This window comes from Cesiribacter sp. SM1 (assembly GCF_020178975.1).
Taxonomy (GTDB): Bacteria; Bacteroidota; Bacteroidia; order Cytophagales; family Cyclobacteriaceae; genus Cesiribacter.
Window position 1 is genome coordinate 115,343 of the sequence record NZ_JAHXBU010000041.1, and the last position, 55,758, is coordinate 171,100.

At 49.1% G+C, this 55,758-nt stretch carries 38 protein-coding genes and 2 tRNA genes (1 of these 40 running past the window's edge); 17 read left to right on the plus strand and 23 right to left on the minus strand.

All coding sequences use genetic code 11. The features are described from left to right. Positions 1 to 1,941 carry the 5' portion of a PVC-type heme-binding CxxCH protein gene (locus KWJ01_RS06230; RefSeq protein WP_224995567.1) on the minus strand. It extends 1,599 nt beyond the left edge of the window, so only the first 1,941 of its 3,540 coding nucleotides appear in the window; its start codon is at positions 1,939 to 1,941; its stop codon lies off the left edge, out of view. A 138-nt stretch (positions 1,942 to 2,079) separates the two neighbouring features. Between KWJ01_RS06230 and KWJ01_RS06235 the strand changes: the two genes are divergently transcribed. Beyond that, complete coding sequence (locus KWJ01_RS06235; RefSeq protein ID WP_224995568.1) at positions 2,080 to 2,958, plus strand: AraC family transcriptional regulator; 879 nt, start codon at positions 2,080 to 2,082, stop codon at positions 2,956 to 2,958. A 25-nt stretch (positions 2,959 to 2,983) separates the two neighbouring features. Here the strand turns inward: KWJ01_RS06235 and KWJ01_RS06240 are convergent, their stop codons facing one another. Next, positions 2,984 to 4,096, minus strand: a complete 1,113-nt coding sequence (locus KWJ01_RS06240; protein WP_224995569.1) for a sensor histidine kinase KdpD — start codon at positions 4,094 to 4,096, stop codon at positions 2,984 to 2,986. Between the two features lie 236 nt (positions 4,097 to 4,332). Here KWJ01_RS06240 and KWJ01_RS06245 point away from each other — a divergent pair, with 236 nt between their 5' ends. Continuing rightward, on the plus strand, positions 4,333 to 5,487 hold the full coding sequence (locus tag KWJ01_RS06245) for a methionine aminotransferase (protein WP_224995570.1): 1,155 nt from the start codon (positions 4,333 to 4,335) through the stop codon (positions 5,485 to 5,487). Further along, positions 5,475 to 6,266: an amidohydrolase gene (locus tag KWJ01_RS06250; protein ID WP_224995571.1), complete on the plus strand. Its 792-nt coding sequence runs from the start codon at positions 5,475 to 5,477 to the stop codon at positions 6,264 to 6,266. The genes KWJ01_RS06245 and KWJ01_RS06250 overlap by 13 nt, the downstream gene beginning before the upstream one ends. On the opposite strand, the gene KWJ01_RS06255 is transcribed toward KWJ01_RS06250, so the two are convergent. Beyond that, positions 6,259 to 6,753, minus strand: a complete 495-nt coding sequence (locus tag KWJ01_RS06255; protein WP_224995572.1) for a hypothetical protein — start codon at positions 6,751 to 6,753, stop codon at positions 6,259 to 6,261. The two genes, KWJ01_RS06250 and KWJ01_RS06255, sit on opposite strands and share 8 nt — an antisense overlap. Continuing rightward, complete coding sequence (locus KWJ01_RS06260; RefSeq protein ID WP_224995573.1) at positions 6,750 to 8,930, minus strand: T9SS type A sorting domain-containing protein; 2,181 nt, start codon at positions 8,928 to 8,930, stop codon at positions 6,750 to 6,752. Before KWJ01_RS06260 ends, KWJ01_RS06255 begins: the two co-directional genes overlap by 4 nt. A 51-nt stretch (positions 8,931 to 8,981) precedes the next feature. Here KWJ01_RS06260 and murF point away from each other — a divergent pair, with 51 nt between their 5' ends. Beyond that, the gene (gene murF, locus KWJ01_RS06265) at positions 8,982 to 10,277 is read left to right on the plus strand and encodes a UDP-N-acetylmuramoyl-tripeptide--D-alanyl-D-alanine ligase (protein ID WP_224995574.1); all 1,296 of its coding nucleotides are present in this window, start codon (positions 8,982 to 8,984) and stop codon (positions 10,275 to 10,277) included. A gap of 4 nt (positions 10,278 to 10,281) precedes the next feature. Further along, positions 10,282 to 10,944, plus strand: a complete 663-nt coding sequence (locus tag KWJ01_RS06270) for a DUF2461 domain-containing protein (RefSeq protein WP_224995575.1) — start codon at positions 10,282 to 10,284, stop codon at positions 10,942 to 10,944. Here the strand turns inward: KWJ01_RS06270 and KWJ01_RS06275 are convergent, their stop codons facing one another. The 3 genes from KWJ01_RS06275 to KWJ01_RS06285 form a co-directional block, all read right to left on the minus strand. Next, positions 10,945 to 11,760: a DUF4249 family protein gene (locus KWJ01_RS06275; protein ID WP_224995576.1), complete on the minus strand. Its 816-nt coding sequence runs from the start codon at positions 11,758 to 11,760 to the stop codon at positions 10,945 to 10,947. It abuts the gene before it with no gap. Between the two features lie 3 nt (positions 11,761 to 11,763). Then, positions 11,764 to 14,070, minus strand: coding sequence for a TonB-dependent receptor (locus KWJ01_RS06280; RefSeq protein ID WP_224995577.1), 2,307 nt, complete (start codon positions 14,068 to 14,070; stop codon positions 11,764 to 11,766). 99 nt (positions 14,071 to 14,169) lie between these two features. Next, the gene (locus KWJ01_RS06285) at positions 14,170 to 16,677 is read right to left on the minus strand and encodes an AsmA family protein (RefSeq protein ID WP_224995578.1); all 2,508 of its coding nucleotides are present in this window, start codon (positions 16,675 to 16,677) and stop codon (positions 14,170 to 14,172) included. 354 nt (positions 16,678 to 17,031) lie between these two features. Between KWJ01_RS06285 and KWJ01_RS06290 the strand changes: the two genes are divergently transcribed. Beyond that, a tRNA-Val gene (locus KWJ01_RS06290) sits at positions 17,032 to 17,109 on the plus strand. Between the two features lie 73 nt (positions 17,110 to 17,182). Next, a tRNA-Val gene (locus KWJ01_RS06295) sits at positions 17,183 to 17,257 on the plus strand. Positions 17,258 to 17,311: 54 nt separating this feature from the next. On the opposite strand, the gene KWJ01_RS06300 is transcribed toward KWJ01_RS06295, so the two are convergent. The 6 genes from KWJ01_RS06300 to KWJ01_RS06325 form a co-directional block, all read right to left on the minus strand. Beyond that, a complete protein-coding gene (locus KWJ01_RS06300) occupies positions 17,312 to 17,644 on the minus strand; it encodes an antibiotic biosynthesis monooxygenase (protein ID WP_224995579.1) in 333 nt (110 codons plus the stop codon). Between the two features lie 50 nt (positions 17,645 to 17,694). Continuing rightward, entirely contained in the window at positions 17,695 to 18,432 is a 738-nt protein-coding gene (locus KWJ01_RS06305) for an MBL fold metallo-hydrolase (RefSeq protein ID WP_224995580.1), read from the minus strand. A gap of 69 nt (positions 18,433 to 18,501) precedes the next feature. Next, positions 18,502 to 18,954, minus strand: coding sequence for a GNAT family N-acetyltransferase (locus KWJ01_RS06310; RefSeq protein WP_224995581.1), 453 nt, complete (start codon positions 18,952 to 18,954; stop codon positions 18,502 to 18,504). Positions 18,955 to 19,036: 82 nt separating this feature from the next. Then, positions 19,037 to 19,438 carry a cytochrome c gene (locus tag KWJ01_RS06315; RefSeq protein ID WP_224995582.1) on the minus strand — a complete coding sequence of 134 codons (402 nt, stop codon included), beginning with the start codon at positions 19,436 to 19,438 and terminating at the stop codon, positions 19,037 to 19,039. Positions 19,439 to 19,467: 29 nt separating this feature from the next. Then, positions 19,468 to 21,651, minus strand: a complete 2,184-nt coding sequence (locus KWJ01_RS06320) for a molybdopterin cofactor-binding domain-containing protein (protein ID WP_224995583.1) — start codon at positions 21,649 to 21,651, stop codon at positions 19,468 to 19,470. Continuing rightward, complete coding sequence (locus KWJ01_RS06325; RefSeq protein WP_224995584.1) at positions 21,638 to 22,111, minus strand: (2Fe-2S)-binding protein; 474 nt, start codon at positions 22,109 to 22,111, stop codon at positions 21,638 to 21,640. Before KWJ01_RS06325 ends, KWJ01_RS06320 begins: the two co-directional genes overlap by 14 nt. 443 nt (positions 22,112 to 22,554) lie before the next feature. Between KWJ01_RS06325 and KWJ01_RS06330 the strand changes: the two genes are divergently transcribed. Further along, positions 22,555 to 27,504, plus strand: a complete 4,950-nt coding sequence (locus KWJ01_RS06330; protein WP_224995585.1) for a translocation/assembly module TamB domain-containing protein — start codon at positions 22,555 to 22,557, stop codon at positions 27,502 to 27,504. Positions 27,505 to 27,644: 140 nt separating this feature from the next. Further along, on the plus strand, positions 27,645 to 28,142 hold the full coding sequence (locus KWJ01_RS06335; protein WP_224995586.1) for a hypothetical protein: 498 nt from the start codon (positions 27,645 to 27,647) through the stop codon (positions 28,140 to 28,142). A gap of 109 nt (positions 28,143 to 28,251) precedes the next feature. Here KWJ01_RS06335 and KWJ01_RS06340 read toward each other — a convergent pair whose 3' ends face one another. Further along, the gene (locus KWJ01_RS06340; protein ID WP_224995587.1) at positions 28,252 to 28,824 is read right to left on the minus strand and encodes an NUDIX domain-containing protein; all 573 of its coding nucleotides are present in this window, start codon (positions 28,822 to 28,824) and stop codon (positions 28,252 to 28,254) included. A 103-nt stretch (positions 28,825 to 28,927) separates the two neighbouring features. Here KWJ01_RS06340 and KWJ01_RS06345 point away from each other — a divergent pair, with 103 nt between their 5' ends. Both KWJ01_RS06345 and KWJ01_RS06350 read left to right on the plus strand, forming a co-directional pair. Then, positions 28,928 to 29,326: a hypothetical protein gene (locus tag KWJ01_RS06345; protein WP_224995588.1), complete on the plus strand. Its 399-nt coding sequence runs from the start codon at positions 28,928 to 28,930 to the stop codon at positions 29,324 to 29,326. A gap of 34 nt (positions 29,327 to 29,360) precedes the next feature. After that, on the plus strand, positions 29,361 to 30,239 hold the full coding sequence (locus KWJ01_RS06350; RefSeq protein WP_224995589.1) for a phosphatase PAP2 family protein: 879 nt from the start codon (positions 29,361 to 29,363) through the stop codon (positions 30,237 to 30,239). A gap of 101 nt (positions 30,240 to 30,340) precedes the next feature. On the opposite strand, the gene KWJ01_RS06355 is transcribed toward KWJ01_RS06350, so the two are convergent. After that, positions 30,341 to 30,664, minus strand: a complete 324-nt coding sequence (locus KWJ01_RS06355; RefSeq protein ID WP_224995590.1) for a 2Fe-2S iron-sulfur cluster-binding protein — start codon at positions 30,662 to 30,664, stop codon at positions 30,341 to 30,343. Next, complete coding sequence (locus KWJ01_RS06360) at positions 30,664 to 31,674, minus strand: NAD(P)/FAD-dependent oxidoreductase (RefSeq protein ID WP_224995591.1); 1,011 nt, start codon at positions 31,672 to 31,674, stop codon at positions 30,664 to 30,666. Before KWJ01_RS06360 ends, KWJ01_RS06355 begins: the two co-directional genes overlap by 1 nt. A gap of 459 nt (positions 31,675 to 32,133) precedes the next feature. Here KWJ01_RS06360 and KWJ01_RS06365 point away from each other — a divergent pair, with 459 nt between their 5' ends. Further along, positions 32,134 to 32,706, plus strand: coding sequence for a pentapeptide repeat-containing protein (locus KWJ01_RS06365; protein WP_224995592.1), 573 nt, complete (start codon positions 32,134 to 32,136; stop codon positions 32,704 to 32,706). Between the two features lie 30 nt (positions 32,707 to 32,736). On the opposite strand, the gene KWJ01_RS06370 is transcribed toward KWJ01_RS06365, so the two are convergent. Continuing rightward, a complete protein-coding gene (locus KWJ01_RS06370) occupies positions 32,737 to 33,525 on the minus strand; it encodes a DUF72 domain-containing protein (RefSeq protein ID WP_224995593.1) in 789 nt (262 codons plus the stop codon). Between the two features lie 519 nt (positions 33,526 to 34,044). On the opposite strand from KWJ01_RS06370, the gene KWJ01_RS06375 reads away from it, so the two are divergent. Next, positions 34,045 to 36,111: a hypothetical protein gene (locus KWJ01_RS06375; RefSeq protein ID WP_224995594.1), complete on the plus strand. Its 2,067-nt coding sequence runs from the start codon at positions 34,045 to 34,047 to the stop codon at positions 36,109 to 36,111. Positions 36,112 to 36,603: 492 nt separating this feature from the next. Beyond that, entirely contained in the window at positions 36,604 to 38,850 is a 2,247-nt protein-coding gene (locus KWJ01_RS06380) for a family 1 glycosylhydrolase (protein ID WP_224995595.1), read from the plus strand. A gap of 53 nt (positions 38,851 to 38,903) precedes the next feature. Here KWJ01_RS06380 and KWJ01_RS06385 read toward each other — a convergent pair whose 3' ends face one another. Next, the gene (locus KWJ01_RS06385) at positions 38,904 to 39,644 is read right to left on the minus strand and encodes a hypothetical protein (RefSeq protein ID WP_224995596.1); all 741 of its coding nucleotides are present in this window, start codon (positions 39,642 to 39,644) and stop codon (positions 38,904 to 38,906) included. Positions 39,645 to 40,025: 381 nt separating this feature from the next. Here KWJ01_RS06385 and KWJ01_RS06390 point away from each other — a divergent pair, with 381 nt between their 5' ends. The 3 genes from KWJ01_RS06390 to KWJ01_RS06400 are packed head-to-tail and all read left to right on the plus strand — an operon-like array spanning position 40,026 to position 44,035. Further along, positions 40,026 to 41,237: a glycosyltransferase family 1 protein gene (locus KWJ01_RS06390; protein ID WP_224995597.1), complete on the plus strand. Its 1,212-nt coding sequence runs from the start codon at positions 40,026 to 40,028 to the stop codon at positions 41,235 to 41,237. A gap of 49 nt (positions 41,238 to 41,286) precedes the next feature. Beyond that, positions 41,287 to 42,495 carry a UDP-galactopyranose mutase gene (glf, locus tag KWJ01_RS06395; RefSeq protein ID WP_224995598.1) on the plus strand — a complete coding sequence of 403 codons (1,209 nt, stop codon included), beginning with the start codon at positions 41,287 to 41,289 and terminating at the stop codon, positions 42,493 to 42,495. Next, the gene (locus KWJ01_RS06400; protein WP_224995599.1) at positions 42,473 to 44,035 is read left to right on the plus strand and encodes a hypothetical protein; all 1,563 of its coding nucleotides are present in this window, start codon (positions 42,473 to 42,475) and stop codon (positions 44,033 to 44,035) included. Before glf ends, KWJ01_RS06400 begins: the two co-directional genes overlap by 23 nt. A gap of 163 nt (positions 44,036 to 44,198) precedes the next feature. On the opposite strand, the gene KWJ01_RS06405 is transcribed toward KWJ01_RS06400, so the two are convergent. From KWJ01_RS06405 to KWJ01_RS06425, 5 genes are all read right to left on the minus strand, one after another. Then, positions 44,199 to 46,436, minus strand: a complete 2,238-nt coding sequence (locus tag KWJ01_RS06405) for a glycoside hydrolase family 3 C-terminal domain-containing protein (protein WP_224995600.1) — start codon at positions 46,434 to 46,436, stop codon at positions 44,199 to 44,201. A 458-nt stretch (positions 46,437 to 46,894) separates the two neighbouring features. Then, positions 46,895 to 48,676: a glycoside hydrolase family 9 protein gene (locus tag KWJ01_RS06410; protein ID WP_224995601.1), complete on the minus strand. Its 1,782-nt coding sequence runs from the start codon at positions 48,674 to 48,676 to the stop codon at positions 46,895 to 46,897. Positions 48,677 to 48,858: 182 nt separating this feature from the next. After that, positions 48,859 to 50,211: a vanadium-dependent haloperoxidase gene (locus KWJ01_RS06415; RefSeq protein WP_224995602.1), complete on the minus strand. Its 1,353-nt coding sequence runs from the start codon at positions 50,209 to 50,211 to the stop codon at positions 48,859 to 48,861. A 12-nt stretch (positions 50,212 to 50,223) separates the two neighbouring features. Continuing rightward, positions 50,224 to 53,658, minus strand: a complete 3,435-nt coding sequence (locus KWJ01_RS06420) for a VCBS repeat-containing protein (protein WP_224995603.1) — start codon at positions 53,656 to 53,658, stop codon at positions 50,224 to 50,226. A 195-nt stretch (positions 53,659 to 53,853) separates the two neighbouring features. Beyond that, on the minus strand, positions 53,854 to 55,758 hold a 1,905-nt coding region (locus tag KWJ01_RS06425; protein WP_224995604.1), incomplete at its 5' end, for an FG-GAP-like repeat-containing protein.

A 55,758-nucleotide genomic window follows, 5' to 3' on the forward strand; every position in this document is an offset into this window, starting at 1 on the left:
CAGGGGGTTTTCATAGGCATTACCTGCTCCGTTTTCGGCCTGGTAGCCTCCTCTTTCTGGTGATGGTGTAGGGTTATGCTGTATAATAAAGTTGTACCAGTCGAGTACCCATACGGCTCCATCAGGGCCTACTTTTGCTTCTACCGGCGCAACCCACTCATCTGCACTGGCAAACAGGTTCCATCCGTCTTTTTCGATAAAGCCTGCACCATCTTTCTCTATTTTAGCTATATGCACCAGGTGTCCTGTTGGTTCGCACACCAGGGCTGCTGCTCCATCCCAGTACTTTTCAGGATAACTTTTGGCAGTATAAAAGTTATGGCCGGCCGCTGCGGTAAACCCACCGAAAACATCTACCTGCCGCACCTTAGGTGTGGTGGGGTGCATGGCATAATGTCCGTCAATTTTTGCACTGCCTTCTGCAGGGATGCCCTTCACCCCTTCTAGATACCTGTTGGGGATTCCCACAAACACACTGTGCGTGTTGTTTGCCGTAGAAGCAAATACATCGTTGGTTTCTGTAAAGCCCAGCCCCCAGGTGTTGTTGCTGGTTTTGGTTAGGAATTCAAAATCTGAAACATCGGGGCTGAAGCGGTAAACGCCCTGCTTAAACTCCTGCTCTTTGCCTGCAATAGTGCCCTTAAAACCAGAGTAGCCCACCACACCCCATATGTTGTTATCGATCCCGTATTTAAGGTTGGATGGCCCTGCATGGGTATCATAGGTGCCCCAGCCATCAATCATTACCTCTCTTACATCAGCCTTGTCATCGCCATCGGTATCTTTCAGGAAGAGAAAATGTGGCGCCTGCGAAACTATAAGACCACCATTGGCAAAGGTCATGCTGGTGGGTATGTTGAGCTTATCGGCAAAAACGGTGAACTTATCGGCCTTTCCGTCACCGTCGGTATCTTCGCATATTTTTATGCGGTCGTCGCCTACACCTTCTTCATCACGAACAGAGTTGGGATAGTCTACTGTTTCAATTACCCAAAGCCTGCCCTTCTCATCCCATTCAAGGGCAATAGGGTTGATGATATCTGGCTCTGAAGCAAACAGTTCCAGCCTGAAATCAACCGGCACCTGGATCAGCTTTTGAGAAGCTTCGGGAGAAAGCGGCTCCTGGTACTGCGGGGCCGGGTCTCTTTTTTCATAGTTTGGAATATTTGGTACGTCCTTGTACACCAGGCTGGGCATGTCTTTCATAAAGGCTTCGTGCTGCCCCCTTACTTTGTCGCCCACAGCCCAGAGTATACCTTCCTTCATCAGCTCATGAAAGCCGGGATTTCCCCAGGTGCGCTCATCATGTCCGTAAGCAGTATAGAAGACACGTCCGTTGCCATGCTCCTTTACCCAGGTCCAGGGCTCGTGGTGCTCCCCTTCTACGCGTTCCATCAGAATGGTGCGGTCGGGGCTGTGTTTCTGGTGAATGTAGGTTTCATCCCAGGTAGTAAACTCCTCTACATTCTTTGTTACCGGGTGCTCCCTGTTTGTAATGCGGGCCTGAAAAGTGCCTGTTTCGTGCTTCTGAAACTGGGCGCCTACCAGTTCTATGTATTTCTCCGAATTCTGAAAGCAAAAGCTGGCGCAATGAACAGGAATAAGACCTTTTCCTGATTCCACAAAGCTCATCAGGGCTTCCTCCTGACTGGGGCTTATCTGCTCGTGATTGGCATAAATAACGAGCCCATCGTACTTCGATAACGTTTGCGGGTTCAGGTCGTTTAAATCGGCCGTGTAGGTTAGGTTAATACCCTCTTTAGAGAGAGAAGAAGCAAGCATTGGCATGTATGCTTCTGAGTTATGGTGCTCGCTGTTATGCCCCAGAAAAAGGAGCTCCACTCTCCGCGGACCAGTGTCTGCTTTTTTATCACTTCCAGTATCACAACAAACCAACAAGAAACCCAGCAGAACAAAAGTACAGGCAATAAAATTTTTCATACGCTTAATGCAAACGATTACAATACCTCAATATCAATTTATTATTCTTGAAAAACTCACTCTTTTTTACCAAATTATGACTTTATCTTAACATCGCTCATAAAAAAGGAGTGAACCAGAGGGTAATAAAGTATAATAATGAAGTCAGCCCTGCAGAAAACCCCCATTCCAGCCAACCAGGCTTTCGTAGTCAGGTACCTGAAAGATCCTCACTTCGATCCCAACTGGCACTTTCATCCTGAATACCAGATTTTTGTGGTTTTACGCGGAACAGGCACCCGCTTTATTGGCGACCAGGTAAAACCATTCAAAGAGGGCGACATTGTGTTTACCGGCCCTAACCTGCCACACCTGTGGCGCAGTGATCATGAATACTTTGAGGGCAAAGAGGAGCTGTGGACGGAAGGAATCGTTATTTACTTCCAGGAAGATTTCTTAGGTAAAGCATTTCTTCAGAAAGAAGAGATGTTTAAGATAAAGCAGCTTTTTCTGATGGCACGCAGGGGGTTTGAAGTTACAGGCAGCACTGCACTAAAGGTAAAAAAGATGATGAGGGAACTGCTGAACCTGGAGGGTTTTGAAAGGGTGCTGCTTTTTCTTCAGATCCTGAATGTACTGGCAAACGCCCAAACCTTTAATATTATCTCCAGCCTGGGCTATACCAACACCTTAAGGGAAGAGGATACGGAAAGAATGAACAAGGTACATGCCTATGTAATGAGGCACTTCAGGGACAAAATCAGCCTGGAAGAGGTTGCCATGATCGCTAACATGGCGCCTACTTCATTTAGCCGCTACTTTAAAGTTCATGCCAACAAAACTTTCTCTGATTTTGTCACTGAAATCAGGATTGGGTATGCCTGCAAGCTGCTTATAGAAAACAATGTTACAATTTCGGAAGCCTGTTACGAGAGCGGCTTTCAGACTTTATCAAACTTTAACAGGCTGTTTAAAGCCTTTACCAAAAAAACTCCCAAAGCCTACAAAAGTGAGTTTTCGGAGGCTGTTTTTATCTGAACCTGCCTTGGCACGGGAAACAGCCTTACGCCGGGGCAACAGCGGCTGGTGCCAGCGGCAGGCTAAAGTAAAAGGTTGCGCCCTTTCCATAAGTGCTCTCTACGCCTATGTTGCCGCCATGTGCTTCTACTACTTTTTTTACAATGGCCAGCCCCAGCCCGCTGGATCGCTCACCGGCTGTTGGCTGATTCTGCGCTTTTTCAAATGGCCTGAATATTTTTTCCTTGTCTTCTTCACGAATGCCTACTCCCTGGTCCTCCACCCTTGTTACAACAAACCCTTCTTCTTCCTTTATAATAACCCTGATAACAGCATCTTTAAAGGAGAATTTGATGGCATTGGTCAGCAAATTCATCAGCACCTGGCTTATATAGGTTTTATCGAAAGGGAGCCACAGCGCCGGCTTTGCTGATACTACTTCTATCACCTGCCCCTTTTCACCGGCAATAGGCTTGTTCATCTGCACCACCTCATTCACCAGGGCCAGGTACTCCTGCTCTTCTTTCTGAACCTTTAAGGTGCCTGCTTCTATTTGCGAGATGTCCAGTATGTTGTTGAGCAGGCTAAGTGCCCCGGCACTAATGCTGCCGATAAGCCTGATGTACTCCTGCTGCTGCTGGTTTAAAGTGGTACCACCCCTGGGATCGGCCAAAAGCTTGCTTAACAAGAATATGTTGCTCAGCGGATTTCTGATATCGTGGGCGGCTATGCCTATGTACTTGTTCTTTTCCTGGCTTACCTCTTCAAGCCTTTTGTTTGCCAGCTCCAGTTGCCTTTTTTTAGACTTGATTTTGTAAATAGCCAGCGCCAGTATAAAAAAGGTAAGCATACGCACAGCACTATTCCAGTAGAGGGTAGCGGCATGGGTATAGGGAAAGCCTGTTTGCGATTCTACTATAAACCAGACCACGCTGCTAAGCCCCGCAACAAAGAGGCTGTCTTTTTTATTTGTAGCACCATGGGCTGATACCATATAAATAGGCAGCAGGTAGAGCAGGGAAGAAGAAATTTCGTAGCCGGTAGAAAAATCTATGAAAGCAATCAGCAGTAAAAGAACGTAAGCCACAGCATTAACAACTATCCTGTGCCTGTATACAGATACAACTTTATTTTTACCCTTGAGGAGGAGGTGGCTCATTTAAGCAACTTAATGAATATTTCCACTGCTCTTTTAAAATAAGGCAGCATGGCATAAATTATACACTTGGTGTAATAACGCAATTTGCATTATTCCTGTATACTACCCCAGCACAAGAGATTAAATCCCGATTAAAATGCTGAATACCGCAGCTGCCGTTCCACTAAAAGTAACAATTAGTAAGGCTTCTTATTTCGCTACTTGCCAAAACATAATCAATCTCCTAACTTCCCGCCATGCCAGTACCCCATCTTCTGCAGAGTAAGCTGCCCCAGGTAGGCACCACTATTTTTACACAAATGTCAGCCCTGGCTGCCACACATGGTGCTATTAATCTTTCGCAGGGTTTTCCCGATTTTCCCATAGATGATGACCTGATAGAGCGGGTCGCCTACTATATGCGGCTTGGCCGCAACCAGTATGCCCCCATGACGGGCACCCCACAGCTGCGCACCTCCATTGCTGCTAAGATAGAGCGTATTTATGGCTATACCCCCGATGCTGAAAAGGAGATAACAGTAACCTCAGGTGCCACAGAGGCACTGTACGCTGTAATAGCAGCTGTGATAGGCCCGGGCGATGAAGCCCTGGTGCTGGACCCGGCCTACGACAGCTATGCACCTGCCGTAGCCCTGCAGGGCGGCAAACCCATACACATCCCCCTGCAGTATCCCGGCTTCCGTCCAGACTGGAACGTAATCCGCAGCAGCATTACCCCCCGCAGCAGGCTCATCATCATCAATACTCCGCACAACCCTACCGGCAGTGCATGGCAGCCAGACGACCTGCTGCAGCTGGAGGAATTAGTGCTGCAGCACAAGCTGCTGGTGCTCTCCGACGAGGTGTACCAGCACCTGATCTACGACGGGCAGCAGCACCAGAGTGTTTTATCGAGACCCGAAATCAGGAAGCATGCAGCGGCTGTATTTTCCTTTGGCAAAACCTTTCATGCAACAGGCTGGAAGGCCGGATACGTGGTGGCGCCTGAAGCTTTTTCTGCCGAAATAAGAAAGGTGCACCAGTACCTCACCTTCAGCACCCACACCCCTACCCAGCTGGCACTGGCAGATTACCTGCAGAAACCTGAAAACTATGAGCACCTGCCTCAGTTCTATCAGAAGAAACATGATCTTTTTCTGGAACTTTTAAAAGACAGCAGGTTTAAACCACTACCTTGCAACGGCACCTACTTTCAGTTATTAGACTATAGTGGTATCAGCAATAAGCCAGATGTTGAAATGGCCCGGTGGTTAACAGTAGAAAAAGGCGTTGCAGCTATACCCATTTCAGTCTTTTACGTAGATAAACAGGATCATTGCCTGCTTAGGTTTTGTTTTGCCAAGCAGGAAGAAACACTGCGTAAAGCAGCCGAACTATTATGCAAGATTTAAGCATTACCCTTATTCAAACAGAGTTGTATTGGCAGGAACCCAGTGCCAACCTGGCGGCGCTGGAAGAAAAAATATGGCAGATTAATAGCGACACTGACCTGATTGTGCTCCCCGAGATGTTTACAACCGGCTTTACCATGGACGTAGAGGAAAATGCCGAACCTATGAACAGCCGTACTTTCCGCTGGATGAAGCAGCTGGCAGCACAAACAGGAGCCGTTATTACCGGCAGCTATATAGTGCAGGAGGCTGGAAAGTACTACAACCGCCTGATCTGGATGCAACCCGATGGTGAGTACCAGCATTACGACAAGCGGCACCTTTTTCGCATGGCCGACGAGCACAACTACTTTAGCCCCGGCAATAAGCCTATTATTTGCGAATGGAAGGAATGGCGCATTTGCCCCCTGATCTGCTACGACCTGCGCTTCCCGGTATGGAGCCGCAATCGTGTACGTGAGGATGGAGATCTTTCATACGACCTGCTGCTTTACGTAGCCAACTGGCCTGCTGCCCGCATCGATGCCTGGAAAATTCTGCTACAGGCCAGGGCAGTAGAAAACCTCTGTTATGTGGCAGGTGTAAACCGGGTTGGGATCGATGGCAAGGGAATTGATTATAACGGATACACCTCCCTCATTAACCCTAAAGGCGAAGTATTGTACCAGGAGCAGCGCCGTCAGTATATCTGCACCCAAAAGATCAGTGCCTCGGAGTTAAGGGAATTCAGAAATAAATTTCCCGCTCAGATGGATGCCGATAGCTTTACCATCAGTTAAAAAGCTCTTCCAGCACCTTTTTAAGCTCTTGTTCCTCCAGGTTGTGGTAAAAGTATTCGCCTGCAGCAGCCTGCATCATTTTCTGAAGCAGGGGCTGCTCTCCCTGCAGGGCCATCAGCAAACGGGGTGGTTTAACTTTTAAAACGCGGTTAAAGAAGGTGGTCAGGCCGGTTATAGGTGGCTCACCTGCTGCCCCTGCCCCACCTGCCGGAACAGCCGGGCTTACAACGGCATCCTCCACGCCTTTAGCAGATGATGAAGCCGGGAGCAGCCCCTCCGGTGCTCCTTCTGTAACCACAACAATGGCAACCCGCTGGCTCTGCTTTAAAAGCTCTATGGCATACTGCCTGATACTTTCTTCCGAAAAATTATCGAACTCAAAGGTGGTAATACCTGTAACCTGCTGCTTTAGCTCCTCCAGTAAAGGAATTGTGTAAGCGGCAGGTGCCTCTGCCGCAATTCGGATGTATATCAGTGATTTTATCATCTTACAATCAGCAATCGCTTTACTTTCCTCTCTCCTGCAAAACGGGCTTCTACCAGGTACATACCCTCTGCCAGCTGTGGCTCCCACTCCAGAATCCTGCTGCCATCTGTTTCCCATTGCGCTATTACCTGCCCCAGCATACTAAGCACCCTGATCTGCGCTGGGGCATTTGTTTGAATTTTAACTGTAGCTAAATAGGCCGGATTAGGATATACAAGCAGCTCAAAACGCTGCTCTTCTCCCGGCGGCGGTAAAGCCTGGCCATTGCGCAGCAGCACTAAGCCTCCGCCTATTTGCCCTACCACCAGCGCCGGCACTTCTGCGGCCCATAAATGTGCCAGCACAGGCCAGCTTTTATCTCCCAGGCGGGCACCAAAGGCTGAATCATCCACTTCAACAGCCACTGTTTGTGCAGCAGCAGCAGAGGCATCGCCCCTTAAAAAGGAGTGGAGTATGCGCACATCGCCGGTGGCATCCGAAACAACCAAATCGGGCTGGCCGTTGCCATCGGCATCTCCAACAGAGGGAATCAGGTGGCGCCGCACGTTATCCAGCGCAAAGCCTTTATAGGCAGCACTGCTTAGCTCAAAAGCCGGTGCAGCCAGCGTTCCTGTATTGGTGTAGAGGCGCAGGCTGCCATCGAACCTGCCCGCAAGCACATCCAGCAAACCATCTCCAGTTACATCATAATAGTAGGGATAATCCAAGGTTGTCAGGGGAACGGCTACATCCTGCACCTGTGAACCACTGAACTGCAGGGGCATGCCCGAGGCGGCAGTATTCAGGTACACCAGTACGCGCACCTTGTTGGCAGCACTGTTGTACACGGTAAGCAACAGATCAGGGGCTCCATCTCCATTATAATCTGCAAACTGTGGCTGCAGGTACTGGTGTTTTGCAGCTGAAAGACCAAGGAAATCTGCTTCTTTTAAACTAAAGGCCGGTGCCCCGGCGCTGCCTGTGTTTTCATATAGCTGCAGCTTTGCATAGTAACCATCGGCCTGCAGTTGCCCTCTGTTTCCCAGCAAGAGGTCCAGATCACCATCTGCATCTATATCAATAAAAGCGGGACGTGCTTCTTCACCGGCATCCAGCTGCTGCCCCTGTAAAAAATCATTTTGTGTAAGGCTGTAGCCACCTCCCGGCTGTTGCTCATACAACCAGAGCGAGTGCCCGTAATCCATCTGCGCTCCGGCAGTTTTAAGGTTTGTTGATACAAGGATATCATCTCCCAGGGCATAAGCGGCCGGAAATGGAAAATCGGTAGCCGTAGCTGCGCCGGGAAGCTTTGTATCAAAAGTATTGAACACAGGTGCGGCGGCAGTTCCTGCATTTGGCAGGTAGTAGAGGTAGGTGCATTCTTCGTCGCCAAGCAGCAGATCTGGTACGGCATCTCCATTCAGGTCCTGCCAGAGCAGGCTTTTGCCCCCTGCGTGCAGCGGACGCTGTGCGGCTCTACCGCCTTCGTCGGGGCAGGCGGCATAATTAAATGCCAGCTCCTTGCAGGCACACTCTGTGAGTCCGCCCCAGTGGCGGTCGGCAAGCTCAAACACCAGGGTATCGCTGCGTCCAAAATTTTCTACGCCTACGTTTTTATACCAGCGGATAGTGCCAGTACCCGAGGGATCAAAAGAAGCGATATCTATATCGCCATCGCCGTCGGTATCGGCAATAAGGGGTACATCTCCACTGTTCACCAAAAGGTTTACAGCAGCGTTGCTGCCGGGGTACTCCAGGAGCTGGTAAGCAAGGCTCCAGGCAGCAGGCTGGCCAGCGGCAGCACTGTTTTCAAATACCCGCACTCCTGCCGGTGTGGAGGTAAAAAGATCTTTCCGGCCATCGCCGTTGTAATCTACCAACAGCAGCCAGTTTGTTATGTCTGCAGGAAAGCGAAAACGCTCCTGGGGTAACCATACCCAGCCCTGGGCCGTTTGTGCAAACACCTGCACTTGTGAACTGCCTCGGTCAAAAAGCACCAATTCGGGCTCACCGTTGCCGTTTACATCGGCAAGACTGGCTTGCACAGCATTAAGCCCCCCGGCCCAGGGCATTTGCAGATTTTGCTGCCCTACCGATACCGGCACCCCTGTTTCGTATTGGTAGGCCTGCCCTCTGCTGCTAAAAGGGGTTAACAAAAGAGCAAAAAAAAGGCTTAGCAGGTAAAAGTTATGCTGCATCTTGCCAACTTAAATTTTTAACATCAATTTACCATATAAAGAACGAAACATATGCCCAATACCATATCTATTCCTGATATCTATAAAAAATACCTGGAGTGCAGCAGCGTTAGCACCGATACCCGCAAGCTGCCCAAAGACTGCCTTTTTGTGGCCCTGAAAGGTCCTAATTTCGATGGCAACGTGTTTGCCAAGGATGCCTTAAAGAAAGGCGCCAAATATGTGGTAGTGGACGATCCAGAGCTGGCAGCTACCGATGGATGCCTCTATGTTAAGGATACACTGCAAGCCCTGCAGCAGCTGGCCAACCACCATCGCCATCAGCTAAGCATTCCGGTAATTGGTATTACAGGCTCTAACGGAAAAACCACCACCAAGGAGCTTGTAAATGCAGTGCTTAAGCAAAAATTTAAATGCTATGCCACAGAAGGCAATCTCAACAACCACATAGGCGTTCCCCTAACCCTGCTTAATGCACCCAAAGACAGCGAAATAATGGTGGTGGAAATGGGCGCCAACAGGCCTAACGATATTGCTGAACTTTGCCAGATTGCAGAACCTACCCATGGCCTGATTACCAACATTGGAAAAGCACACCTGGAAGGATTTGGTGGTGCCGATGGGGTACTGAAAGCCAAAAGCCAGCTTTACCAGTGGCTGGCAGAGAACAAAGGCACTGTGTTTATCAATTCCAGAATGGATGTGCTGCGCAACATGGGCAAACGTTTTGAGCACCCGATTTACTACCCCAACCAGGATGATTATTACCACTGCGAACTGGTTTCTGCCGATCCCTTTGTAGTACTCAAAGCCGAAAACGGGGAGCAGGTAAAAACAAACCTGATGGGCATTTACAACTTTGAGAATATAGCAACAGCACTTTGCCTGGGCAAATTCTTTGAAGTGCCTGAAGAGAAAGCCAATGAGGGTGTGGCTAAATATGTGCCGGGCAACAACCGTTCGCAGATTATTGAAAAGGGTAGTAACTACATTATCCTGGATGCCTACAATGCCAACCCCACGTCCATGAAGGCAGCCATTGAAAACTTTGCCCTGTTACAGCGGCCGCATAAAGTGCTCATTGTAGGCGATATGATGGAGCTGGGCGAGGATAGCGTGAAGGAGCATCATGACCTGGGGCGACTGATTGCCAAGTATGACTTTGATAAAACCATCTTTTGCGGCATCCATATTATACCCGCACTGGATAATAATTCAGAGGGTGTTCACTTTGAAACCCGTGATATGCTGCTGAACTACTTAAAAAAGAAAAAATTCGAGAATACTACTTTCCTGATCAAAGGCTCCCGCAGCATGGGGCTGGAGGCAGTAGTGGATTTACTGTAGCACTATGGCTGATATCGCCTTTGTACTGGACTTTCTCTCCCGGCTTGCAGAGAACAACAATAAGGAGTGGATGGATGCCCACCGCTCCGATTACCAGCAGGCACGCAAGCATTTTAAGGAGCTAACCTCGCAGGTACTGGATGGATTAAAGGAAAGGGACGAAAGCCTGCTGAATGTACGGCCTGAAGATTGTATGTTCAGGATTAACCGAGATGTACGCTTCAGTGCCGATAAAGCTCCCTACAAGATCTGGATGGCCGCTGCCATTGCAGCGGGAGGCAGGCATGCGCCGCTGGCTCATTACTATTTTCATTTGCAGCCGGGCGATGAGAGCCTTGTTGCCGGGGGCATGTACCTGCCTCCGCCCGATCAGTTGCGAAAGATAAGGCAGGAGGTAGATTATAATGCGGCTGACTTAAAGAAGATTGTAGATGAACCCGGCTTCCGGGAAACCTTTGGCCCCATACAGGGCGAGAAATTGCAGAGGCCGCCAAAGGGTTACCCCCAGGATCATCCTAACGTGGAGCTCCTGAAACTGAAAAGTTTTTTAGCCATGCGTACCTTTAAGGATGAGGAGGTAAGGTCGCAGCACTTTCCCGACAGGCTGCTGAAAGCCTTTACTACAGTTCAGCCCTTTGTGGAGTACCTGAATGTGGCAGTATCCTGATCAGCGCCTGATCTGGAGGGTATCGCGCGTAAGGGAGATGGCGGTAAAAACACCTGTACTTTCACCTACCAGGTTAGACTCCAGGTTTGCCGGCTGGGCAAAAGGATTATAGTTAGCATCATAAGCTTTTTTCAGGCTCTCTATAAATTCGTAGTGATTTTTGTCCAGCCGGTATACACTTACAAAAAGCCTGTCGCCGAACATTTCTACCTGGTGCCCGGTAGTTATTTTTAAAACGCCACCTGCAGCGTTTGCATCTGTCCATAATCCATCAAAATGGCCCCATGGCGGGCTACCCTCCAGGTGTAACATAACCCGGTAAAAGTCTTCTGTAGCCGGGTTATCTTCCACCTCAAGCTCCAGGGAAACTTTACCTTCGGCATCCAGCGCATAATCAATTTTTCTGAACACCGGTCTGGGTAAGAAACTAGCAGTGCCCCTGGCAATTTCCTTTTCGTTATTCCACACAATCATTTCCCAGCTTACCCCTTCCTGGTAGCTGATGGTATCTTCTGAATAGTAGTTGTAAGAAACCCTGCGCACGCTGTCTACCACCAGCCTGTTTACCAGGTTAATAGACCTGCCACCGCTATGCAGGCTTATCTGTAAACCATTTTCAGCGGCAGCTTCCAGGTCATCAAAATACCCAAGACTTTTAGTTGCCAGCGCCCTGGCTGGCTGGCCTGGTTCCAGGTAACACTCTACCAGGGTTACCGGTGTATGACCAGGAAGATCAATGTCTACCTCTTCCTGCATACTGCATGCAGCCATTAGAGCAATTGGCACCAGACATAATAAAGTACGGAATGGAGCCATAGGTTAAAACTTATAATTGAAACTTACTGATGGTAGAACCGGAAACAGCGAGACTTGTCTTGCCACCAGCTTTAATTCTTTACTTTTTTCCTGGGGAAGTCGCTCGAAGTACATAAAATAGACATTCCGGCGGTTATAAGCATTGTATACACCCAGGTTTATATCAGCCTCTCCCCAGCGGGGCTTCAGCTTATAGGTTAAGCCGGCATCCATTCTGTGGTAGGCGGGCATCTGAAAATTATTACGCTCGGTATAAAGCGGCACCAGCTTGGATAAAGATGCCTGCTGCCCCTGCACATAGAACCTGCCGGGCGGCAGGGTAGTGAAAGAGCCGGTGCCATATACCCAGGTTAGACTTGCCTCCAGCCTTTTTCCCAACTGCTGCCGCATTACAACGCTAATATCGTGGCGCCTGTCGTGGGCCGCCAGATAGGGGTTGCCGCCATTGATCTCATCAAACTTGCGCCAGGTCCAGCTAAGGGTGTAGCCAATCCAGCCCGTGGTTTTTCCTTTAACCTTCTCCAGGTAAAGCTCATTGCCATAGGCCCGGCCCCTGCCAAAAATCAGGTCTTCGGTTACATTGGGATTGCCGTACATTTCTGCTCCGTTCCTGAAATCGATCTGGTGGAGCATATCCCGGTAATAGAGTTCGTTTGAGAACCTCCAGGAGGCATTTAATTCTGTATCCAGCCCAAGGGCATACTGCGTAGCCAGCTGCGGCTTAATCATTTTATTGGAGGGATACCAGAAGCTGGTAGGCAGCGAGGTTGCAGAACTGTTCACCAGGTGCACGTACTGGTAAGCCTGGCTGTAGCTGGCTTTGAGCGCTATTTTTCTGGCTGCCTGCCATCTTAAGCTCATGCGGGGCTCAAGGCCTATCTTGTTGTTCCCCAGGGCGGAAAAGCCCGTGATCCGTAAACCACCCTCTACTCCTACACGTTTGCTGATTTCCCATTCATCAGAAACGTAAAGCGCACCTTCGTAGGCAGGTATCTCGTCTGTATTCTCTGATTTAAGCTTTAGTGCATCTGCATTTTCTTTCTCCTGGATGCGCAGCACATTAAAGCTGTGCCGTGAGAAGGCAGCACCAAAGGTAACATAATGCCTGCTACCCAGATCCAGCGAAAAATCTGCAGCTGCATTCAGGTCAAAAATGCCGGAGCCGGCTGTTTGCGACAGATTCTCTATGTTATTCCTGATCTGGTAATTGTACTCTGTAGCAGATACAGAAAAGTTACTGCTTAGCCTTTCAGAAAACAGGTGCCGCCACTGCAGAATAGCCGCTTTATTGCCCCATAGAAAATCGAAAGAAAAGCGATCGTCGGTAAAATAAAACTTGTCGCTGCCCTGGTACAGGGTAAGACTTAGTTCATCGTCTTTTCCGGGCTTAAAGAATAACTTGGCATTCAGGTCATAGAAGTAATAATCAGGGATTGGCTGGTATTCCGGATCATCGGCCATAGACCGGTTAATGCTCCTGGTGATTACATCAAAATAAGTTCTACGGCCGGAAACCATCCAGGAAAGTTTGTCTTTTACCAGCGGCCCCTCCAGTGTAAGCCTGGAGCTGATCAGGCCTGTGCCGCCAGAGGCTTTGAATTTCTTCAGATCCGGATTCCTTAGGCCAACATCAAGTACAGAAGATAAACGGCCTCCAAACCTGGCGGGAAAGCTGCCCTTATACAGGCTTACATCCTCTAGCAGGTCGCTGTTGAATACACTAAACATCCCGAAGAGGTGTGAAGGATTGTAGATACTCACACCATCGAGCAAAACCAGGTTCTGGTCTGACTGGCCGCCACGCACATAAAAACCGCTGTTACCTTCGTTGCCGCTTTGCACACCCGGCTTAAGCTGCAGGGTTTTTACAAGATCGGTTTCCCCCAGCATGCCTACAGATTTCTGAACATCACTTGGTTTAAGATAAGTAACACTGGTAAGATTACTGGTGTAAGCGGTGGGTTCAACGCTGGCCTCTACCACCAGCGCCTCCATTTGCTCCTGCTCGGGAAGCAGGCGTACCTTTAGCATTAAGGTAGTATCGGCATTAAGCTTTAAACGGAGTTGCTGCTTTTGATAGCCCACGAAGGAGACCTGCAGCTGATAATCTCCTGCAGTTAGATCCTGAAACGTAAAAAGCCCTTTGGCATCTGTAACGCTTCCCTGTAAAGTAGTTATGAAGACTGTAGCGCCCGGCAGCTTTTCGCCAGTGGTTGCATCCAGTACCTCACCATTTATTTTACAAGACTGCGCCCAGATATTTGCCGAAGAGAGAGAGAAAATTAGTAGCCCAAAAAGTACTCTTAGCATATAAAGCCCATGTCTTGATCTTTATACCGTTTGCAGGTAAAAAAGGTTGCACGGTTTGTCTATACTAATGTTACAACAATTACACTAAAAATACAACAATCACCAGTCGAAGAACTCTTCTTCATCTGGTGTTACTATATCTTCCGTTTTTCTGCCCTTATTCTTAAACACTTCTTTCAGCTCTTCTTTTTCTTTTTTGATATCGGTTACTATCTTTTCTTTGACTGCATAGGTGTCGTAACCGATTTTATAATCATCGGTGGTGCCATAAATCCTAACAAAAAGGTGGGGAGCACCCGCCTCCGGACGTACGGCAGAGGGTGGCATCTGCTCTTTTTTTCCTGTAAGTACAGCCTTCAGGGGCACCTTAACACTATAGTCAATCTCCTGATTAAAGGTGTGGGTACCGGCTATGGTAACGGTTGTGATATCCGATTCTATGGTTGTGGCAGGCAGGTAAATGGTTTCGTTCCGCACACTTACCTTGCTGCTGATGTTGGAGAAGCTGATATCGGCCAGTCGTTTTTCATTGATAAAAGCGGAAAGTGCCTGCATAGGCTCAAAGCCTTTCAGCTGCCCGTTGGTCACTAGCATATCCGAGTCTACAATAAGCTTTTCGTAGCGGAACCTCAGCTTTTTATCGAACTCCATGCTGGTGCTTACATTGGCACTGATCTTACCCTTCAGGTGCCGGTCTGCCAGAAAATTCTGGCTAAAGTTATGGAACACATAAAACACACTGTCGGCATTGATGCCATCAAAGCGGGCTTTGGCCGTTACAATAACATCCTTAGCCCTGCGAGCATCTATATGGCCGTTCAGCTGCATTTTACCACCTGCTGCAGATAAGCGGGCTCCTTTTACATAAGCAACGCCTTTTTCAACTACCAGCTCACCGGCTAGGTCTTTCGCCCTGAAGCGATCGAAATGCAGGCGCTTTACCTGGCAGTTAAAATACAGGTTCAGATCGGGCCTGATGTCGAAGGCATAGTATTTTTCGCCCTCTGGCAGGGCAGCCGAGGCTTTCAGGCTTTTGCTTTCGGTAGCTTTGGCATCTGCCAGCAGTTCATCGAGGTTCAGAAAATCAGACTGCAGGTCTGCCTCAATAGCAATTGGCTGGTTTTCCAGCAGGAGGTAAGCAAAAATATTTTTGAACAGGCCATTCAGCACAAAATGGCTGCTGCCTGCATTGCCGCTAAGGTTGCTTAGGGCCAGATCCTGGTTGCGGAAAATAAGGCTGCCATTTAATCCTGTAAAGGGGTAAGGCGCTCCCTGCCGCTGAAACTTCAGCTCGCGCAGCACCACTTCGCCTCCTGCCTGTATTCTTTGCAGGGTACTGCTTTGCTTAAGGTCCTGCAGGCGGCCTTTAAACTCCATGTTAACCTTTAGCAAGCCCCCGGCATTACTTACGCCTTCTATCGGGTAAAAGCGCAGCAGCGAATTTGCATCGAGCTCTGAATCGGTTCTGAAAGAAAGGTAGTAATCATCAAAATTACTAAGGGTAAAAGAACCTCTTACCGGCCGGCCGTTGAGGCTTGCCTGCAGCCTGTCTACCCGCAGCACCGAAGAGGCTGCCGAACGCTTGCTGCCATTGCTAAAGCTGCCGCGCAGTTCTATTTTCTCAAGCGCCTGCTTATAATCGGGGTGGTAAAAGGAGGCATCATCTGTTTTAAAGTCTACTGCAATTTCGGGTATTTCCTTACTGCTCGCCAGGCCTTTTACCGTTCCCTTAAACCAGATATCGCCTTTGCTGCGGTAGTTGCGCACTGAGCTGGTAAAAGCGAGGGGCAGTATGGCTTCTACGGTTTGGAAGTCTGCTTTTTTGGCCTCCATTGTTAAGTCAAGGCGGGTGGTACCGCTGGTACCCACCGTACCCTCGAGCCAGAAATCAGAATCCTGCACCAGCAGGTTTGTTGGGGCAAAATGAAGATCTCCGCTCGTGTTGTTAAAGGTAAACCGGCTGCTTAGCTCTACGGGCTGATTCCGGAGATAGGCATCGTTGCCCACCAGCAGGCTGTCGGTATGCAGGTTACCTTTCAGCTCAATGCTGTAGAGAGGACCATCTATACCCAGGCCGGCACGCAGGTACTTAGCCAGCAGTTTATAATGTTGTTCGTTTTGCTTATCGGCATAGTGCAGGCGTACATTTTCCAGCTTAATGCTGTTAAGATCAAAGCGCAGGCTTTGCTCCGGGTTTGCCGGTTCATCATCGGGTTGCTCAATGATGGTATAGTTTACCTCGCCATTGGCTTTCACCCTCAGGAACACCTCGGCATCCTGGAGCTGAATTTCGCGGATGCGGTATTTTTTCCGCAGCAGGTCCAGCAGGCTAAAAGAGCAGTGAATGTGTCCTGCTGTTGCCAGTGCTTCCTCGCTGCCTTCATAAGATTCCCTGATCCACACGTTCTCGAAGGTAACCGCCGCATGGGGAAAGGTAGAAAATAGCGAAACCGATATTTTTTCGGCTTTTACCGGCGTTTTAACATAGCGGTTTGCCTGTTGCACAAACATGGCTACAATTTCATCCTGGTAAACGTGTACCAAGGTAAAGGCAGCCAGTACCAGCAGTAGCAGTACCAGCATCATCGAAAGGAAAATTTTAGCCAAGCGCCTGAGCATAAAGACAAAGGTAGTGGTTCTTAGGCGAAAAAAATCTTATAATCTTGCTAAAGAGATAACGTGCCTGGGCGTAAGAAATAGTCTGCCTGGAAAATATTTTTAATTTTTTGAAATAGACTATTTGCGTATAAAGAAACCTTTGTTAGTTTTGCATTCCCTTTCGGACAAGAAGATACGCAGAACACTGCAGCCTCGGGTTCGGATCGGCTAGGTTCAGAGCACGGCCTTCGCAGTCCGACCTAAAAAGAAAGCTCTACTTAACATATTGGGAGCATAGCTCAGACTACGCGCCCCGGCTGGTTCAGAGCACCTGCCTTACAAACACAGCTCTACTGACATATTGGGAGCATAGCTCAGCTGGTTCAGAGCACCTGCCTTACAAGCAGGGGGTCACAGGTTCGAATCCTGTTGCTCCCACCAATATGTAAAAGGATTAATTTCCTTTACCAACATCAGCCAGCAGGGCTGATGAAAAACAGAAAAAACTTACTTTGGGAGCATAGCTCAGCTGGTTCAGAGCACCTGCCTTACAAGCAGGGGGTCACAGGTTCGAATCCTGTTGCTCCCACAACCCAAAGCAAAAAGGACGAATAGGAGAAATCTTGTTCGTCCTTTTTTTATTTCAGGCGTTGTCCGTTTTAGCTGTATCTGCTCTGCCTGTTTGCTCGAGCACTGGCTGGAAGTGCTCAACGACTGGAAAAGGATCGTAGTAGTGGTGCAGCAGGGCTTTCCACTCCTGGTACGCTGCCGACTGCCTGAAGCCTATGGTATGATCTTCCAGGCTTCTCCATGTAACCAGCAGCAGGTATTTATTTTCCTGTTCAATGCACCTTTGCAAGCTATGCTTCAAGTATCCATCAATAGCGCTGATGTATTTGCAAGCTAATGCAAAATCTTTTTCAAACTGATGTTCCAGCCCCTTCTTCACCTGGAGGAGCGCCACTTCCTGTATCATTTCTTAAATTTTAAGTATTCTTCAAGCTTTCTGTCAGCCCTCTTTATCGATCAGACTTCGCTGTACCTGGCAAGCAGTTTGTTCAGGCTGCCGTGGATATCACCTTCAAACACGCCCCCATGGTAGCAAATTATTTTTTCAACCTCCAGCTGCTGCAGCTTCTTTACTGATGCGAGCGCCTGTGGCAAATCAAGGGTAAAATGCGGGTTGGCAATCTCTAACTCACCCCCCTCAACAACCAGTGCATCGGCTGCAACTAAGGTTTTGAGCGCTGGCACATAGATTGAAATGTGGCCGGGCATATGGCCAGGTGTGTTTATAATGCTGATTCCCCTGAAAGAAGCTGGCGCAAAACCCTCTGCAAAAGTTTGATCCACCTCAACAGGCTTAAGGGCTTTTAGCATTTCCTGGAAATATAGGGCTCCCTGCTTATGCTCCTCCGGAAGTGAAGGATAGAGATCTTCCGCCTGTTGCAGCCTTAGAGACTTCTTTTTTCCACTGATGTACTTTGCCTCAATTTCAGATGCGTAGACCTTTAGGGAAGGGTATGTAGCCTTTAGCTCATACAGCCCACCCATATGGTCTATATCATGATGTGTTATGATGATACCACTAAATGCTTCCGGGAAAATACCATGGCGCCTGGCTGCGGCTTCAATCTTTGGCAGAAAGCCTGCATAGCCGCAATCCACCAGTATGGTTTCGTGCCCGTTACGTAGCACAACAGGATAAACAGCTTCTTCTTTACCGTTAAAAATAAATGGGATTTCCAGTACATCTACATCCATAGGTATTCTGATAAGCCCATCAACAAAGCGGGGCTGTTACGCAAAGATAAATTGGCATTGAGGCTTGCTTTAGCTGCTCAGCTCCATGTGCAGGATCGGGTAAGGTTTTCCCATGGCATCCAGCGCCGATCGCATTACTGTTCTGAAACCCAGGTGTTCATAAAAACCCACCGCCTGAATATTTTCTTCATTTACATCCACGCGGGTCGCCTTCATTTTCTCGAGCGCATGCTTTAGCAGCATTTTTCCTATGCCATGCCCTCTTACATCCGGATGAATGAACAACATTTCTATTTTGCGCTCTGCTACACCTAAAAAACCCACAATTGTATGGCGATCATTCCTGATGCAGCGTAGTTCCACCGCCTTCAGATATTCATGCAGAATCAGCGGCTTAAAATACGCTATGTCTTCCTCTTTCAGGAAAGCGTGCGTTGCGCGTACGGAAGCCTCCCAAAGCTCCACAACTTCAGGATATTCAGCTTCATCAACTTTATCGATGTGATAGTCCATAGATTTCATACCACACAAGTAAGGAAGGCCTCCTCTTCTGCCGGTTTAGCAGGCAGAAGGGGAGGCTATTTCATCAGTTAAAGGATTGGCTTCAGGATCTTTTGGCTTTTACCTGGCCGGCAGTAATCTGTTTGCCTTTGTTTCCCCAGCTGTTCATAATATAATTCATCACATCGGCCACTTCCTCATCACTAAGGTGGCTTTGCGGTGGCATTACGCCATTGTACTGCACCCCATTTACAGTAATCTCTCCACTAGCACCATGAATAATATGATGGATGGCCCTTTCGGGGTCGGCCAGCAAATAATCAGACTTTGCCAGCGGAGGAAAGGCCCCTGCTATTCCTTCCCCGCCCATCATATGGCAGGAAACACAGTTGGCGACATAGATCTGTTCACCCCTTTTAATGCTTTCCGGCAAACCATTATCCTGCTGCAGAGAAAAAGAGGTGGCTACTACTGTAATGGCCAGCGAGGCCAGGAGTAATTTCATTGGCAGTTTATACATGAACAATTTTATAATTATACTTCATCCAGGTTTATAGGTAGTTTTCTGATTCTTTTGCCGGTGGCGCTGAATACAGCATTGGCCAAGGCAGGTGCTACAGGCGGCAAGCCGGGTTCTCCCACGCCACCGGGGTGCTCATTATTTTGCATGATGTGCACCTCTACCTCGGGCATTTCATTGATGCGCAACATGCGGTAGTTGTGGAAATTAGTCTGCTGTACTTTTCCCTCCTTAAAGATAATAGGATCTTTAATAGCCGCCGTTAGCCCCATTACAATGTTTCCTTCTGTCTGGGCACGGATGGTATCGGGGTTTACAAAAGTGCCGCAATCTATTACACTCACAACTTTTTCCACCCTTAGTTTACCTTCTTTATTTCGCCCCATAAATAGTGCATGCGCCACTATACTTCCAAATGATCTGGCAATGGCACAGCCTTTCCCTTTACCCGCCTCTGGCTTTGCAGCCCAGCCCGACTTTTCCTTTAACGCCTCCAGTACCTTGCGGTACCTGGAATCTCCCTGGCTCATCTCTATCCGCAACTCCAGCGGATCTTTGCCGTTCATCTGGGCCAGCTCATCAATAAAAGACTCATGCCCGAACATGCTTGCCGAGGCATATACAGATCTCCACCAGGCAATAGGAATACTGGTTTCTGCCAGCACAAAGCTGGTTTTATAATTTGGGATCTGGTAGGGCGAATCATGTTTGCTAATCCCCTCCATTGCCCAGGCATCGGGTGTATTTTCTTTTAGCCCATTCCAGAGTTGTCCCTGTATGCTGGGCGCCACAATTTTATGGTGCAGGGCAAGCACGTTCCCCTCTTTGTCTAGCGCGCCTTCCATTCTGCTTACGCTGGCCGAACGGAAAGGTCCCTGCAGGGTATCATCCTCGCGGGTCCACACTACTTTAATGGGTGCTTTTAGTTCTCGCGAAAGATAGGCAGCCTCCAGGATGTAATCGGTAAAAGCCTTACGGCCAAAACCGCCCCCCAGGAAAGGCACATGGATAATCACTTTATCATAGGGAATACCCAGGTATTCGCTCACGGCTCTTACTGCACCATCGGGACCCTGCACAGGCGCCCATATTTCGCATTCTCCATCCCGCACATGCACCAGGGCATTTTCAGGCTCCAGGGGGCTATGTGCCAGGAAAGGTGTTTCGTAGCTGGCCATATGTTTCTTAGCGGCCTGTTCCAGCACCTGCTTAAATTCCGGTGCCTGGTCATGAACGGCCCCCTCCTGCCCTGCCAGTTCATGTAAGCTGGCAATAAAAGCAGCAGAGTCTACTTCTTTCTCTGCACTTGTGTTCCACTCTATCATCAGCCTTTTTCTGCCTTCTAGGGCACCGTAGTAGCTATCAGCAATAACAGCCACGCCCTCAAACGTTCTGGAGAAAAAAGGTCTTTCAGATTTTATCACATGTTTCACCCCTTTTACGGCCCTTGCTTTGCTGTCATCAAAGCTTACCAATTTACCCGTTATGGTAGGGCAGCGTTCAACAGAGGCATACAGCATGCCTGGCACCTTCATATCCATACCATATACTGCACTGCCGTTTACCTTTAGCGGAACATCAGGCTTTGGCACAGATTTACCCACCCATTTAAATGCTGTAGCTGCTTTAAGCTTTGGCTCGGCAGGAACAGGTAGTGTACTGGCCGCTTCTATCAGTTCACCATAGCCCAAGCTTTTACCTGTGGAAGTATGAAGTACCCTGGCATTGGCTGTGCTGCATTCTGCCACAGGCACACCCCATTGCCGGGCGGCAGCAGTCATCAGCATTTCCCTGGCTGCAGCACCAGAATTTCTAAGGGTATTCCACGAGCCCCTGATACTGCTGCTGCCGGCTGCCAGCTGGTCGCCAAACTTTTTCTCACCTACTGATGATTTGATGGTAATTGTGGCCGGGTCTACATCCAGTTCTTCAGCCACAACGGTAGGGATAGACTGCCAGGTGCCCTGCCCCATATCGGGTTTATGGCTGATGATGGTGATCTTTCCTGATTGATCAATGATGATGAAAGGATTTATCTCTATGCCTTTCAGGGCTTCGAGCGCCATGTTCTGCAGCGGGGGCATTTTTTCAGCTACAGCCTCCAGGGCAGCGGCCGGAAAACCAAGTGCCAGAAAAATACCGGTGGCAGAACTCCTTTTCAAAAAGGTTCTTCTTGAAACTCCCTTAGTTGATTTCATGCGTCATCATTTTAGCAGCCAGGTGAATTGCTTTTCTTACACGCGGATAGGTGCCGCAGCGGCATAAGTTTCCCTGCATGGCCAGGTCTATATCCTCATCAGATGGTTTTTGGTTCTTGCTCAGGAGGGCTACGGCAGACATGATCTGCCCAGACTGGCAGTAGCCGCATTGCGGAACCTGCAGTTCTATCCATGCCCGCTGTACCGGATGGGAATTATCCTCACTGATGCCTTCAATGGTTGTGATCTTTTTACCAACCGCCGCCGAAACAGGAAAAGTACAAGATCTTATAGCGGTTCCATCTAAGTGAACAGTACAGGCGCCACACTGGGCCATACCACAGCCAAATTTGGTGCCAGGCATTCCAAGGGTGTCCCTTATTACCCAGAGCAATGGCGTTGCAGGTTCTACCTCAACCGTAAGGTTCTCCCCGTTAATGCTTAACTTATATTCTGCCATAAAAAATTGTATTAATCCTAATCAAGATAATAATTTACTACTACATCGAATGCATTGGCAGTCGATTTTTTATGAGCGGCAAATAAGGAGGAGGAGTAACAGCATCTGCCTGAATCTTATGGTGTCTGTTACAGGTACATCCTCTCATCAGATGAGCAAACAAAGTAGTCGGTGCTGTTTTTCCATGCAGCGCCTGACACTAACTGCCGATAGCCAGTGCTGCAACTTTCGCCTTGCAGACACTCATCAAGCAGGTTTATTATTCTGAAGATTGAAGTATTCTTATCGTACTGCCGGTACTTCATCCATTTTTTCCACTCGGGAAGTCAGGACCAGGGCATAGAGCAAAGTAAATATTCAGCTTTTCCGCTGCAGTAACAAGCCTGGCATTTGCTGCCTGCACGCCCACAACTGTTTATATAGCACTGATTTTCAAGCCTTAGTTGTTAAACAAATCTAACAAAGGCAAAAGAACAAAAGCTGGCTGTCATAACCTTGAGCCCCTGTTTTCAGTTAATAAAGGGTACTTAAATGCTACAACTATCGCTACTAATAAATCAATCGGACACTATATATGGCTCCCCATAAAGTGGCTGCTGTATATCATTGGAGGCATATTAGGCCTGCTGGTACTTATTATTATCCTGCTGCAAATACCTGCAGTTCAAACCAAAGTAACACAAAAAGTTGCCGATAACTTTGCTAAGCAATGGGGCACTACGGTAAGCATTGGTAAGGTTAATATCCGCTTTTTTGAGACTGCAACCCTGCAGGATGTATACATTGAAGACCTTTCTGGCGATACCCTGCTGTGGGCCGGATTTGTAAAGGCAGACATAGGTGCTTTTGCACTCCTGGATTCGCGCCTCACCCTGGATGAGGTTGCCCTGGAAGATGCATACATCAACCTGTACCGCCAGCAGGATAGCACAAAGTTTAACTATGAGTTTATTGTAGACAGTTTTACCTCAGATACTACAGCTGTAGACACCACCAGCACTGGTTTTGAGTTTGACCTCTACCAGGCCCGGCTCGAGGATGTACGCCTTCGTTTTGTAGACGACTCCTCCAGTTTAAGGCTCAATGTTCATGCACCTTACCTGCTGGCAGAGCTGGAGACCCTGGGGCTCGAGCAGCAGCATGTGCGGGTTTCCAATGTTGATATCCGCGACCTTAACGGCTCTTTCCAACAACTGACAGCTGCACCCGCAGAAGATACGCTTGCCACCGCTCCCGAGGTAGCCCAGGAGCTGGATTCTGCCATGCTCAACCCCAGTGGCTTTCGCATAGCAGTAGAAAATTTCGATGTTAAAAACACCCAGTTCCTTTTCCAGACCAGCGAGGAAACAGAGCAGGGTACCATAAACTTCGAAAACCTCGACCTGCGCAACATTGATATTGGCATCAGCGATTTTTACCTGGCTGGCGACACCCTTAATGTTAGTGTAGACCAGCTAGCAGCCATTGAAGAAAACAGTGGCTTTGTGCTGGAGAATTTTGCCATGGAGGTAGCACTGGAGCTGCCCATGTTCTCGGCAACCCTAAAAGAGGTACTTACCCCGAACACCCGCATTACCGATGAGGTACGAATAGAACAGCTCTCCATTGAACCGGGGGCAGATATGCTGGCAGGCCTGCAGGTGTCGGCCAACCTCAGCAATGCCGTTATTGGCATGAAAGATGCCACCTACTTTACCCCCGGCCTGGATACCCTGCCAAAACTTAGCCAGCTTAGCCTGTTGCTAGACCTGGAGGCACGGGTTGCTGATAACGAAGCCGCGGTACCAACCCTGCACCTAAGAACAGAAGATGGCGGCCTTAACATGCGGGCTACTGCCACTGCCAGCGGACTAAATGACCTCAACACCGTTCGCTTTGATGTGCAGGTGCAGGAGCTTAGCACCACCGCCAGCTACCTGGAGGAGTTTGCCTTTATGCCCGACCTGCCCCCTGCCGCCCGGCAAACAGGCCGGCTTAACCTGATTGCCCAGGCCGAAGGTACCCCGCAGAATGTAGATGTGGTAGCCCGCCTTCGGAGCGGCGTGGGCCTGCTGGAAACCAATATGCTCTACCGCGCACCTACCGACAGCCGCTTTATACTGGCAGGCAATGTAGATGCTACGAACTTTGACCTGCGCCCCTTTGTAGGCGACAGTCTTGGGCTTGGCCAGGTTACCCTTAGCAGCAAAGTGCGGGTAGATGGCAATGGCAGCCAGATAGATGTGGAGAAGTTCTCTGTGCTGATAGAAGAACTGGAGTATAATGATTACACCTATGAAGGACTGGCCGCAGAGGGCTATTTTGTAGACAGTGTAATGGAAGTAGTAGCGGCCTATGAAGACCCCTTTCTAAACTTCGACCTTTACGCCCATTCCGATCTTAAAGATTCACTGCCCCTGGTTGAGGCAGAGCTTAACCTCGACAGGCTCAACATGTATCGCCTCAACCTTAGCCCCGATAGTATTATCGTAAGCACCAAGCTTGTGGCTGAAGTAAGAGGCCAGGACCCCGACCAGATAGAGGGCGTGATGGCTTTGCGGGAAACAGAACTCATCCGGGGTGCCAAGAGCTGGTCGCTCGACAGCCTCATCGTAACCTCCACCAAAGAACCCAGCGGAGAAAGAGACATTAACCTGGTCAGCGATTTTATGTCGGCCAGCTTAACAGGCAAATACCTGTTTGCCAACCTGCAGAATGTAATAGACAATTTCACTGGCTACTATGTTACTGCCGCTAAACCAACAGAAGAAGATGTAATTGAAGGCAGTGATGAAATAAGGCTGGAGATAAATATGTGGGATGAACCCATTATTGCCAAAGCCTTTGTGCCAGACCTGGAGCTGCTCCACCCCTTAACCCTTACCGCAGAGCTTAGAGATGCCGAGCGTGCCTTTGACCTGGATATGAATGCGCCAGGCATTTCCTGGGCAGACTCAGTTGTAATACGTAATTTAATTATTGATGCCACAACTGTCGACAGAGTCTTTTCCTTTGATGTTGATGCTGATCAGATAAAGGTAGGAACGCTGGCCGATATACCACAGTTTGAGCTAAATGGCGACTGGGCACAGGATAGCCTGCACTTTGACCTTGGCCTTGCCCCCCAGAACGACAGCACCCACTTACTACTGGGTGGAGCCGTTAGGTTTAGGGGCGATACCATAGCCCTGGCACTTGACCAGACAGACCTGGCCCTGAAAGGGCAGCAATACGAGCTGGCCAGTGATGCTGTAATCAGGTATGCGCCGGAATACCTTTATATCAGAGATTTTGCCCTTGCGCAGGGCCAACAACTGCTGGCTGTAAACACCGAAAGGGAAGGCACCCCCAATCCCCTGCTCATCGCCCAGATAGACCAGTTCCAGATTGGCGACTTTATGGATATCATGGGCATGGAAGATTACAAACTTGCCGCCACCCTGGATGGCAGAGTACAGCTTACACAGCCCATGAATATATCTGCCATTGAGGCAAACCTGCAGATTAACAACCTGGTGGTAGACAGCCTGCTGGTGGGTGATGTACAGATAGAAATGAACCAGGCATCTGCAAATGGCAGGATCAATACCGATATTTCACTGCAGGGCCCCGGCAACGACCTAACCATTGCCGGCTACCTCAATATGGCAGACAGCACCAATGCCATGGCGCTGGATATAGACATAAACTCTTTTAAACTGGAGCCCTGGGAGCCCTTTGTAGAAGAATTTATTACCGATGTTAGCGGCAGCCTGCAGGGCAGTATCGATATTGCCGGAACCTTGAATGAGCCACGCGTGGAGGGTCAGATAGGCTTTAATGAAAACAGTGCCTTCCGCCCGGCTCTTACTGGCTCACGCTATACCCTGAACAACGAATATGTAGACATCAACAATGAAGCCATCAGCTTCGATAGCTTCACCCTGCGAGATTCTCTAAACCAGGAGCTGGTTATAAATGGACAGGTGGCACACCAGTTCTTTACTGATTTCAGATTTAATCTTGATGTTAACTCAGATAACTTCCTGGTTGTAAACAAAGACAGGGATCTGGATGCCCTGTTCTATGGCAGATTGTTTGTGAGCACCAATTCGCAAATACGGGGCCCTATGGACGATATAGTGGTGAAAGGCAGCCTGGAGGTTGGCGACAGAACAGATTTTGCCCTGGTTATGCAATCTGAAGATGCAGATGCCGGTACTGCAGCCTACATTAATTTTGTTAATACCAATGCTTTCCTGGCACAGGATACCACCTCTGCAGGTGTACAGGCCGATACTTTAGGAGATGTTGCCAGTACAAGCTATTTTACCCTGATAACATCTGTTACAGTACCTGAAACTGCAACATTCACGGTAGTGGTAGATCCGGGCACCGGAGATTTTCTGGAAGTGCAGGGATCTGCAGACTTACAGGTGCGCATGGAGCCTAATGGCGATCTGAACCTGCAGGGTGTGTACGAAGTTGAACAGGGACGCTACCGCCTCAGCTTTATGGAGGTAATACAAAAGAGCTTTGCCATAGAGGAGGGTAGTACGGTAGCATTCAGTGGCGATCCGCTCAATGCTGAGCTAAACCTAACAGCCATTTACACCACAGAGGCCAGCAGGCTGCCCCTGGTTAACAGGTATGTTGAGGAGGGAACTACTGAGTATGCTGCCGCCCGCCGCAAAGAGCCTGTAAATGTTCTAATGAGCATGAATGGCACCCTGGAAGACCCTGTCTTTTCTTTCGATATTGTAGCACCCGAATCGCAGTATGGCGCCATGAGCAGCAGTGTGGTAGCCAGGGCACTGGAAGAAATCAAAAACGACGAATCGGCCCTGTTCCGGCAGGTATTCGGGCTTATTGTGCTGAACCGCTTTATTGCTGAAAACCCGCTGGAAACAGGTCCGGGTGGTGGTGGTGCCGCAGGAGCAGTAAATGCCCGCATTGACCAGAGCCTAAGCAGCTTCCTTACCGATCAGCTTAATGCTGTTACACAGGATTACCTGGGAGTAGAAATAGAGATTGACATAGAATCACAGCAGGGCGAAGGCGCTAACACCATTGGTGGTGGCGGAAGAGATGTTGGATTTAACCTGAGCCGCTCCCTGTTCAACGACCGTGTTGAGGTGCAGTTTGGTGGCGTAAGCAGCGTGAATGCAGGCGGTGGCGGCGGTCCAGCGGGCAGCAGCGGCACACAGTTCGCGGGTAACTTTGCCGTTCTGTACCACATTAATGAAAAAGGAAATCTTAACCTCAAGATCTTCCAGCGTAACGACCGCGATGTGCTCACCAATGAGTTTATTCCCAAAACAGGCGTAGCGCTCTCTTACTTCAAACACTTTGATTCCCTGCAGGGCCTTTTTGGCAGAGAACCAACCCAGCGGGAAATGCTGAAATCTGACGGTGCTGTAAAAACAGAACTTTAAGTAAACATAGAATGAATAAAAGGCCGGTGCTGAAACTTCAGTGCCGGCCTTTTATTGTTTTACTGTCTTCTGGTAATTTATTCCAATTCTGAATTAGGAAAATGGCTAAGAAATGGCAAAAAGCTTTATTTTTGCCCTGAATGCAAATCAGATTTTTTCGTTACGATAAAAATTATCTGCTGCGGGAAGCCCAGGAAGGCCTCCGTCAGCGCCTGCTGCTTTACCTCTGCAGCCAGGCCCGGCATGCCTACCAGCAGCATTTTAACCCGCTTGGACTGCTGGATAGCACTACCCTGCGCATTTGCAAAACCCAGCCTGCAACAGACAGCCTCCACCATATGTACGATGCCCTGGCTGCCATATACCGCTACCGCAACAGCAGCAACCAGTTGGAGCTCCTCTTCAACGGAAAAACACACCTGGAGCAGTATCGCCTCGACTGGAGCCAGTGCTTTGCCCAATGGTGCAGCCAGTTATGTGCCGACCCTGCCTTTGTAAGACTACTGCTGGGCATTACTGTTTTACAACCTGCCGGTAACCGTACCAGCCTTGCAGAGCAGCGCATTCGCAGCATTGTGCAGGAAAAGTTTGGCCTGAAAGTGCACAAGCGCCGCGGTATCCTGGAGCAAACAGCCTAAGCCGCTCCCATTTCTCCGCAGCATCTGCCGGTATTTAAGCTAAGCTGGCCCGTACTGCGCAAACTTAAGGGTGATGTGAAAAGCGCATCGTATTTACGCGCAATCAGTATCAGATCTTTGCCCCCGGATTATTTAGAGACCTGCCCTTTTTAAAGGCCAGCCATTGCACCGCTATAATGGTTTTAGCATCGAGCAGCTGTAGGGAGAGCAATTCGTCCAGGCTGTATTCTAATACCTCTATCTCCTCGTGCTCCTCATCCAGCCCGCCCCCTTCTGCTTTTTTAGTACTCACTTCGGCATAATACAGGAACAGTTTTTCAGTGCTCGCCCCACCCGAGGGATAGAAATCCCATATATGCTCCAGGTGGTCTGTTTCATAACCGGTTTCTTCCTCAATTTCTTTCCTGATTGTTTTTTCCGGATCTCCCTGCTCATTTTCAACAATGCCGGCAACAATCTCCAGCAACGCTCTGCCGGCACCATATCGGTACTGCTTTACCAGTATGTATTTATCTGTAGCTGTATTATAAACAAGCGCGGCAGCGGCACTGCCTATATCAAATACCTCCCTTTCAAAAGTTTTGCCCTTATCTTCAACAGTAAGCTTTTTAAAGCTATAAAAGCCGTTATATATCGTTTCGTTCTTCTGGATCTTCATGTGGTTTTCTTTTGCTTTTATCATCTGGAATGGCTTTCCGGTGCACAGCAGCAGCAGCTCAATCTCCCATTAATCAAACCATACGCATCCTGCCAGGTTTTGATATTAACAACGCTTTAAAACCTTCATGCGAAACGTTAACACCATTGCTGTACTTCAAGGCATTTTCTGGGCAGCTACAGGCATCTGGCCTATGATTCACCTGCCAAGCTTTTTATGGGTAACAGGCCCTAAAGAAGACATCTGGCTGCTCTATACTGTTTCTGTTCTGATACTGGTGATAGGCCTGTTGCTGTCTGTTGCCGGGTTCAGAAAAACAGTTACACTTGAAATAAAATGGCTTGGAATAGGTGGTGCCCTGGGACTTACTGCCATTGATATTATTTACAGCACCCGGGATGTGATTGCTGATATTTACCGCTACGATGCTGTAGCAGAAACTATTATTATTCTGCTCTGGCTCTGGGCTGGCACAAATGGAATGGCCCGCTTATTAAAAAATGACTCCTCCGTAACCACCAGATAGCAGATATACATTTCAAATAGCAGATTATTACAATATGGATAAAACAATAAAAATACTAATCCTCTGGCTAAGCTTTAGCATCAGCATTCAACCATTAGCAGCACAGGTACCGGCAGCTGCAGATAGCGCAGGGCTGGAACAGGGTCCGTTAAGTCCTATGCTGCCACCACCCGTATTAGGAGATCCAAGGTTTGAGTTCAAAGCAAAAAAAGACATCCCTATTTTAGCAGGCGGGGCCGCCATGGCCATTGGAGGCTTTATCCTAAAGGCAAGGGTGCCTCAGCTTACCGAATCACAACTGGCAGCACTGGACCCTAACGCTATCAACTCCTTCGACAGAGGCGCTGTTGACAACTTAAGAGAACTTGACTCAAACCTAAGCGATTACCTGCTGGGCGTAAGTGCTATTGCACCTTTCTCAGTGCTGGCATCGCGCTCCATCAGGCGGGAGTCCCTGGCGGTAATGGTGATGTATCTGGAAACAGCCGCCCTCACAGGTGGGCTCACCAACCTTAGCAAGGGCCTGTTCAGACGTAAACGACCTTATGTATATAATCCGGATGCGCTGCTGAAAGACAGAACAAAGGTGAGCGCCCGCCACTCCTTCTGGTCGGGTCACGTGGCCGCCTCGGCCTCCTTTATGTATTTAACGGCCTATATGGTTGATCGCTATGCCGACAGGCCTGGATGGAAATGGGCGGCCTGGTCTGGCGCTGTGGTAATTCCGGGCACCATTGCTGTGTGGCGGTACACCTCGGGCAAGCATTTCCCCACAGATGTTTTAGCAGGCTACGCAGTGGGTGCAGGTGTAGGCCTGCTCATCCCAATGATACACCGCAGCCAGCTGCCTAAAGATGTAACACTTAACATTCAGCCAACGCCCTATGGTGTACACGCTGCACTTACCTTCTGAAGGACTACGACCTAAAAAAAATGCCCCGTCGGTCAGACGGGGCATTTTTTTTAGGTCGTAGTCCTTTTTATACCACCCAGAGTTAAGCCTCCGGCATAATGTTAAGCCTCCGGCATAATGCGTACTACCAGGCCATCCAGCTCGGGAGATACCCGCAGCTGACATGACAGACGGCTGCCAGCAACAGCATGCGGCAGCGATTCCAGCATGTAGGCTTCGTCTTCGCTCTGCTCTGGCAGCTCACCGCTTTCCAGCACTTCTACATGGCAGGTGGCACAAATAGCCATTCCGCCACACATGGCCTGCACTTCCAGCTCATGCGCCTTTAGTACTTCCATTACCGAAAGGCCCATATCAGTAGGTGCCTCCAGCTTAAGCCTTTCGCCGTTTTCCTGTTGCACGAACAGGTTTATCATGTTTTCCATTAGAGCTCTTGTATGCCGTTTACGGTCGTGTATTTTAAGGAGAACTTCTTATCTGGGAACACCAGCTTATAAGCACTTTGTGCTGCCAGTGCCGATTCGTGGAAGCCACATAAAATCAGCTTTAGCTTGCCCGGGTAAGTATTAATATCGCCTATAGCATAAACGCCCGGTATGTTGGTAGAATAATCGAAAGTATTGACCACAATGGCCCCTTTCTCCAGCTCCAGCCCCCACTGATCGATAGGCCCCAGCTTTGGCACCAGGCCAAAGAGCGGAATAAAGTAATCGACCTCCAGGGCATGAGAATCACCTTTGTCGGGCTGCACGATAACAGCTTTAAGACTATTCTCACCATGCACCTCTACCACATTGGCATTCAGCTGCAGCTTAATTTTGCCTGCCGCCGCCAGGGCGGCTACCTTATCTGCAGACTCGGGCGCGCCACGGAAGCTGCTGCCACGGTGAACGAGCGTTAGCTCTTCGGCTACATCGGCCAGGAAGATGGTCCAGTCGAGGGCAGAGTCGCCACCACCGGCAATTACAATGCGCTTGCCCCTGTATTTTTCAGGGTCTTTCACCATATAGTCGATGCCGTGGCTTTCGTACTTCTCCAGGTTTGGTATAGCAGGCTTGCGTGGTTCAAAAGAACCAAGGCCACCGGCTATAAATACTGCTTTGCAGTTAATTTCGGTACCATCTACAGTAGTTACCTGTATGGTGCCGTCCTCCAGTTTGTTCAGGTGTTCTACGCGCTCACCCAGGGTAAAGGTAGGATGAAATGGCTCGATCTGCTTTTGCAGGTTTTTCACCAGGTCTCCGGCCAGTACTTCGGGAAAGCCCGGAATATCATAAATCGGCTTTTTAGGATATATTTCAGTTAGTTGTCCGCCAACTGCAGGCAGGGCATCTACCACATGGCAGCGCATTTTGAGCAATCCTGCTTCAAACACCGCAAAAAGACCAACCGGCCCGGCCCCGACCACACAAATATCAGTTGTTATGTTCTTCATTACAGAAGTTGTTTTAGGTTGTATGTACTTGGCGGTGCAAAGATATAGCACGCCACGGCATCAAACACAATTTCAGGCTAAATTAAAGCCTTTTAAAGTCCAATCCTGAACCTGCTTGCTGCTGATCGCCTACTTTTAACGACATTCCAAAGCTGTTTTGTTCCCCTTCATTACTTGAATGAGTACAAAAACAAATGTACTGCAGGATTAAAAGTTTAACATGTGGAATTGGCTGGCACACTGGCAAAATACCAACACCGCACCCAGCAGCACAGCATACCTACTGGTGGTGCCGCAGATCTTATTATTCATGAATTGCGCAAAAAGCTACTATATTGACACCCGGTTTTGCAGTCAGTATTTAAACTTTTCCAAACCCACAGCAACAGCTGTTAAACCTAAGCTGCAAAACCCAGACAACCTATAATATACATCCCCCATCAAGTATTGATATAGCACATGGAGCCAATTGTTCATCAGCATAAACTGTTTGAAAACCTCAACTACTCCGGAAAAGCACTAAAGAACCGGGAATTTGAAAAATGCCATTTCAAGGTATGTGACTTTTCGGGCAGTGATTTTTCAGGCAACCGTTTTACCGACTGTACTTTTACCGGCTGCAACATGGGGCTCCTGAAACTGAACCAGGCTACCATGGATGGTATATTTTTCAAAGAGTGTAAGCTGATTGGCGTAAACTTTAATGATTGCGCCGACCTGCTCTTTTCGGTGCGCTTCGAAAACTGCCTGCTGGATTACGCCTCTTTTGTGAATAAAAAAATGAGCAAGGCGTCTTTCAGGAACTCTTCCCTAAAGAGCACCATCTTTAGCAATGCTGTATTAAATAAAGCCTTGTTTGATAATACAGACCTGCAGGGAGCCGTGTTTAACAGAACCAATCTGCAGGAAGCTAATTTTATTACGGCCTATAACTTTGCCATCGATCCGGAACTGAATATGATAAAGAAAGCAAAGTTTTCCCAGCAGGGGGTACTTGGCCTGCTGGCCAAATACGATATTCAGATAGAATAAAGCAGCAGCACCTGCCAGGTTGCAGGAAGCCTAAAACAGCGATTGCTGCTGATCCAGATTCCATTGACCCAGGTCCGGAGAAATACCCATACGCTCCCAAACCAGCTGCTGCAATAATTTAGCATTGTGGGCTGCATAGCCGTTCTGGTCGTTATCGAAGTAAATGTAAACATCGCGTCCCTGCCGCTGCCACTCCAGGCAATTGTTGGCCCACCAGTGCATGCCTTCGTCGCTGTAGCTGCCGGCATATTTACCTTCGGGCCCGTGCAGGCGCACATATACAAAATCTGCAGTTATCTCAAAAGGCGATAAGTGCCTGTCGAGCTCATAAATACAAAAGGCTATGTTATAGCGCCGCAGCAACTCCATTACAGCCGGGTTGTACCAGCTGTGGTTCCTGAACTCAAAGGTATAGCGGTAGTAGGGCGGCAGGGCTTTCAGAAAATCCTCTAGCTTATGCATGGATATGTTCATGAAGGGAGGCAGCTGAAAAAGGATTGGCCCCAGCTTCTCCTCAAGCGCCTGTACATTTTCAAAGAAACGCGCTATGCTCTGCTGTGGGTCTGTGAGCTTTTTCATGTGCGTGATAAAGCGGCTTGCTTTAACGGCAAACAAAAAATCAGGGGGCACGGCAGCACGCCAGCCGGCAAAGGTCTGGGCTGAGGGCAGTCTATAAAACGAATTATTGATTTCTACACTCCTGAAAAAATTCAGGTAATAACGGGTAAAGTCTTTTGATTTAAGGCCATGGGGGTAGAAGGTACCCATCCAGTGCTTGTAGTGCCAGCCCGACGTGCCAATGTAGATCTTTCGCTCCATGCATGTTTGTTTTTAGCCTTATTTTCCTAACGGTCTCTAAACGTTAAGGTTAGGCTGCACACATAACTAAAGCCGGTACCTTCACTCCAGAGGCCGCTATGGCCATTTTTAAAGTTACTGTACTAAGCTGGCCGATGAAAAAAAATGTAGCGCCCGTGCAAGTTTTGCCCATTATTAAACCAGAAAATATTCCATTTCTAATATAACTTGTATTTGAATTCAACTTCCCTGAGGCATTCCTGCCAAGGAAACTAACGAAGGCTAGCTGAAGGCAAAAAAGAAGGATTAAAGTATACAGGATCACACAATCAAGCGTTTAGGGAAACCCGCAGAGATTTAGGCACGCTCTTTGCATCCCTTTAAGTAATCTCTCTAGTGCCAATAAACCTCCCCTCCTACTTAGCGGCTAATTAGTAAAATTTCAGGATCAGAACAAATCAGTATTTTACTATAGCAGGTACAGCTGGCAGGGAAACGAAGAACAGATTAAACAAAGTAGAAAAAAGATTTATAGTAGATATGCAATCAGATAAGCTGATGAACCTCTACCTGTGGAATAACGGCAGCGCCTATGTTGCTCCCGGGGGACTGGAAGAAGAGGTTAGTCAACATTTGAGTTATAAACTGTTGCTGAAGCAACCCGGCAACACCGCCACTGTACATGCCCTGAAATCAGTTGCAGAGAGTGGCATGCTGGAGGCAAATGAGCCTTTACCCCTAAAAATAAGGCAGGAGATAAGCTCGGTGGCTGCAAATCCGCTGCACAGCAGCAATGTAGCACTGGTTATCAACATAAAAGCTGAAGCAGATGCATATTTTAGCCTGCAGGGAAGGCTGGATACACCAGAGCTGGCTTATGATGATGCTTACCTCTACCTGCCCGGCTTCTGGTACCGCAAAAACCTGCGCTCGCCACAGCATACACCTTCTGAGAGGGTAAGCAAAAACTGGATTGTACGCGAAGACCGCCTAAGCACACCACTGGTGGGCATATTCGATAACGAAAAAGGCCTTAGCTATTCGCTTGTTCGTACAGACAAGATCGAAAAGCATGCCCTTGCCCAGCACAACCATGGTGAGGTAATCCTTAGCGGCCCTTCCGATATGGGTGCGCTTGGTTTTGGTGAAGAAGATGGAACTCCGCACCTTTCTTTTGCCTATCCTTATATGGAGGCGCCCCACAGCTACTACCGCAAGCTTAGCCTGGGCGCTCCTGTAACATCTTTCCTCTACTTAAAAAAAGGAGAAAGCATTACGCTGCGCTACCAGCTTATTAAGTTTGAGGCCTTTGATTATGCCGAGTACATGAAACAGATCTGGACCTGCTCCTACGACCTGTTTCAGCCACAGCCGCTTAACAGCAATAAGCTAAGCGATGCAGAAATCAAAAAAGTACTGAGCAGCTTTTACCATGAATCTTATGTTGAAGTAGGCCGGCTCAAAGGTTTTTCTGGTGTGCACCTGGAAACCAATGCCTGCAAACCAGGCAAATTACTGGAGGTAGGGTTTGTAGGCCGCGTACTGCTCAATGGCTTTAATGCCCTGGAGTGGGCCGAGGAGCAGGGCGATGAAAAGCTGAAAAAAATTGCCTATTCCGTACTGAACAGCTATGAGCAGTGGGGCTTTTCAAAAGAGGGCTTTATTCGCGAGCTGGTGGGCGAGTACCATGGCTACCCGGTTAAAAAAGATCTTTATTCTATTCGCCGCCAGTCAGAAGGTATTTATGCCATCCTGCTCTACCTCGATTACGAGAAGCAAAGAGGCAGAAGGCACCCACTCTGGGAAGAGCGTATCCTGAACCTGCTGGACCTGCTACTTGCCCTGCAAATGTTCGATGGAAGCTTTCCGCGCAAGTTTAAAGGCAACGGCCGCATAGTAGATGCTGTTGGTGGCAGCTCTCCATCTGCCGTTCCTGCGCTGGTAATGGCCTATAAATACTTCGACGACGACCGCTACCTGAACGCTGCCCGCAAGGTTATTGATTACCAGGATAAAGAGATGATCTCCAAATCGGACTACTTCTCTTCTACCCTGGATGCCGATTGTGAAGACAAGGAAGCCTCTCTTTACGCTGCCGTAGCCCTGTATTACATGGCCATGGTAACAGTAGGTGGCGAAAAGATACGCTACACCTCACTGGCAAAGCAGGCCGCCTACTTTACCCTTTCGTGGTACTACACCTGGGATGTACCCTTTGCACAGGGCCAGATGCTGGGCGATATTGGCCTGAAAAGCCGTGGCTGGGGTAATGTGTCGGTAGAGAACAACCACATAGATGTGTATGTGTTCGAGTTCGATGAAGTGCTGAAATGGCTGGCAGAAGAAACAGGTGAGCTGCGTTTTGCCCAGTTTGCCGATCTTATCCGCTCTTCCATGCGTGAGCAGCTGCTGCCTTACAAAGGCCATATGGTGGGTATTGCCAAAGAAGGTTATTACCCCGAGGTGGTGCAGCATACCGACTGGGACTACGGTCACTTCGGCAAAGGTTTCTATAACGATCTTTTTGCTCCGGGCTGGACGGTTTCCTCTATCTGGGAGCTGCTTACCGATAACAGGGCGAAAGATTTCCTGACCAGGAAAAGATAAAACAAAGCCTCTTCCCGCCGGAAGGGGCTTTGTTTTTTATAGGGCTGCAGGAATTATTGACCGCCCAACAGGCAGTACCTGCACAGGCGCCACAGGCTACTCGCGCAACAAGTAACCCGATTGGTCGCTGCCGGAAAGTAGCAGGCTTTTCCTGTACCGGTAATAATAATTTTAATGCAGGCCCTGGCTCACCAGCTTATTTCTGATGAATACTTTTGGATCTGAAAATAATGAATTTTGCCCCTGGGCAAAGGTTCTTTTTTGAGGCCGGAGGGTGTTCGTCAGACACAGCCTAATTAAAGGCAGATCTAGAAAACAAACAGCAAGTGTTAATCATTATATATGTTGTTTATCTGAAAGCATAAACACGGTAGCAAGTGTTTGTGCAAAATTTCAAATAATCACTTGCCGGAACAGGCATCCTGCAACACCTGAATCAGACCCAGATGATTTATTTTTTAGTGAGTAGGGATGTACAACAAACAACAAGCAATGGCTGGAGTAGATAAAACCATTATCCCTGTATGGGGAGGTATTGAATGTACCGTGCATCGGCTGAAGGATGAGTACAGAAATCAGCTGGACAACAGCGGCCATCAAACCCGCATCAGTGACCTGGAACTCATTGCAGCATTAGGCATCAAAACCTTGCGCTACCCGGTAGTATGGGAAAGCGTAGCTCCAAATGGTCTTAAAAAAGCAGACTGGTCGTGGGTTGATGAGCGCCTTGAAAAGCTGCAGGGCCTGGGGATTACGCCTATTGCCGGCTTGCTCCATCATGGCAGTGGCCCCTCCTACACCAGCCTCACAGACCCAGATTTTGCCGAAAAATTTACCGAGTATGCGGTGGCTGTAGCCGAGCGTTACCCCTGGCTGGAGCTGTTTACGCCCATTAACGAACCTCTCACCACCGCACGTTTCAGCTGCCTTTATGGCCACTGGTATCCGCACAGCAGAGATGCCCAATCTTTCTCTACGGCCCTCTTAAACCAGTGCAAAGCCACCGTTATGGCCATGAAAGCCATAAAGAGAATAATACCAAATGCCCAGCTGGTGCAGACAGAAGACATGGGCAAGTGCCACAGCACAAAAAAAATGGCCTACCAGTGCAGGTTTGAGAACGAACGCCGGTGGTCTTCCCTGGATCTTCTGTGCGGAAAAATTCAGGAAAACAGCCTGATGACAGGTTATCTTCTGGAACTGGGAAAGGTAAGCGAAAAGGAGCTGGAATACTTTAGCAGCAACCACTATGCACCCGATATCATTGGCATTAACCATTACATTACCAGCGAAAGATTTCTGGATGAAAATATGCAGCACTACCCGGCATGGTCGCATGCCGGCAATGGAAGAGACCGCTATGCCGATGTAGATGTGGTAAGGGCCGACATCAACAAAAGGGCGGGCCATTACAACATATTAAAAGAAGCAGCAGAACGGTATAATCTTCCGCTGGCCCTTACCGAAGTGCATTTAGGCGCTACCCGCGAAGAGCAGCTAAGGTGGTTTATGGAAGCCTGGAATGCTGTTTGCAAGCTAAAGCACGAAGGGGTGGATATCAGAGGCATTACCGCCTGGTCTATGTTAGGTGCTTACGACTGGAATACACTGCTAACTCAGAAAAACAACTTTTACGAATCGGGGGTATTTGATGTAAGATCGGGCAAACCCAGGCCTACAGCACTGGCATGGCTCATTAAAAAGCTGGCAAATGGAGAAACACCAGCGCATCCTGTACTGGAGGCAGACGGCTGGTGGAAAAACCCGGGCGCCAGCTACTTTAATTACAGCGGAAAGCCAACAGCACGGGAGCTGCCACAGGTGGTATCGATGAAAAAAGGGCCCTTGCCGGAGCCTCCCTCCAGAACCATACTTATTACAGGTGCTACAGGCACACTCGGCAGAGCCTTTGCAAGAATTTGTAAGATCAGAAACATATCCTATCACATCCTTAGCAGGCAGGAGCTGGATATTACCAGCCAGGAATCTATAGAGAACGCCCTGCGCCATTACCAGCCCTGGGCAGTAATCAACACGGCAGGCTATGTTAAAGTAGATGAAGCAGAAAGGATGCAGGACCGCTGCTTTCTTGAAAATACAGAAGGCCCGGCGCTGCTGGCTGCGGCTTGTTTAAGGTATAACGCCCAGTTCACCACCTTCTCTACAGATCTTGTTTTTGATGGAAAAGCGCACTCCCCCTACCTGGAGAGCAATCCGGCAGCTCCACTTAACGTTTATGGTTTATCAAAGCTCTGTGCAGAAACCAAGGTACTGAAGGTAAACCCGGCTGCACTTGTCATCAGAACCAGCTCTTTTTTCGGTCCCTGGGATGAGTACAACTTTATTAGCCAGATGGTAAGAACACTGGAGGAAAACAGATACTTCTTTGCCTCTAAAGATCACATTGTTTCGCCAACTTATATACCTGATCTTGTGAACAACACACTGGACCTGATACTGGACAGGGCTGCCGGCATCTGGCACCTCACAAACCCTTCAGAAATATCGTTGGCTGACTTTGCCTTTAGAACAGCAGAAATAGCCAACTTAAACCCTGAACTGATAAAGGCCACTGAAGCAAAGCAGCTAGGCTACAAAGCAATTCGCCCAACCTACAGCGCTCTTGGCAGCGAAAAAGGCATACTGCTACCTCAGCTGGACGATGCCATTAGCCGCTATATACGGGAAAGAGAAACTGCTGCTACTGCTCCTGTTTACCCGGAAGCGGTAACCTCCTGACGCAAAGGATTCAGAAAAGAAAGAATAGTATACATGTATATGTAAAAACCAGCCTAAGCACAGGCGGCCTGCTCCTGCTCTTTTATTTCGTAAAGTATTTCATTTGCTTTTTTCCCAACCTGCACAATTAGCCCCATTTTACGCAGGCAATAGGTTATTTGCCTGCAGCGGTACAGGGGCAGCGCCGTAGCGGCTGCCAAACATTTGTTGGAGAAGGGAACAGGCAGGCTGACCGGCAGAAACTGTAGAAAATCAGCGGCAGTAACAAAACGATGCGTACTTAGCACCTGCAGCAGGCGCCGGTCTTTTACACTTACCCGTTTACGGCGCCAGCTTCCCTGCCCATCGGGGCAGCGCACTTCCTCTTCCTGAATCAGGGGAAACTCAAGGCTCAGGTTTTCGTGCCTGATTAACTCGGGCATGCGTACCAGTTCCGCAAACAGATCTGACAGATGCCCCTTCCGGGGAGATTTACGCCTGGATAGAACAGTGCTACCCGTAGCATCTACCTGCACAATCCACTTCTCTAGTGTGATAGGATGCAGTAAGTGCACTTTATGTTCCTCTACCAGCTTCTTAATCTTTTGCCGGATTGCCGTAAAGTTTCGTGTCTGTATTTCAATAAGCTGACCCCCTCGCACCAGGTCAATAACAAATCCCATCAGTGGCACCTCGAATCTATCCCCGGGAAGTGCGTACCATTGCTTAAGGGCAGCATGCAGCGACCGTTCATTTCGGGTGCCAATACCGTTACCAGCGGATGTAGTTTTTCCTGCTTTTTCCTGTTTTTTCACCCTGCAAAGATGCAGGATGTTTTAAGTAAGTGCATAACAAAAACAGCTGCTTTACAAGATAAAGTACTCCTGCAGACCTGCTGCAATCGAATGAAATTCTGCTATTTAGCCCTTATCACCATTGCACAGGCATTCAATCGCTAAACTTTCATTTAAAAAGCTTAAGCCCTTCTGGTTATCATTCAAATAAATCTTCTTTAACATACTGTTCCTGTGCAACTTTTCCTTATGAAGCGAGTTTAATCTAAACCAAGAAGGAGCTTGGCTGGTGGTACAGACCCCTTCATCCTCTTTACACTTTTAATAGTACAACCTGCATTTTTTTCAGGGCAGGCATCTTTATTATTTATTTGTATGTACAAAGAAAAGCTAGAAACCCCTATGCCGACCTCAGGCGGCCACAACAGCACAGTAAACAAGCCAGGTGCCACACATCAGGCCAGCACAACCCAGACCACAACAACCAAAGAATTTATACAGAATCTACCAGATGTAGTATGCCTGTCCCATTTGCGGTGGGATTTTGTATACCAGCGGCCACAGCACCTGTTATCGCGCTTTGCCCGCCATACCCGTTTGTATTTTATAGAAGAACCTATTTTTGAAGATAATACCGAGCCCAGGCTGGAGGTATCCGGAAGAGAACAGAACATACAGCTGGTGGTACCACACCTACCGCATGGCCTGTCGCCCGAACATGTTGAAATGGAACAGCGCCAGCTACTGGACAAGTTTTTTGCAGAAAAAGGGCTGGAACGCTACATTTTCTGGTACTACACCCCTATGGCCCTTGGGTTTACAGATCATTTTAATCCTGTTCTTACTGTTTACGACTGCATGGACGAGCTCTCGGCCTTTAAATTTGCACCTGTAAAACTGAAAGAGCTGGAAAAGGAGCTGTTTAACAGGGCTGACCTGGTATTTACAGGCGGCCAGAGCCTGTATGAGGCGAAGCAAAAGCAGCACCCAAGCGTACATGCCTTCCCCAGCAGCATTGATAAAGCTCATTTTGCACAGGCACGCCAGGCGCTGGAGCAACCTTCTGACCAGGCCTCCATTGCAGAGCCCCGTATTGGCTTCTTCGGCGTGATCGATGAACGCATGGACCTGGAACTACTTGCAGCTGTGGCAGACGCCAAACCTGAATGGCAGCTGGTAATGGTTGGACCGGTGGTAAAAATAGATCCTGCAGATTTGCCACAACGCCCCAACCTGCACTACCTGGGAGGCAAATCATATAAGGAGCTGCCAGTTTATTTAAGTGGCTGGTCTGTAGCAATGCTGCCTTTTGCCATCAATGAATCTACCCGCTTTATCAGCCCCACTAAAACACCGGAATACCTTTCTGCAGGCAAGCCTGTGGTATCTACCCCTATTCGGGATGTAATAAGACCTTATGGAGAGCAACAGCTCGTACATATTGCCGGCACCCCGCAGGAATTTGTAGCGGCTATTGAAAAAGCCCTGGCCCAGCAGGATGATGAGCAATGGAAGGAAAAGGTGGATCGCTTTTTAACTAACATCTCATGGGATAAAACCTGGCAGGCAATGGTTGAGCAGATGAACAATGCTTTACAGCTCAAAAACAGCTAACTGCGCTGCAGACTAATACTTTTAAGAACTTAACAGAGGAGATTTTTTTATGTTCGACTATCTGATAGTGGGAGCAGGCTTTGCGGGCAGTGTATTAGCCGAACGCCTTGCCACCCAAATGAATAAAAAGGTTCTTATCATTGATAAAAGGAACCACATAGCAGGTAATGCTTACGACCATTTCAATAAAGATGGTATCCTGGTGCATAAATATGGTCCCCACATTTTTCATACTAATTCCAAAGATGTATTCGATTATTTATCCAGGTTTACAGAATGGCGCCCTTATGAACACCGGGTGCAGGCAAGCGTTGACGGACAGCTGGTACCAATTCCCATCAACCTGGATACCATTAACAAGCTGTACGGGCTTAACCTCACCTCATTTGAGGTCGAGGATTTTTTTCAGTCCAAAGCAGAAGAGATCAACCCCATCCGAACCTCAGAAGATGTGGTGGTAAGCCGCGTGGGGCGGGAGCTGTACGAAAAGTTCTTCCGCAACTACACCCGCAAGCAGTGGGGCATGGATCCCTCTGAACTGGATAAGTCAGTTACCTCCCGGGTACCGGTGCGCACCAACCGCGACGACAGGTACTTCTCGGATACCTATCAGGCCATGCCACTGAGAGGCTATACCTATATGTTCGAGAAAATGCTGGACCATCCCAACATTAAAATCATGCTCAACACCGATTATCACGAGATTCTGGATGTAATCCCTTTCAGGGAGATGATTTACACCGGCCCGGTAGATGAGTATTTTGATTTCAGGTATGGTAAACTGCCTTACCGCTCGCTGGAGTTTAAGCACGAAACTTTGGATGAGCAGCTGCATCAGCCAGCCCCGGTGGTGAATTACCCAAATGAACACCCCTACACCCGCATTACCGAATTTAAGTACCTGACGGGACAGCAGCACCCAAAAACAAGTATTGTTTACGAATACCCCAAAGCCGAGGGCGATCCCTACTACCCTGTACCCAAACCCGAAAATGCAGAGCTGTACACCCGGTACAAAAAACTTGCTGATGAAACCCCGGGCGTACATTTCGTGGGCCGCCTGGCTACTTACCGCTACTACAACATGGACCAGGTGGTGGCACAGGCACTTACGCTTTTCAAGAAGCTATCGGCAACAAAAGAAGTGGTAAAATTAGCAGATCGTGCACCCGTGAAGCTCAATGGCAATGGTAAAGCCAAAACATTAAATGGCGTGGTTGCAGGTATTAGTAGCAATGGAAAGCACAAAGCCGATTAAACAGTTTTCGTTACAAGCAGCAAATAATTTAACAACAGAAGCACCTAGTGAACAAAAGCCTGGCAGCAGCAGTCTTACGAATGGTAAGGCCGCAGCTGCCAGGCATTACGGCAGTTTACAAAAACAGCCTGCTGCTGAAGAATTGCCCTGGATACAGCTGGCACCCGGTGCTCCTTACTTCATAACAGAAAAAGGCAACGCCTGGACCCCAATCGGGCAGAACGATGCTATTACCTGGCCTGACTTTGCCAATGCCTTTCGTCGCAAAAACCTGCAGCAGGTAGATGCTCACCTGGCCTGGCTTGCCGAAAACGGCGTTACCTGCCTGCGCTTTATGCTGGAATATGCGCAGGTGGAGCATCGGTATTTCGAGAGCCCTGCCGGCACTTTCTCCCCCAACATGGTAAAGCTATGGGACGATCTTTTTGCACTCTGTGCAAAGCACAGGCTGCGTATACTGCTAACACCCTTCGATACCTTCTGGATGTGGATACGGTGGAAACACCATCCCTACAACAAGGCAAAGGGAGGGCCCTGCAACAGCCGTTCTGAATGGCTGTTGTGCCCCCATACCTTAGAAGCAATTAAGAAGCGGCTGAGCTTTGCTACCGGGCGCTGGGGTGGCAGCGGTGTGCTCTTTGCCTGGGACCTCTGGAATGAAATTCATCCGGCTCATGCCAATAACCGCACAGATGTTTTTGACGGTTTTATCCGTGAAATAAGCCAGCACCTGCGCGAAACCGAACAGCGGCTGTATGGCCGCTCTCACCTGCAGACGGTTTCTCTTTACGGCCCTGTACTGTACGACTATCCCGATGTTGCGGATGTAATTTTCAGGCACCCCTCCCTGGATTTTGCCACCAATCATTTTTACGATACCAACACGATCAATAACCCAAAGGACACGGTAGGCCCGGCTATTAGTACCGGTAAACTGGTGCGGGAGGCCCTGCAACATATACCCGGCAGCAGGCCTTTTTTCGATAGTGAGCATGGCCCTATTCATGCATTTAAGGATCGCAAGATTACCCTGCCGGAGTCTTTTGATGATGAATACTTCCGCCATATGCAGTGGGCCCACTTTGCCTCTGGCGGAGCCGGTGGCGGCATGCGCTGGCCAAACCGACACCCCCACGTGCTTACCCATGGCATGCGGCGGGCACAAAAAGCGTTAGCAGACTTTGTTCCCCTGATAGACTGGTCCCACTTCAGCAGAAAAAACCTGAATGAAGAAGTTAAGACCAGTAATCCTGATTTTGCCTCTTTTGCCTGCGGCGACAGCCAGCAGGCTATTGTATGGCTGCTCCGGCGGCACCCATTGGCAGCCGATGGCACTCTTAATGCTGTGGCACATCCTGCAGCTATGCGGGTTACTGTACCAGGCTTACTTGCAGGCAAGTACCAGATTACTTTCTGGAGTACGCTAAACGGTATTCCCACACATACTTTTTCTGCCCATCATTCTAAAGATGGCAATTTTTCTGTTGAGCCAGTTCACGTGGCAACTGATCTGGCAATGGCTATCAGTAAGCTCGACTAAAGTAAGACAAGGTGTTTATATAAGCAGGGAGCAAAAAAGCCCGGCTTAGCCGGGCAAATGCTTTACAGTACAAACTGGATGTACACTCATCAGAAGAAGCACTCTTAACATGTATTCCCTATCGCCCCCTGAAGGTTATGTTAGCAGCCGCCATAAGTTTAGCTTATCTGCTCACCTCTTTTGCTAAACGAATGTCCCGGGAGGAACTTCCCGCCAGCAGCTTAAATTTGCCTGGCTCGAGTACCCACTGCTTGCTTTCTTCGCTGTAAAACTGGAAAGCTTCTTTAGGCAGTCTCAGGGTAATATCCTTTGCATCGCCCGGATCCAGGGATAGTTTAGCAAAAGCTTTCAGTTCTTTTTCAGGGCGTTTTACAGAAGCCTCCACATCCTGCACATAAAGCTGCACAACTTCCCTACCTGGCACTTTACCGGTATTTTTCACATTTACAGTTACTTCCAGCACTCCCTTCTGCTCCTGCACCCGCATATTGCTGTATTCAAAAGTGGTGTAGGAGAGACCATGGCCGAAGCTAAAGAGAGGCTCTACCTTGTAGGTATCGTGGTAGCGGTAACCTACAAAAATATCTTCTTTGTAATTAACGTTAAGGGTATCCTTATCTCCGGGATACTCACCAAGGGCATGAGCTGGAGAATCCTCTAACTTTTTAGGAAAGGTAGCAGGTAGCTTTCCCGATGGGTTCACATCGCCAAACAAGATACCCGCCAGGGCAGTGCCGCCCTCCATACCGGGGTACCAGGCCTGCAGTATGCCGGGAGTACGCTCGTACCAGGCACTCATATCTACAGCACCACCACCCATCAGCACCACCACTGTTTTAGGGTTTGCCTCTAGCAGGGCATCAATAAGCTTATCCTGTTCAAAGGGTAGTGCCATAGAGGGTTTATCGGCTCCCTCCATATCATAGGCGCCACCATTCCACTCATCGGTATAACCGTGTGTCCAGCCGCCAACATACACCACCACGTCGGCACGTTTTGCAGCTGCTACAGCCTCACTAATAAGTTTGGCATTAGATTTTTCTGCCCTGGAAACTTCAAAGCCGGGTGCATAGCTGATCTCTACCCCATCGCCTGCAAGCTTTTGCAAGCCTTCCAGCGGTGTTACCTCATAAATGGCACGCACCTGTGAGCTGCCCCCACCCATTGCCTGCTTTCTGCTTGCGTTGGCACCTATAACAGCAACAGACCTGATCTTTCCTTTTTGCAATGGCAGTATGCTGCCTTCGTTCTTAAGCAGCACAATAGACTCCTCTGCTACCTGCAGGGCAGTTTGCTGATGGGCTTTGGTGTTGACCTCACCGGCCGGGCGATCGGAAAACATGCCGGAATGATACATCACCCGCAGAATACGCCGCACCTTATCATCCACAACAGACTCGGGCACCTTTCCACTCTTGATCAGGCCTACCACCGTATCTGCCAGGTGAAACTTTTTGTAGTCAATGTTGGGCATTTGCAGCAGGTCTGTGCCCATTTCTACATCTGTGCCGTAAAGGAGTGCTTCCATTGTATTGTGCACGGCACCCCAGTCGCTCATCACAAGCCCTTTAAAGCCCCACTCCCCTTTCAATATCTCGTTGATCAGGTAAGCGTTGTGTGTAGCATACTGTCCACGAAATTTATTGTAGGAGCCCATTACGGAAAGCACGCCTCCCTCTTCTACAGAGGCTTTAAAGGCTGGCAGGTAAATTTCCTGGAGGGCCCGCTCGCTCATTTCCACATTAATGCTGGAGCGCTTAATTTCCTGGTTATTTGCTGCAAAGTGTTTTACACAGGCCGCCACACCCTGATCCTGAACACCCTTTATATAGCCAACAGCCATAACTGCGGCAAGGTGAGGATCTTCGCTTAGGTATTCGAAGTTACGCCCGTTCAGGGGTGTGCGCATAATGTTTACACCAGGCCCCAGGATTACGTCTTTTCCACGTTTCCTGGCTTCGCTACCCAGCACTTTCCCGAAAGCATAACCCAGTTCCGGATTCCAGGTAGCGGCCAGTGCAATACCGGTAGGCAGGTAGGTTACAGAATCGTCGCCGGCATTATCAGGGATCCAGTCGCGGCCATGCTCGGGCCTTACGCCATGAGGGCCATCAGACATGCTAAGTTCAGGAATACCCAAACGCGCCACGCCTCCCGATGTAAAGGAAGAATTTGCGTGGATCATGCCCAACTTTTCTTCCAGGGTCATCCGGGCAATCAGGGAATCAATTCTGCTCTCATACGCCATGATGCCTTTTGATTCCGGCATACCAGGTGCCTGAACGTTCTCGGCAGAAGACGAACATGCCGCCACACCTATGGCTAAGGCAAACAAAGAACCAAGCTGCCTGACAATGGCAAATGGTTTACTTATTAATTTCTTCGCTTTTAGGGTGTACATATACCTGCATATTGAAGCGTTTACTATTTTTTATCACAGGGTTTTCTTTCCAGCTGATCTGTCTGTTGGTAAGTGCGCAGCATTTATCTGTACCCAACAGCTTTACTACAAGAAGTAGAGCCCTTTCCTTTCGTCTCTGAATCTATAGCCTGCAAAACTTTATTTGCAGTATTTTATGCCACCACCAGTTGCAGAGTACTTACTACTTACAGATTACTGGTAAGCATACCCAAGGCAACACAGCCAGTTTAATGTTGCAACACAAACGTTAGTGCAATCGGAATCATCAGTAAATCGATAATCAAAAGTCCCTAAAAGAATGCAGATTAGCGGGATGAAATGCTTCAAAAAGGGGTATAAAATGAATACACACAAAAAAACATTGCCTGTAGCAGGCAAATATTCTCCTGCTACAGGCAATGCTTATCGTATTACGCCTGGAAAGGTAACAAGCAGTACTACATATCTTTCTTAGGTTTGGCCTGAAGTGCTTCAACCGCACTTGCCAGGTACACCAGTGGAGCATTCCAGTTGATAGCTATCTCATTGGATGCGTAGGAGCAGTCATCATCAGTAAAAACCTCGTCGGGAGAGGTAGACTGGTAGGTGGTGCATTTATCCTGCTGTGCGGCACGGGCGTTGGGGCCACCTGAAAGGAGTCCTGGCACTGGCTCTGCCACGGCATCGGCCACAGAGGGTCGGTGGTGAGGATTCATCACAGGTTTATCGCCATAACCGGTTACGAAGGAGTAGCCGGTGGCATTTCTGCCCAGCAGGTAATCCAGGTTGGAGAGGGCCCCGCTTAGGTATTTTTTATCTCCTGTTAATTGATAGGCCTGGATAAGGGCAATTCCCTGGTTTGCAGCCACAGAACTGCTGCCCCAGATATAATCTTTTTCAGATTTTCCCATTACTGTTCTGTAAGATCGCTCGGCACTACCTTCCATAAGCTGGTTGGCAAAGGCTATTACACGCTTTTTAATTTCGGGCAGGTCTTTTTGTGCCGCAGGGGTTAAGTTGTTCTCATGCCGCAGCAGGGTGTAGTAGCCCAGCAGCCTCACCTGTGGCCAGGAAGGCAGGGGCATCAGGGCATCAGGCAGCATGGTAACCGCAGTATAGTAGCTGTCTTTTTTGGTGGTGGTATACAGTTCTGCCGCCGCCCAGATAAATTCGTCGCTTACATCCCTGTCGCCATAGGCACCTGTGGTTACATCCGGCTCAAACTGCTTGTTCATGGCATTCTGATCGTACAGGACTTTTGGATTTTTTTGCGCCCACTCCCAGGCCCTTACGGAAGCCTGGAGGCAGGAGTCTGCCAGACCTGGAAACTCCTGGCTAAAGTTGCGGTATACCCGGCTGGCCTGTGCTGTTACAGCTGCAAAATCCAGGGTAGCGGCTGTATTTTTCTGTACCACATAGCGCTGGTTCTTTGCTGCTGCCGGCATAATCATGCCCTCAAAATTAGCGGTGGTAAGCTTGTGGTATACTCCACCATCGTTCGGGTCCTGCATTGTAAGCAGCCAGCGCAGGTTCCACAGCACCTCATCCAGCACATCGGGCACCTTATTGCCGCTCTCTGGTATATCCAGGTTCTGTGCCTTGAAGAACTCCGGAAAATCTTCGTAAGCCGACAGCAGTGTACCCATGGTAATACCGCTGTTTACCACGTATTTGTTATAATCGCCGGCATCGTACCAGCCGCGTGGTGAGGAAAGCACAGTACCCTCCGGACGCTGCCCGCTAGCCGCAGAGGCATGTACCAGCACCTTATTGTCGGGGTGGCCTGCCGGGCGGTTCCACTTGCCTGCATATTTTTCGGGCAGGGCGGTAGAGGCACGAATAAAGTAGAAGCCTTTCAGAGAAGCATCGGCCACCTCTTTATGCACCTCATTTTTTATTTCAAAAGGATATGAATAGCCAACGCCAGGGATATCCAACACATAGGTTCCTGCATTGGTAAACTGCGAAAAGTCGGCAACACGTGTTGGTTTTTTAGAGAATTCTGATGGTTTTGCCTGGGATAACTGCCCGGTATAAACAGTTTTAGAGCGATCCGGGGTCTTGAGGTAAAATTTACCCCCTTGGCTTTCGCCAACTACCACTGCTATTTTTTCGGCAGCAGGGTAAAAGCCCAGCTGGTTTAGGCGAATTCTTTCGGACTGCTGCTGCGCCTGCAGTCCGCTTAAAAGCAGTAGGCACAAAAAGGTACAGCAGATCCTGCTTGTGATGTAATTACGCATAAATTTGTTTTAGGAGGGACAGAATAAATATTGGTTGGTTGTAATCTGGTTAATTTACAGGAGGCTTTAGCGCCGTTTCAATGACTTAAGCCCTTATATCATCTTTTATTTTCCAAAAATCGGAACTAAGCAGGTAGCGCCGCAGCATTTATTAGCTATTGCTGTAAAGCACTGTAACAGCACTAGTGATTATCTGCTACCACACCACTTGCTGCAGCACTTTTTTCTACCCTTCGCAACACCCACTCGCCAACCTGCAAACCCTGGGTACGGCCGTTATCGATGGCATCCATATAATGAATACCGCCGTACAGGCGCGAGATGCCGGCTTCTATAGCAGCCTGCTGGAATGAGGTAAACTTACGCGAAGGCAGGCCAAAGCGTACCTCAACAGTATCGACATACTCAAAATTATCGCCAAGGTAGTGGGTTAGCACCACAGCAGCAGCCGATGAGATGGTAGAATGTCCGCTTAAGTATTCCGGGAAAGGCGGTGTTTGTAAAAGGGGCTGCCAGTTTGGATCGATATGCTTTCTGATGGCCGTTTCGGGCCTGATGCGATGACTCCTGAATTTTTCGTCCCAGCAGGCAACAAACCCATCCATAAGCGAAACAGACACTACGGTGTTAATCTTCATGGCTTTGGAAAAATCCACCCCGGCCTTTTCGCAGGCAATGCCGGTAATGCCAAGCCAGTGCGCACCGGGAGATATCTTTTTGGCACCTACCATCAGGTGGCCATTATCCTGCAGGGCAAAGGGGTTGCAGTCCCAGAAAGAAGCGATAAGCCTCTCCTCTTCTGATAATTTGGTACCGCCCTTTTCGTAAGTTTCCATGAGCAGCCTGTAGAAATCAGAATCCTTATTCGTAGAGAAGGCTGCCGGAGGTGCAGGTTTAAACTGGGCATTATCATCAAGCGTAAAGGCACGAATGGTGTTGAAGTACGGCTCTACAGGTGCAAAAAATCCCGGGGGGGTTGGGTACCAGCTGCCTTCTTCTTCCAGTGGCGTATAGCGGGGGTAATTGCTGATCTGGTTATACTTATCGGCCTTTGCATATGCCAGTATCTGCTTGCTAACTACTACGGCATAGTTCAGGGAGTTGGTAAGAAGTGCTTCTGAAACACCACCTGCCTTTAAGGAATCCAGGAGCTGCTGCTGGTATTCTTCAAGCATGGTACCGGAGGGCTGCATTTTCTTAGCGGTTTCCAGCATAGCCAAAATTGCACTTAGCTCATAGGAATAGCCGCTAATGGTATCGGGCTTTTCTATCTGAGGGTAGCCGTTCAGCACACCGTGCATGCTGCTGTAGGCAGTATCGTTTTGTGCCACCACCTCGTAGCCGGCCAGGCAGGCATAAGAAAAGAAACGGCCTGCCAGCGGCGGGTTGGTAACATCATGTACCATAATATCCGTCATCCTGGCAATTACCTCACTGATCTGCCGGCTGCTGAACTGAGGCTGCACTTCGGCCTTCTCCTTGCAGCCTATCAGCAACAAAAGAATAGCGAGAGAAAATAGAACCCGGTTTTTCATTTCTAAATATAACTAAAGTGCCTGTTTTTTACCCTGCAGCTTATAAGCCTTAATGCTTTGCTGGTTGATGCCGAAGAGCAGGGTGTTGTTGATGCTAAGGATGCTTCTGATGTCACCTTTGATCTTCAGGCCCGACTCTCCTTGCGGCACATAGCTGAAGCCTCCCTTGCCATCCCCCTGCAGCAGCATGCCATAAGAAGCATCATACCTGCCAAACCTTAGCCTTGCCTCATGGATGTTGCCCCCCAGCACCACATCCTGCCTGCCATCTCCATTGTAGTCTGTCACTGCCATGGCATAAACAGGTGAGTACTGCACCTCCAGGGGTAGCTCCTTTTCTCTGAACTTAGCTCCCGTACCTTCGAAGTAGGCTGTCTTCAGGTAATTGGCAGAGAGCCTGCCCACATCCTTCATCTCCTGCTGGCTGAAGATGCTGCCAATGGTAGCATCTGCATAGCTCTCGTAGCTGGTAAAGCGCGTGCGCAGCATCGAGATCTGGTCCAGCAGCTCGTCTCTGGTCACATAGGGATAGCTGCTGCCCTGGATGTAGAAGCACAGGATAGGATCTACTGATCCGTTCTCATCGAAGTCTTTGTAGTAGAGCTCTGCCGGCTGTCCTTCCTGCACCTTTACCTGTGTGTTCTCTCCCATGTTGCCAATGAGCAGGTCTGCTTTGCCATCTGCATTGAAGTCGCCCACCAGCAGCTTGTTCCACCAGCCGGTATAGCGCTTCTCAAAGTAGCTTTGGGTGTCGTCGGTGAGCTTTCCTTCTTTAGAAGAGTATACCTGTAGCGGCATCCACTCTCCTACTACAATGAGTTCTTTTGCGCCATCGCCATTGAGATCATGAAAAGCAGCATCGGTGACCATGCCCGGCTGCTGCAGCTGTGGCGCTACTGCTGCCGTTCTGTCACTGAACTTTACCGCTGTTCCACTGCCTTCGTTGATGAGCACATAGCTCCTGGGTGCTTCAGGATATCTTCCCGGTATGACCCTTCCTCCTACAAACAGATCTTCTCTGCCATCGCCGTTAAGATCTGCTGCCCGTACCACTGATGTGCTGGTGAGCATAGGGGGCAGTGCATCTGCTTTAACAAAGCCTCCCCTGCCATCGCCCAGGTACAGGCGGTCCTGCAGCAGCTTATCTTCTGGCATAAAGTTACCATAACCTCCACTGCTGATGTAGAGGTCCTGCCTGCCATCTGCATTGGCATCAAAGAAAACAGCATCTGTGTCCTCACTGCCTGCATCCTCTGCAAAAGCAGCGACTGCTTTCTCTTTGAAGCTGCCCCCTTTCTGCTGCAGGTATAGCTTAGCTGCCTGGCCGGCGGCTCCGCCTATGAGCACATCCTCCAGGCCATCGGCATCTACATCTGCTTTTACCATACAGGGACCGGAGAATGAAAGCGGGTTCACCAACAGGGGCTGGCGCTTAAAGTCGTTGATGTTGCTCTTTGCCTGGGCATAGGCTATGGGTGATGCTACCTGCTGCAGGGCCGCAGGACTGGCTTTGGGATAGCGATAAGTGGCACTGGCATGCTGCTCCTCCAGCACCAGCAGCTGGTTGGCTTTTACTGCTTCCAGCAGCTGTGTTTTGCCTGTGGGCCAGATGATGCGCAGCGAGTCTACTGCTGCCTCACTGCCAAGGCCAAAGTGCAGAAGCGGTGATACACTGGACTGGTAGCCCCTGTTGGGCATCTGCTCCTGGTACTGCTGCTTTCCTTTTGCCCACAGCTGCACCTTTGCCCCTATACCTGCTGTGTTGGCGCCTGCTCCCTTTAGCTGCAGCTGCAGGTAGTGGTGGTGGGAGCGCTGCTCACTGGCCCTGTTCTCGTAGATGAAGGCTGGCTTGTTGATGTTGTTTACCACCAGGTCCAGGTCGCCATCTCCATCCAAATCTGCATACACTGCTCCATTGCTGTTTGAGGATACATCCATTCCCCAGGACTGGCCCTGGTTACTGAAACGCTCACCTCCCTCATTGCGGTAGATGTAGTTATTTACGTTAGAGGAAGGCATCTTTGCCAGCAGGGCCATCAGGTTTTCTGCCATACCCGGACCACGTGGTGTAGTCTGAAAGAAGTTTTTGGAGTACTTGATAAAATCGAGATTCGTAAAATCTTTCAGAAAGCCATTGCTCACGAAGAGGTCTTTCCAGCCGTCGTTGTCGTAATCGGCAAAAAGAGGGGCCCAGCTCCAGTCGGTGTTGGAGATGCCGGCCAGCTGCCCGATCTCACTAAATACAGGAGCACCATTTTCATCTACACCGGTATTGAGCTGCAGCATGTTTCGCATGTACTGGCTGTGGAAACCAACGCGCTGGTACAGCTCAAACTGCTCATAATTATCTGGCGAGAAGAGCAGCTTCTGGCGGCGGTTATCTTCAGGCAGCATGTCCAGCACAAAAATATCCGGCAGACCATCATTGTTGATATCGGATACATCGTTACCCATGGAATAAATGGGAATATGGCCTATGCTGCTTTGAAGCCTGTCGGTAAAAGTGCCATTTCTATTATTGATGTACAGATAGTCGGGTGCAGAGTAGTCGTTAGAGAGGTAGATATCCGGCCAACCATCGCTGTTAACATCCGCTACACCAGCCCCCAGGGCATAAGTAAAGCCAGAGCCCTGGAATCCTGCCTTTTCTGTAATATCAGTAAACTTTGGAGCGCCCTTTGCCCCCTTATCGTTGCGGTAAAGCTTTACCCGCATCATGGGCTCAGTTTGCTTCAGCTTTTCATTGATGCTGACATCATCTAAATTCTTATAAAGAAAAGGATTGTGGTTGAGCAGGAACATGTCCAGGTCGCCGTCCCTGTCGTAGTCGAAGAAGGTGGCATGGGTGCTGTAAGCGGCATCGGCTAAGCCATACTCAGCGGCTTGTTCGCTGAAGTGGGGAATGCCCTGTTCATTGGGACCCTGGTTAATGAATAACTGATTTACCCGGGCCTGCTCAGGCAAACTGCCCGAGTAGCACAGGTAGATATCCAGCAGGCCATCGCCGTTCACATCGGCCATGCTTACACCGGTTTTCCAGTTCTTTTCACGACCGGCAACGCCTGCTACCTCTGTAATATCCTGGAATTGCAGCGGGGCTGCTCCCTTTTTGCCTTTATTCAGGTACAGGCGGTTGGGTACCATATTGCCTGAGAAGTATATATCCTGCAGGCCATCGCCATCTACATCGCCAACTGCTACGCCACCACCATTATAAAAATACTGGTAGGCCATAATATTCCCCAGCGGACTTTCCTTAACTGTATTGTTGAAGGCTACGCCTGTTTTATCCGCAGGTAATATCCGGAAGAGTGTTTCAGCCGGAGCAGTCTGTTCAATTCCTGCACTAGCTACATCCTCTTCTTTACTGGCCTGTGGCTGGCAGGCGGCCAGAACAGTTAAGGAAGCTACTGCAGAAAGCAGGTTGTAGATCTTTAATTTCCGCATTTATTGGTATGGAATATCAGCCTGGAAATAAATCGCTATATCAATTCTATGATATTCAAAGAACAAGACTGAACAATGCCACTTTCTCATTCCTCATTATCAATATCTTACATTCAGAGGCAGAAATACTGCAATTAATTTTTAACCTTAACGGCTGGCTTACAAGTTCCTGCCATCAGCTTAAAGGCTCAAATTTTACTGGTTCACAACAGGCTTCTTTACCTTATAAGCCTTAATGCTTTGCTGATTGATGCCGAAGAGCAGGGTGTTGTTGATGCTAAGGATGCTTCTGATGTCACCTTTGATCTTCAGGCCCGACTCTCTTTGCGGCACATAGCTGAAGCCTCCCTTGCCATCCCCCTGCAGCAGCATGCCATAAGAAGCATCATACCTGCCAAACCTTAGCCTTGCCTCATGGATGTTGCCCCCCAGCACCACATCCTGCCTGCCATCTCCATTGTAGTCTGTCACTGCCATGGCATAAACAGGTGAGTACTGCACCTCCAGGGGTAGCTCCTTTTCTCTGAACTTAGCTCCCGTACCTTCGAAGTAGGCTGTCTTCAGGTAATTGGCAGAGAGCCTGCCCACATCCTTCATCTCCTGCTGGCTGAAGATGCTGCCAATGGTAGCATCTGCATAGCTCTCGTAGCTGGTAAAGCGCGTGCGCAGCATCGAGATCTGGTCCAGCAGCTCGTCTCTGGTCACATAGGGATAGCTGCTGCCCTGGATGTAGAAGCACAGGATAGGATCTACTGATCCGTTCTCATCGAAGTCTTTGTAGTAGAGCTCTGCCGGCTGTCCTTCCTGCACCTTTACCTGTGTGTTCTCTCCCATGTTGCCAATGAGCAGGTCTGCTTTGCCATCTGCATTGAAGTCGCCCACCAGCAGCTTGTTCCACCAGCCGGTATAGCGCTTCTCAAAGTAGCTTTGGGTGTCGTCGGTGAGCTTTCCTTCTTTAGAAGAGTATACCTGTAGCGGCATCCACTCTCCTACTACAATGAGTTCTTTTGCGCCATCGCCATTGAGATCATGAAAAGCAGCATCGGTGACCATGCCCGGCTGCTGCAGCTGTGGCGCTACTGCTGCCGTTCTGTCACTGAACTTTACCGCTGTTCCACTGCCTTCGTTGATGAGCACATAGCTCCTGGGTGCTTCAGGATATCTTCCCGGTATGACCCTTCCTCCTACAAACAGATCTTCTCTGCCATCGCCGTTAAGATCTGCTGCCCGTACCACTGATGTGCTGGTGAGCATAGGGGGCAGTGCATCTGCTTTAACAAAGCCTCCCCTGCCATCGCCCAGGTACAGGCGGTCCTGCAGCAGCTTATCTTCTGGCATAAAGTTACCATAACCTCCACTGCTGATGTAGAGGTCCTGCCTGCCATCTGCATTGGCATCAAAGAAAACAGCATCTGTGTCCTCACTGCCTGCATCCTCTGCAAAAGCAGCGACTGCTTTCTCTTTGAAGCTGCCCCCTTTCTGCTGCAGGTATAGCTTAGCTGCCTGGCCGGCGGCTCCGCCTATGAGCACATCCTCCAGGCCATCGGCATCTACATCTGCTTTTACCATACAGGGACCGGAGAATGAAAGCGGGTTCACCAACAGGGGCTGGCGCTTAAAGTCGTTGATGTTGCTCTTTGCCTGGGCATAGGCTATGGGTGATGCTACCTGCTGCAGGGCCGCAGGACTGGCTTTGGGATAGCGATAAGTGGCACTGGCATGCTGCTCCTCCAGCACCAGCAGCTGGTTGGCTTTTACTGCTTCCAGCAGCTGTGTTTTGCCTGTGGGCCAGATGATGCGCAGCGAGTCTACTGCTGCCTCACTGCCAAGGCCAAAGTGCAGAAGCGGTGATACACTGGACTGGTAGCCCCTGTTGGGCATCTGCTCCTGGTACTGCTGCTTTCCTTTTGCCCACAGCTGCACCTTTGCCCCTATACCTGCTGTGTTGGCGCCTGCTCCCTTTAGCTGCAGCTGCAGGTAGTGGTGGTGGGAGCGCTGCTCACTGGCCCTGTTCTCGTAGATGAAGGCTGGCTTGTTGATGTTGTTTACCACCAGGTCCAGGTCGCCATCTCCATCCAAATCTGCATACACTGCTCCATT

What these genes read in the sequence shown, in the direction of transcription:
- KWJ01_RS06270 (WP_224995575.1), top strand. Translation starts at nt 10,282, where the DNA reads ATGGCTGATATCGCCTTTGTACTGGACTTTCTCTCCCGGCTTGCAGAG.
- KWJ01_RS06345 (WP_224995588.1), top strand. Translation starts at nt 28,928, where the DNA reads ATGCGAAACGTTAACACCATTGCTGTACTTCAAGGCATTTTCTGGGCA.
- KWJ01_RS06320 (WP_224995583.1), bottom strand. Translation starts at nt 21,651, where the DNA reads ATGAAATCAACTAAGGGAGTTTCAAGAAGAACCTTTTTGAAAAGGAGT.
- KWJ01_RS06405 (WP_224995600.1), bottom strand. Translation starts at nt 46,436, where the DNA reads ATGTACACCCTAAAAGCGAAGAAATTAATAAGTAAACCATTTGCCATT.
- KWJ01_RS06335 (WP_224995586.1), top strand. Translation starts at nt 27,645, where the DNA reads ATGCAAATCAGATTTTTTCGTTACGATAAAAATTATCTGCTGCGGGAA.
- murF (WP_224995574.1), top strand. Translation starts at nt 8,982, where the DNA reads ATGCCCAATACCATATCTATTCCTGATATCTATAAAAAATACCTGGAG.
- KWJ01_RS06415 (WP_224995602.1), bottom strand. Translation starts at nt 50,211, where the DNA reads ATGAAAAACCGGGTTCTATTTTCTCTCGCTATTCTTTTGTTGCTGATA.
- KWJ01_RS06250 (WP_224995571.1), top strand. Translation starts at nt 5,475, where the DNA reads ATGCAAGATTTAAGCATTACCCTTATTCAAACAGAGTTGTATTGGCAG.
- KWJ01_RS06410 (WP_224995601.1), bottom strand. Translation starts at nt 48,676, where the DNA reads ATGCGTAATTACATCACAAGCAGGATCTGCTGTACCTTTTTGTGCCTA.
- KWJ01_RS06280 (WP_224995577.1), bottom strand. Translation starts at nt 14,070, where the DNA reads ATGCTAAGAGTACTTTTTGGGCTACTAATTTTCTCTCTCTCTTCGGCA.
- KWJ01_RS06245 (WP_224995570.1), top strand. Translation starts at nt 4,333, where the DNA reads ATGCCAGTACCCCATCTTCTGCAGAGTAAGCTGCCCCAGGTAGGCACC.
- KWJ01_RS06260 (WP_224995573.1), bottom strand. Translation starts at nt 8,930, where the DNA reads ATGCAGCATAACTTTTACCTGCTAAGCCTTTTTTTTGCTCTTTTGTTA.
- KWJ01_RS06325 (WP_224995584.1), bottom strand. Translation starts at nt 22,111, where the DNA reads ATGGCAGAATATAAGTTAAGCATTAACGGGGAGAACCTTACGGTTGAG.
- KWJ01_RS06390 (WP_224995597.1), top strand. Translation starts at nt 40,026, where the DNA reads ATGCCGACCTCAGGCGGCCACAACAGCACAGTAAACAAGCCAGGTGCC.
- KWJ01_RS06240 (WP_224995569.1), bottom strand. Translation starts at nt 4,096, where the DNA reads ATGAGCCACCTCCTCCTCAAGGGTAAAAATAAAGTTGTATCTGTATAC.
- KWJ01_RS06370 (WP_224995593.1), bottom strand. Translation starts at nt 33,525, where the DNA reads ATGGAGCGAAAGATCTACATTGGCACGTCGGGCTGGCACTACAAGCAC.
- KWJ01_RS06420 (WP_224995603.1), bottom strand. Translation starts at nt 53,658, where the DNA reads ATGCGGAAATTAAAGATCTACAACCTGCTTTCTGCAGTAGCTTCCTTA.
- KWJ01_RS06360 (WP_224995591.1), bottom strand. Translation starts at nt 31,674, where the DNA reads ATGAAGAACATAACAACTGATATTTGTGTGGTCGGGGCCGGGCCGGTT.
- KWJ01_RS06310 (WP_224995581.1), bottom strand. Translation starts at nt 18,954, where the DNA reads ATGAAATCTATGGACTATCACATCGATAAAGTTGATGAAGCTGAATAT.
- KWJ01_RS06255 (WP_224995572.1), bottom strand. Translation starts at nt 6,753, where the DNA reads ATGATAAAATCACTGATATACATCCGAATTGCGGCAGAGGCACCTGCC.
- KWJ01_RS06235 (WP_224995568.1), top strand. Translation starts at nt 2,080, where the DNA reads ATGAAGTCAGCCCTGCAGAAAACCCCCATTCCAGCCAACCAGGCTTTC.
- glf (WP_224995598.1), top strand. Translation starts at nt 41,287, where the DNA reads ATGTTCGACTATCTGATAGTGGGAGCAGGCTTTGCGGGCAGTGTATTA.
- KWJ01_RS06400 (WP_224995599.1), top strand. Translation starts at nt 42,473, where the DNA reads ATGGAAAGCACAAAGCCGATTAAACAGTTTTCGTTACAAGCAGCAAAT.
- KWJ01_RS06340 (WP_224995587.1), bottom strand. Translation starts at nt 28,824, where the DNA reads ATGATAAAAGCAAAAGAAAACCACATGAAGATCCAGAAGAACGAAACG.
- KWJ01_RS06300 (WP_224995579.1), bottom strand. Translation starts at nt 17,644, where the DNA reads ATGATACAGGAAGTGGCGCTCCTCCAGGTGAAGAAGGGGCTGGAACAT.
- KWJ01_RS06350 (WP_224995589.1), top strand. Translation starts at nt 29,361, where the DNA reads ATGGATAAAACAATAAAAATACTAATCCTCTGGCTAAGCTTTAGCATC.
- KWJ01_RS06375 (WP_224995594.1), top strand. Translation starts at nt 34,045, where the DNA reads ATGCAATCAGATAAGCTGATGAACCTCTACCTGTGGAATAACGGCAGC.
- KWJ01_RS06275 (WP_224995576.1), bottom strand. Translation starts at nt 11,760, where the DNA reads ATGGCTCCATTCCGTACTTTATTATGTCTGGTGCCAATTGCTCTAATG.
- KWJ01_RS06355 (WP_224995590.1), bottom strand. Translation starts at nt 30,664, where the DNA reads ATGGAAAACATGATAAACCTGTTCGTGCAACAGGAAAACGGCGAAAGG.
- KWJ01_RS06315 (WP_224995582.1), bottom strand. Translation starts at nt 19,438, where the DNA reads ATGAAATTACTCCTGGCCTCGCTGGCCATTACAGTAGTAGCCACCTCT.
- KWJ01_RS06365 (WP_224995592.1), top strand. Translation starts at nt 32,134, where the DNA reads ATGGAGCCAATTGTTCATCAGCATAAACTGTTTGAAAACCTCAACTAC.
- KWJ01_RS06380 (WP_224995595.1), top strand. Translation starts at nt 36,604, where the DNA reads ATGGCTGGAGTAGATAAAACCATTATCCCTGTATGGGGAGGTATTGAA.
- KWJ01_RS06305 (WP_224995580.1), bottom strand. Translation starts at nt 18,432, where the DNA reads ATGGATGTAGATGTACTGGAAATCCCATTTATTTTTAACGGTAAAGAA.